The sequence below is a fragment of the Kolteria novifilia genome (genome assembly GCA_007748055.1).
GTDB lineage: Bacteria > Planctomycetota > Planctomycetia > Kolteriales > Kolteriaceae > Kolteria > Kolteria novifilia.
This window is the reverse complement of sequence record CP036279.1, coordinates 3863990-3921660: the sequence shown is the minus strand read 5'-3', so window position 1 is coordinate 3921660 and position 57671 is coordinate 3863990. Positions and strand designations below refer to the sequence as shown.

At 62.4% G+C, this 57671-nt stretch carries 41 protein-coding genes and 1 tRNA gene (2 of these 42 running past the window's edge); 11 read left to right on the top strand and 31 right to left on the bottom strand.

What is annotated here, in order from left to right; genetic code table 11:
• The 10 genes from Pan216_RS14280 to Pan216_RS14235 form a co-directional block, all read right to left on the bottom strand.
• A protein-coding gene (locus Pan216_RS14280; RefSeq protein WP_145258660.1) for a hypothetical protein crosses the window boundary here: on the bottom strand, nucleotides 1–60 show its start. Its footprint begins 462 nt before the window's first position; 60 of the gene's 522 nt are visible here — the first part of the coding sequence; it begins with the start codon at nucleotides 58–60; the stop codon falls past the left edge of the window.
• Between the two features lie 4 nt (nucleotides 61–64).
• Nucleotides 65–388: a hypothetical protein gene (locus tag Pan216_RS14275; protein WP_145258658.1), complete on the bottom strand. Its 324-nt coding sequence runs from the start codon at nucleotides 386–388 to the stop codon at nucleotides 65–67.
• A gap of 74 nt (nucleotides 389–462) precedes the next feature.
• Nucleotides 463–1506 carry a tyrosine-type recombinase/integrase gene (locus Pan216_RS14270; RefSeq protein WP_145258656.1) on the bottom strand — a complete coding sequence of 348 codons (1044 nt, stop codon included), beginning with the start codon at nucleotides 1504–1506 and terminating at the stop codon, nucleotides 463–465.
• A 380-nt stretch (nucleotides 1507–1886) separates the two neighbouring features.
• Nucleotides 1887–2333 carry a carbon storage regulator gene (locus tag Pan216_RS14265; protein ID WP_145258654.1) on the bottom strand — a complete coding sequence of 149 codons (447 nt, stop codon included), beginning with the start codon at nucleotides 2331–2333 and terminating at the stop codon, nucleotides 1887–1889.
• A gap of 387 nt (nucleotides 2334–2720) precedes the next feature.
• Complete coding sequence (locus Pan216_RS14260; RefSeq protein ID WP_145258652.1) at nucleotides 2721–3623, bottom strand: tyrosine-type recombinase/integrase; 903 nt, start codon at nucleotides 3621–3623, stop codon at nucleotides 2721–2723.
• Between the two features lie 321 nt (nucleotides 3624–3944).
• A complete protein-coding gene (locus tag Pan216_RS14255) occupies nucleotides 3945–4244 on the bottom strand; it encodes a hypothetical protein (RefSeq protein ID WP_145258650.1) in 300 nt (99 codons plus the stop codon).
• Between the two features lie 57 nt (nucleotides 4245–4301).
• Entirely contained in the window at nucleotides 4302–4538 is a 237-nt protein-coding gene (locus Pan216_RS14250) for a helix-turn-helix domain-containing protein (protein WP_419192517.1), read from the bottom strand.
• Nucleotides 4539–4550: 12 nt separating this feature from the next.
• Nucleotides 4551–4796 (bottom strand): helix-turn-helix domain-containing protein, encoded by a 246-nt coding sequence (locus Pan216_RS14245; protein WP_419192516.1) that lies wholly within the window; start codon nucleotides 4794–4796, stop codon nucleotides 4551–4553.
• Between the two features lie 31 nt (nucleotides 4797–4827).
• Nucleotides 4828–5514, bottom strand: a complete 687-nt coding sequence (locus tag Pan216_RS14240) for a helix-turn-helix domain-containing protein (RefSeq protein WP_145258644.1) — start codon at nucleotides 5512–5514, stop codon at nucleotides 4828–4830.
• Between the two features lie 83 nt (nucleotides 5515–5597).
• Nucleotides 5598–5671, bottom strand: a tRNA-Asp gene (locus Pan216_RS14235).
• Between the two features lie 104 nt (nucleotides 5672–5775).
• Here Pan216_RS14235 and Pan216_RS14230 point away from each other — a divergent pair.
• The gene (locus Pan216_RS14230; RefSeq protein ID WP_145258642.1) at nucleotides 5776–6510 is read left to right on the top strand and encodes a phosphopantothenoylcysteine decarboxylase domain-containing protein; all 735 of its coding nucleotides are present in this window, start codon (nucleotides 5776–5778) and stop codon (nucleotides 6508–6510) included.
• Nucleotides 6503–7066 (top strand): flavoprotein, encoded by a 564-nt coding sequence (locus Pan216_RS14225; protein ID WP_419192515.1) that lies wholly within the window; start codon nucleotides 6503–6505, stop codon nucleotides 7064–7066. Before Pan216_RS14230 ends, Pan216_RS14225 begins: the two co-directional genes overlap by 8 nt.
• A 51-nt stretch (nucleotides 7067–7117) precedes the next feature.
• Here the strand turns inward: Pan216_RS14225 and Pan216_RS14220 are convergent, their stop codons facing one another.
• The 4 genes from Pan216_RS14220 to ubiE all read right to left on the bottom strand — a co-directional run bounded on the left by Pan216_RS14220 (nucleotide 7118) and on the right by ubiE (nucleotide 9506).
• Nucleotides 7118–7528, bottom strand: coding sequence for a PilZ domain-containing protein (locus Pan216_RS14220; protein WP_145258638.1), 411 nt, complete (start codon nucleotides 7526–7528; stop codon nucleotides 7118–7120).
• Between the two features lie 70 nt (nucleotides 7529–7598).
• Entirely contained in the window at nucleotides 7599–8021 is a 423-nt protein-coding gene (locus tag Pan216_RS14215; protein ID WP_145258637.1) for a PilZ domain-containing protein, read from the bottom strand.
• Nucleotides 8022–8149: 128 nt separating this feature from the next.
• Nucleotides 8150–8755, bottom strand: coding sequence for a UbiX family flavin prenyltransferase (locus tag Pan216_RS14210; protein WP_145258635.1), 606 nt, complete (start codon nucleotides 8753–8755; stop codon nucleotides 8150–8152).
• Nucleotides 8748–9506 (bottom strand): bifunctional demethylmenaquinone methyltransferase/2-methoxy-6-polyprenyl-1,4-benzoquinol methylase UbiE, encoded by a 759-nt coding sequence (gene ubiE, locus Pan216_RS14205; RefSeq protein WP_145258633.1) that lies wholly within the window; start codon nucleotides 9504–9506, stop codon nucleotides 8748–8750. The genes Pan216_RS14210 and ubiE overlap by 8 nt, the downstream gene beginning before the upstream one ends.
• A gap of 161 nt (nucleotides 9507–9667) precedes the next feature.
• Between ubiE and Pan216_RS14200 the strand changes: the two genes are divergently transcribed.
• The gene (locus Pan216_RS14200; RefSeq protein ID WP_145258631.1) at nucleotides 9668–11797 is read left to right on the top strand and encodes a BatA domain-containing protein; all 2130 of its coding nucleotides are present in this window, start codon (nucleotides 9668–9670) and stop codon (nucleotides 11795–11797) included.
• Nucleotides 11798–11983: 186 nt separating this feature from the next.
• On the opposite strand, the gene Pan216_RS14195 is transcribed toward Pan216_RS14200, so the two are convergent.
• The 3 genes from Pan216_RS14195 to Pan216_RS14185 all read right to left on the bottom strand — a co-directional run bounded on the left by Pan216_RS14195 (nucleotide 11984) and on the right by Pan216_RS14185 (nucleotide 16488).
• Nucleotides 11984–14170, bottom strand: a complete 2187-nt coding sequence (locus tag Pan216_RS14195) for a type VI secretion system Vgr family protein (protein ID WP_145258629.1) — start codon at nucleotides 14168–14170, stop codon at nucleotides 11984–11986.
• Nucleotides 14171–14565: 395 nt separating this feature from the next.
• A complete protein-coding gene (locus tag Pan216_RS14190; RefSeq protein WP_145258627.1) occupies nucleotides 14566–15492 on the bottom strand; it encodes a Fe-S cluster assembly protein HesB in 927 nt (308 codons plus the stop codon).
• A 9-nt stretch (nucleotides 15493–15501) separates the two neighbouring features.
• Nucleotides 15502–16488, bottom strand: a complete 987-nt coding sequence (locus Pan216_RS14185) for a glycosyltransferase (protein ID WP_145258625.1) — start codon at nucleotides 16486–16488, stop codon at nucleotides 15502–15504.
• A 265-nt stretch (nucleotides 16489–16753) separates the two neighbouring features.
• On the opposite strand from Pan216_RS14185, the gene Pan216_RS14180 reads away from it, so the two are divergent.
• The gene (locus tag Pan216_RS14180) at nucleotides 16754–17950 is read left to right on the top strand and encodes an MFS transporter (RefSeq protein WP_145258623.1); all 1197 of its coding nucleotides are present in this window, start codon (nucleotides 16754–16756) and stop codon (nucleotides 17948–17950) included.
• Between the two features lie 42 nt (nucleotides 17951–17992).
• On the opposite strand, the gene Pan216_RS14175 is transcribed toward Pan216_RS14180, so the two are convergent.
• The 3 genes from Pan216_RS14175 to Pan216_RS14165 all read right to left on the bottom strand — a co-directional run bounded on the left by Pan216_RS14175 (nucleotide 17993) and on the right by Pan216_RS14165 (nucleotide 22821).
• A complete protein-coding gene (locus Pan216_RS14175) occupies nucleotides 17993–19219 on the bottom strand; it encodes an MFS transporter (protein ID WP_419192514.1) in 1227 nt (408 codons plus the stop codon).
• Between the two features lie 541 nt (nucleotides 19220–19760).
• Complete coding sequence (locus Pan216_RS14170; RefSeq protein WP_145258620.1) at nucleotides 19761–21143, bottom strand: NAD(+)/NADH kinase; 1383 nt, start codon at nucleotides 21141–21143, stop codon at nucleotides 19761–19763.
• Between the two features lie 361 nt (nucleotides 21144–21504).
• Complete coding sequence (locus Pan216_RS14165; protein WP_419192513.1) at nucleotides 21505–22821, bottom strand: polysaccharide biosynthesis/export family protein; 1317 nt, start codon at nucleotides 22819–22821, stop codon at nucleotides 21505–21507.
• 333 nt (nucleotides 22822–23154) lie between these two features.
• On the opposite strand from Pan216_RS14165, the gene Pan216_RS14160 reads away from it, so the two are divergent.
• Together Pan216_RS14160 and Pan216_RS14155 are read left to right on the top strand one after the other, a co-directional pair.
• On the top strand, nucleotides 23155–24468 hold the full coding sequence (locus tag Pan216_RS14160) for an SGNH/GDSL hydrolase family protein (RefSeq protein ID WP_145258616.1): 1314 nt from the start codon (nucleotides 23155–23157) through the stop codon (nucleotides 24466–24468).
• A gap of 21 nt (nucleotides 24469–24489) precedes the next feature.
• A complete protein-coding gene (locus tag Pan216_RS14155; RefSeq protein WP_145258614.1) occupies nucleotides 24490–25815 on the top strand; it encodes an SGNH/GDSL hydrolase family protein in 1326 nt (441 codons plus the stop codon).
• A 750-nt stretch (nucleotides 25816–26565) separates the two neighbouring features.
• On the opposite strand, the gene Pan216_RS14150 is transcribed toward Pan216_RS14155, so the two are convergent.
• Nucleotides 26566–27069, bottom strand: a complete 504-nt coding sequence (locus tag Pan216_RS14150) for a DoxX family protein (protein ID WP_419192512.1) — start codon at nucleotides 27067–27069, stop codon at nucleotides 26566–26568.
• A gap of 318 nt (nucleotides 27070–27387) precedes the next feature.
• Here Pan216_RS14150 and Pan216_RS14145 point away from each other — a divergent pair, with 318 nt between their 5' ends.
• Complete coding sequence (locus tag Pan216_RS14145) at nucleotides 27388–28215, top strand: alpha/beta fold hydrolase (RefSeq protein WP_145258610.1); 828 nt, start codon at nucleotides 27388–27390, stop codon at nucleotides 28213–28215.
• 670 nt (nucleotides 28216–28885) lie between these two features.
• Here Pan216_RS14145 and Pan216_RS14140 read toward each other — a convergent pair.
• From Pan216_RS14140 to Pan216_RS14130, 3 genes are all read right to left on the bottom strand, one after another.
• The gene (locus Pan216_RS14140; RefSeq protein ID WP_419192511.1) at nucleotides 28886–30340 is read right to left on the bottom strand and encodes a DUF1501 domain-containing protein; all 1455 of its coding nucleotides are present in this window, start codon (nucleotides 30338–30340) and stop codon (nucleotides 28886–28888) included.
• Between the two features lie 14 nt (nucleotides 30341–30354).
• On the bottom strand, nucleotides 30355–33594 hold the full coding sequence (locus Pan216_RS14135) for a DUF1549 domain-containing protein (RefSeq protein WP_145258608.1): 3240 nt from the start codon (nucleotides 33592–33594) through the stop codon (nucleotides 30355–30357).
• A 176-nt stretch (nucleotides 33595–33770) separates the two neighbouring features.
• Nucleotides 33771–37205, bottom strand: coding sequence for a WD40 repeat domain-containing serine/threonine protein kinase (locus Pan216_RS14130; RefSeq protein ID WP_145258606.1), 3435 nt, complete (start codon nucleotides 37203–37205; stop codon nucleotides 33771–33773).
• A gap of 177 nt (nucleotides 37206–37382) precedes the next feature.
• On the opposite strand from Pan216_RS14130, the gene Pan216_RS14125 reads away from it, so the two are divergent.
• Nucleotides 37383–37973, top strand: a complete 591-nt coding sequence (locus Pan216_RS14125) for an RNA polymerase sigma factor (RefSeq protein WP_419192510.1) — start codon at nucleotides 37383–37385, stop codon at nucleotides 37971–37973.
• Between the two features lie 65 nt (nucleotides 37974–38038).
• Here Pan216_RS14125 and Pan216_RS14120 read toward each other — a convergent pair whose 3' ends face one another.
• From Pan216_RS14120 to Pan216_RS14100, 5 genes are all read right to left on the bottom strand, one after another.
• Nucleotides 38039–38839: a 3'-5' exonuclease gene (locus tag Pan216_RS14120; RefSeq protein WP_419192509.1), complete on the bottom strand. Its 801-nt coding sequence runs from the start codon at nucleotides 38837–38839 to the stop codon at nucleotides 38039–38041.
• Between the two features lie 180 nt (nucleotides 38840–39019).
• Nucleotides 39020–42583 carry a c-type cytochrome domain-containing protein gene (locus tag Pan216_RS14115; protein WP_145258604.1) on the bottom strand — a complete coding sequence of 1188 codons (3564 nt, stop codon included), beginning with the start codon at nucleotides 42581–42583 and terminating at the stop codon, nucleotides 39020–39022.
• A gap of 138 nt (nucleotides 42584–42721) precedes the next feature.
• Nucleotides 42722–45193, bottom strand: a complete 2472-nt coding sequence (locus Pan216_RS14110) for a DUF1549 domain-containing protein (protein ID WP_145258603.1) — start codon at nucleotides 45191–45193, stop codon at nucleotides 42722–42724.
• Between the two features lie 80 nt (nucleotides 45194–45273).
• Nucleotides 45274–46758, bottom strand: coding sequence for a DUF1501 domain-containing protein (locus Pan216_RS14105; protein WP_145258602.1), 1485 nt, complete (start codon nucleotides 46756–46758; stop codon nucleotides 45274–45276).
• 3 nt (nucleotides 46759–46761) lie between these two features.
• Nucleotides 46762–49938, bottom strand: a complete 3177-nt coding sequence (locus Pan216_RS14100; protein WP_145258601.1) for a PSD1 and planctomycete cytochrome C domain-containing protein — start codon at nucleotides 49936–49938, stop codon at nucleotides 46762–46764.
• 946 nt (nucleotides 49939–50884) lie between these two features.
• Here Pan216_RS14100 and Pan216_RS14095 point away from each other — a divergent pair.
• On the top strand, nucleotides 50885–52342 hold the full coding sequence (locus Pan216_RS14095; protein WP_145258600.1) for a hypothetical protein: 1458 nt from the start codon (nucleotides 50885–50887) through the stop codon (nucleotides 52340–52342).
• 279 nt (nucleotides 52343–52621) lie between these two features.
• On the opposite strand, the gene Pan216_RS14090 is transcribed toward Pan216_RS14095, so the two are convergent.
• The gene (locus Pan216_RS14090) at nucleotides 52622–53788 is read right to left on the bottom strand and encodes an EAL domain-containing protein (RefSeq protein WP_419192508.1); all 1167 of its coding nucleotides are present in this window, start codon (nucleotides 53786–53788) and stop codon (nucleotides 52622–52624) included.
• Nucleotides 53789–54065: 277 nt separating this feature from the next.
• Nucleotides 54066–54656, bottom strand: coding sequence for an imidazoleglycerol-phosphate dehydratase HisB (gene hisB / locus Pan216_RS14085; RefSeq protein ID WP_145258598.1), 591 nt, complete (start codon nucleotides 54654–54656; stop codon nucleotides 54066–54068).
• Nucleotides 54657–54933: 277 nt separating this feature from the next.
• Between hisB and Pan216_RS14080 the strand changes: the two genes are divergently transcribed.
• Together Pan216_RS14080 and Pan216_RS14075 are read left to right on the top strand one after the other, a co-directional pair.
• Entirely contained in the window at nucleotides 54934–56373 is a 1440-nt protein-coding gene (locus tag Pan216_RS14080; protein ID WP_419193678.1) for a tetratricopeptide repeat protein, read from the top strand.
• Nucleotides 56374–56560: 187 nt separating this feature from the next.
• On the top strand, nucleotides 56561–57671 hold the 5' portion of the coding sequence (locus Pan216_RS14075) for a M48 family metalloprotease (protein WP_145258596.1). It continues 812 nt past the right edge of the window; the window shows 1111 of its 1923 coding nt (coding positions 1–1111); its start codon is at nucleotides 56561–56563; the stop codon falls past the right edge of the window.

Sequence of the window (57671 nt, the reverse complement as noted above, 5' to 3'; positions counted from 1 at the left end):
ACCGTCGAGCTCGCCTGCCATGGCTTCGGCTAGCTGTTCCTCGTCCGGGGTGAGTGCCATCGGGCTAGATCCTTTCGAGCTGGGGGTAGTGGTTGGTGTCGAAGTCGCGGACGAAGTCGTTGACGGCATCCGGAAGGACGATCTGCCAATACTCGACGCTGCTTGAGGAGGTTCGGACGACGGCCCAATCGCCGACGACGGTGACTTCGCGAAAGCCGAACCGAAACAGGAACCTCGCGATGGGACACGTATTCGCCGAGCAGTGATCCCCCGTGCATCCCGCGCGGAGAAGCGAGGCGGTGACATCGTCGGCCGTCGTGCCGAGACCACTAAGGGCCGCTTCGGCGAGACGGACAAGATCGGGACGTCGATCGGTGGAAGTGGTCACGTGTGGGTTCCTTTCTCGTCGATTCGCGACTCGCCTTGAGTCGCACCCCCCAACCCCCCGGTCCCCGGGGGGCTCTAGTTGGCCCGGTAGTTCACGTGCTCGACGAGCTTCGCGAGATTGCACGCGTCGGCGTGCCGGTAGTGCCGCTGCGTCCTCGGCGAATCGTGCCGCAAAATCGATTGGATCTGACCCCGCGACAGACCCCATAGAGACTCCGCGTGCGTCGCGCACGTGTGCCGCAAACGGAGAAGCGTCACGCCGGCGACGCCGGCCCGCTCGCCAAGCTGCTTGAGCCGGTCGCTCGCCCGATAGCCGTGCTTGGCGTTCTGCTGCGACCATGGCTTGTCCGCGGACTTGAGCCCAAACAAGAACGACCGGCCGTCGTTCACGCGGAGATGCTCGAGCAACACCTCGACCGCGATCGCGGGCAAGGGGACCGGAGCGACCGAGCCGGCGGTCTTGGTCCGGTGGTGGTCGTCGGCAACCCACAAGATCCGATGGTCGGGATCCAGATCGCCGACACGCAGGTGGAGAGCCTCTTCCGCGCGGAGACCGGTGTAGGCCACGACGTAGAGCAGGCACCGCAGCCGCGAGGCTTCCCAACGCTTCCGCTCGGTCGGCGCGGTTTGGAATTCGCGGTCGGCTTGGTCGAGCAGACGGATGACGTCGGCGTGGACCAAGTGCGAGACGGAAGGTTCCGATTCGCGCAGGAAGAACGAGCGGAGCTCGAAGGGGTTCGGCTCAAGCCAACCTTGGGCGGTGAAGAGGCCGCATTGCGTGCGTGCGAAGGCGAGAAGTGTGTTGACCGTCGAGTGGTCGCGGCGTTCCGCGAGCTGCTTGGCGAGCTTCGCGATCGCGGGGACGGTGAGCTTCCCCGGCGAGCTGGCGACCGACTCGAGGAGGCCGCGGACTTGGCGATGCTTTCGGAGCGTCGCGATCGCGGCCAGGGGCGGCGCGTAGATCGATTCGATCAGATCGAAGGCCTCGTCCCAGGAGCCTCGAGGCGAGTAACCAAGACGCCAGGAGCGACCATGGTCGGAGCCGGACGGGGCGTGATTTTTACCCTTCGTCTTTTGGCAACGAAGGGTAATTCGATCAAAACGGCGACGGCGGCGCATACCTTCGACCCTCCATGTTCCCGCACAAGGGTTTCGATGAGCTCGTTGGCTCGAGCCGGAGTCGACGGCCGTCGGGCGTCCCCGAATGACTGCCTACCGGATGTCAGGCTTGCTTGCTCCAAAGCACCGGCGAGAGAGCGGCCATTGCTGCAACGCCCACTTCCGCAACCAGGGATTTGCGGTCGGCCGAGGGTCTTTTGGGTGACTGTTCGGCCGAAACGTGGTGCAGCATTATTTTTTCTTGTCCCTGTCGCTCTCTCACCGAGGCTTTGAAAACAATCGCAAGGAGGGCGGGGTCGAAGCGGTGAGAGGAGAAGCCTTTCCTCCAAAACCATCGCCAACGCAGCGATGCCGGCCCGCCCCCCATGCGAGGGTTTTCGCTAGGCCCCCTGTCGTTGCTGTTGGTTATTCGGCTGGACGATCAGGCGAAGGCTGAGGACCGTGAGGCTCTTAAGACAACGGACCTCCTTCTCCTCGTCTCCGTCAGCGACGGCTTCTTTCCATCCCTCCATGCAGGCGATGAAATGAGCGACGTCGTCGGCGCCGTAGATCTGTGGCGACGGCTTGCGGTCGGCGAACTCACGGGCGAGCTGCTCGAGCGAATCGAACCCGACCTCGCGGATGAGCGATAGAAGCCCCTGGGTTGCCATCGGGAGTACTCCTCGAAAGCCGTTGACGATCTCCTCGCGCATGATCGCGACCTCGGGCGGCGCGGTGAAGCCGAGCCGGACCTTGTCGCCGCGAATCTCCGCGACGGTGACGTCGATCCGGTGATCGTGCGAGAAACAGAGGACCGACTCGTGGTGTCGGCGCGATAGAACGAGCATCCTTGCCTCCTTGGTGACAATCCGTGAAAGATGCGGCCGGCCTAGTCGCCTGGGATGCCCACTAGGCCGGCCATCAAGGGCGCCATTTCCCTAACGCCCTTGAATCAATGTGATCGAAAGACCGTTGGCTTGGCCGATCCTCTTGATCGGCCAAGACCAACCCTCGACGCAGGGACGACGATCGCGGCCCGCCATGGCCGGCTTGCGTCCCCCCCCTCCAGGATCGCCGAGCCATGACCGCAGGAGCATGGCGCTCCTGCTCTCGGCCCGCGGTCGCGCCAAAGACCCCGTCGGCGATCGTGGTTCGTTGAAAAAGCTGCGTGTAGAAAACAGAGCCCCCGGCCGGCGACTGGCGGCGCCATCTGGCCGGGGGCTGCGGAACGTGCATCAAGAGGTCGGGGTCGGGGGCGACTGACCAGGCCTCGGGAGTCGATCGACGACCGGAGAGCGACCGAGTTGCCGACGATCGATGTAGTGTTTGAGCGTGATCGATCGCCGCGAATGACCGAGATCGAGCGTCGCACTTCCGGGAGCGACCATCTCGCCGAGCGTTGCCCGCGTGCGTCTTAATCGCTGGAAGTGACCGGCGCTCGCGTCGAGATCCGCCGCTTCGACGATGTCGCGAAAGGCCCGATTGAGCCACGTCCAGGTTGTGCGGCGATAGCGGTCGTGGGGCCAAGGGAAGAGAAACTCGCGGTCGTCGGTTCCCATGGCGGCGATTGCCTCGGCGGTCTGCGAGCTGAAACCGTGCGTCTCCTCGCGGCGGTTCTTTTGGAGCTCCGCTGGGATCGTGACCGATCGCGATTCGAGATCGACGTCGACGGGCGAGAGGTTGAGCGTCGCCTGCTTGCGAATCCCCGTGTCGAAGACGAAGAGCACCAGTGCCGGCCAGAAGCTCCGAGCGGTGACCGACCCGATGTCGCCTTCCACTTGTCGACAGGCGTCGAGCAGTCGAGAGACTTCTTCGGCGGTCCAGGCTCGCGGGCTGCGATCGTACTCGGCCAAGGGTTCGAAACGAGGCTTCGACGCGATCAGCTTGCGCTTTCTGGCGAACCGCCACAGCGCCCGCAAGTGACGCAAGGTCTTGTTCGCGGTTGCCGTCGAGCGACCGCGATCGAGCATCCATTGGGCCAGGCGAGCGACCGCATGATCGCTCAAGTCGTCCAGCGTCGCCGGTCGACCGAGAAAAGCAGAGAAGTTGCTGATCGCGACTTCGTATTGTTCGACCGTTCGCCAGGAACGGCCGGTCAGCCGCAAGGGCTGATAGTGCTGAGTGAAGAACGTGTGCATCGGCGGGACTCCGAGCTTGGCGACCCCCGCCGCGGCTTCTGGTGATCGCGTCCGATGCGATCGTTTCGGGTGGTCGCTGGTTCATGGCGGCTTCCGTGGCCTTTCCATTTACGGCAAGTGTGCCGATTCCAGCGACAGCGCAACCGAAGCGCTGAACCGAAAGGTTCATTCCCGCGCCGATGGAATCATCACGAAACGAAGAACTCACCCGCAGACATGGGTCATCAACAGGGGATGCTCACGTCCAGGGGTGAGGAAGAATCTATCCATATAAGGATAGGCCGTCAACGCGAATCTCTTTCACTTTTGCTCGGTGGGTGACTAGCCACTGAAGAACTGGGCGATGGCGGCGAGGGCAAGCAAGCCGCCGAACGATATCGCGAAGAGGATCAGGCACGACAGTCCGCAACCCATCGAGCTGGCGAAAGTCTTGTTGAATTCGTGCTCGAGGTACTTCAGTGATTGCGGTGTGTCGGGCTCTTCGAAGAAGCCGTCGGCTTCCTCGGCAGGGTTGGGGGCATTGAAGGAGTGGTGACACTTGGGGCAGCGGATTCGCTTTCCCGGAAGGCTACGACCGGAGTGGCCGCAGTCAGGACAGGTGACGTCGATACGTTCGGTCATTGGTACCTCGCGACGGTACCCGCAGCGTGGATATGGCTAGGGGAACGGCGTGGACGGTCAACTGGCTTGGGCGAGAGGAGCGACGCATAGATCCTCGATCGAGAGGCTAACGGCCTCAGCGATGCGTAGCGCGGCGAAAAGGGAGGGGCTTTGGTTGCCTCGAATGTACTCGGAGATCTGCGGCTGTTTGACGTTGGCTCGCCGTGCCAGCTCGGACTGACTGAGGCTGAGTTCTTCCATTCGCGCGCGGAGGTTGGCGGCGAAGTTCCGGCGGCCTTTGATTTCGTCGATCACAATGGGCCTCACTTAGCGGCGGGCGAGTGCTGGAGTCGCGCCGAGCATTTCCTCGATCGTGACATCGAATTCCCTCGCGAGACGCTGGACGACGAAGACGCTTGGGCTGCACTTCCTGCCGAGGTATCGGGAGATCTGATTCTGGGTGATCCCTGTGCGCCGGGAAAGCTCGGATTGGGTAAGTGCATGCTCTTTCATGCACGCTTCTAGTTGGGTGGCGAAGAGTTCGCGGCCGGCCAGTTCGTCGTCGTCGATCACGTCGTTCATGCCTCCCATTGTACGAACTGCTTCAACCTGAAAAGCGGATGCTGACTTCGTCCATGCGATGGGGTTCGTAGTGGTTGATCATCTCCTCCAAGTCGCGGATGTTCTGTCCGAACCGCCGTTCCGACAGGAGGTCGTCGACACTGACGCCGAGCGCATCGGCAATTCGATAGCCATCAGCGACAGAAGGGAGCCCCTGGGCGTGGAGAAAACGGGTTAGGCGTTCGCGGGAAATGCCAGTTGCGGCTTCGAGGCGTTCGACATCGAGTTGGACATCGCAGTCCAGGATCCCGCAGCGCATGTTGACTGCAAGGATGTGAGCGAGAACGATGTCGTCGAGGAGGTCATGGGCGACGAAGTTGCGAAGGGTCGGACTTCTGCTGTACTTGGTGCCCTCAAGGAGAGAACGGCGTGCCGACTCGATTGGGTCAAGCAAGTCGGCCGCGCTCAGTCGCATCGAGTCGGCGATCTTGCCCAACTGGTGAACCGTTGGACTTTCCTCCCAGCCATGAGACGCAGCAAGACGCTCGAGCTTCTCGATCGACATCAGTGCGTGATGAGCAACAAATTGGGTCGAGACCTTCCAAAGCCTGCAAAAGGAATTGAGGTTGGCCGTGAGCATTAGGAGGGGAGAGTGTCGCTGAGGAGGGATGCCCCGTCGGAAGCCGTTCAGCCCATTGCCGTTCTTTCGCCGGAATAGGGAGGTATCCATCACCTACTCCCGTTTGCTGTGTCAAAGGAAGTTGGCCGGCGTCCGGCGCCGCCTCTTTCGCCGTTCCAGAAAGGAACGACAAGCGAGGATGACGGGACTCGAACCCGCAACCTCTGGATCGACAGTCCAGTGCTCTAACCGATTGAGCTACATCCCCAATTGGGAAGAAACTATGTATGCAAGAAAGGGAGGGTCTGTTCAACCTCTCGAGACGGAATTTCTTGAGGTTGCGTCGTAAGTCGATGGAGGTAGACAACCTGGATGATGCGAGTCTTGGTCACGGCAGGCGGGACGCGGGCACGAGTGGACGATGTTCGCTGGATTGGGAACAGTTCCACCGGGCGGTTTGGCGCGCGCATCGTGCGGGAACTTCTCGGGCGTGGGGCCAAGGTGGTCCACTTGGCGAGTCCTCAAGCCGAGATGCCTCTCGCGCGGACGATTGACTTTGCGGGAGCTTGGGAGGATGAACTCGGCCAGTGCCGCGAGGCATCGTCTCGGTGGGCCGAGTGGGCAACTCGCTATCGGGAGGAGCGATTCGATACGCCCGATGACTACGGCGAGCGACTGCGCGAGTTGCTGAGGAGGGAGGCGTTCGACATGGTGGTGCTGGCGGCGGCGGTCTCCGACTACGCTCCGATGCCCACCACGGGGAAGATCTCGTCGCGGGAGGACGAACTGACGTTGCGGTTGCGGCGCGTGCCCAAGTTCATCGCCCAAGCCCGCGACTGGGCTCCGAAGGCCTACCTCGTTGGCTTCAAGCTCCTTTCGGGCGTTGCCGAGGAGCACTTGGTCGACGTCGCTCGCGATGCCGGTCGAGCCAACCGAGTCGATGTGACGGTCGCCAACGATTGGCGACTGCTCCAGTCGGGTTGTCATACGATCCACTTGGTCCGCGATGGCGAAGCGACGGAGACCTTTTCGGAGCGGACGGTCGACATCGCGGATCGTTTGGTCGATCGGCTATGGTGCTGGGCGGAGGAGAAAAGACGTGGGTAAAACGGCATCCCCCCCCAACATCCTTTGGGGAGTGACCGGCAGCGTCGCCGCGATTCGGGCCGATCGGCTCGCGTCGTCGCTGGGCGAACTTGGGCGGTTGCGCGTCGTGGTGACGGATCGAGCCAAGCACTTCCGGCCGGCGTTTCCCCGAGAGGTCGACGTCCACGACGACGAAGGGGAATGGCGGGAGTGGGAGCAACTCGGCGATCCCGTCCTCCACATCGAGTTGAGGAAATGGGCCGACCTTTTCGTCATTGCCCCGCTGTCGGCCAACACCTTGGCGAAAATCACGGCGGGCATCGCGGACAACCTGCTCTTATCGGTCGCGCGGGCGTGGAACTACCGGGTTCCCTTCGTCGTCGCCCCCGCGATGAACACGATGATGTGGGATCATCCGGTCACGTGTCGCAGCCTCGAGTTGTTCCGTTCCTGGGGAGGTCACGTTGTCGAGCCGATCGAGAAGGAACTCGCTTGCGGGGATGTGGGCGTGGGAGCGTTGGCGGAAGCGGACACGATCGCGGCAAAAGTTCGGGAACTTCTTCCGCGGAAGGGGTGAGTCCTGAAGTGAACGGCAATCCGGACGGACTGAGGCTGGGCGACGCGTCGCTCACCAGAGTTCCATGGACTCCGCCTCGTAGCGGTCGATGATCTCGAAGCCGTACTCGTAGACGCTGCCTTGGATCTGGCGTTGTCTGGAGACTCGGCCCAAGAGTAGCTGTTTCGTGCCGATCAAGTTGACGAAGAAGAGGTCCCCCTGGAGGCGATCGTTACCGACGAGGCCGAGTCCGTGGGTCGAGATGTCCTTGGTGACCGCCAACCGCTTGAGCTTCGTCTCCGGCTGGAGGGTTTCCGCGTTCAGAGGGGTGATCTGGGCTTTGCAATCGACGCGGTGTCGCGGAAACCGCCGTTGTTCGTCGTTTGGCTTGGACTTGGCGTGGTCGGCGACGACGCGCCGCACCCACTTTTGAAGGGCTTGCGTCCGCTCCTTGATCGAGTCGTCGGCTTCGCGGATCGCCATGGCTTTTCTCCGAGCGAGAGTTCGGGAGAAACGAGTGCCGCCGATCCTAGCGGGGGGTCGTGGGACCGGACTACGCCGTTACCGATTTGGCGTACGAAGCCCAGAGTGTTTCGTCCAGGGTGGCATAGCGATCGAGGATTTGCATGCCGTATCGCAATCCTTGCTCCTCATAGCGGCAATTGGCGACACGCAGGAGGTAGACGCCGCGATCGTCCGTCAATCGACCCACCACGAGGTCCGACGTGAGGGGTTCCGAGACGGAGACCGAGATTCCCGAATCGGAGATGTCTCGGACGCAGCCCGTAGTGCCTTTGGCCACAAGCGGTTTCAGTGTTTCCAGGTCGATGGAGATCAGGTCGATCGACTCGTGGCATTCATGGCGTTCGTGTCGTCGACCAGCGGACTGCGGATCGGCGAGGCATCCCGCTTTCCTCAGGACTCGTCGAGCCCATGGAGCAAGATCGACCTCCGTGTCGAGAACTTTCACGTTCACGTCGTTGACTCGTTGGGAGTTGGGTGGATTTTCACTCTCACTGGAGTCTAGCCTTTGGCAGGGCCGGACGCAAGTCGAACTGGGGACTGAAAGTCGAATGCTCGACGCGATTGGTCGAGACCGGCTGGCTAGCTCTTCGGTTTGCCCCACCTCGGCGTGAGCTCGGCGTCGATTCCCAAATGATCGCAAATTCTCGCGACGATGAAGTCGATCAAGTCGTCGATCCGTTGGGGCTTGTGGTAAAAGCCGGGCATCGCCGGTAGGACGGTAGCTCCCGCCCGGGTGACGCGTGTCATGTTTTCCAGTGAGATCAAACTGAGAGGGGTTTCACGCGGCGTGAGTACCAGGGGCCGACGTTCCTTGAGATGAACGTCCGCCGCGCGATGAATCAGGTTGGTCTGGAGGCCTTGGGAAATGGTGGCGAGCGTTCCCATGCTGCAAGGGACGATGGCCATGCCGCTGGTTTGGAAGGAACCGCTCGCGACGGGCGCCATGAAGTCGTGATGTCGCCAGTAGTGAAGTCGATCGGCCGGGACGTCGTCGATAAGGGCCGACGACGTGAACTGCTCGAGTTCGATCGTTCGGCCCGACTCGGTCTTGGCCACGAGAGCCGCCGAGGGACTCATCACGAGGTGGACTTCCCGGTCGGCAAGGAGTAGCACCTCGAGAAGACGACGGCCGTACTCGAATCCACTCGCTCCGGTGATGGCGACGACGAGCGGGTGGTCAGCCATCGGATGCTCTGGGCTTTTGGCCCACGTAGAGGGTGGCAATGCCAAACGTCAGCGGATGGGCTTTGGCGTTCTTCAGTCCCATCGATTCGAGTAAGGAGACCATCTCGGGGCCGTCGGGAAACTCGAGAACGCTGTTGGGAAGATAGTGGTACGCGTCGTGGCTGTTCTCCGAGACCGCCTCGCCAATACGGGGGAGAAGATGCTTGAAGTAGGCCAGGTAGAGCCATCGCAGCGGAGCGACGCGCGGCTTGCTGAACTCGAGGATCGCGACCCGTCCCCCAGGGCGGCAGACGCGGATCAATTCGCGAAGTCCCCGATGGGTGTCGCTGACATTTCGCAGGCCGAAGGCGACCGAGACGATTTGAAAGTGATCGCTGGGGAAGGGGAGATCTTGGGCGTCGGCCTCGATCAAGGGGATGTGACGCCCCCGTTTCTCGATCTTCTGCTTGGCGACGGTGAGCATCTCGTGGCAGAAGTCGCTACCGAGAACCAGCGCTTCGCCGCGCGAGGCTTGATCGTAGGCGAGGGCGAGATCGCCGGTGCCGGTACAAACGTCGAGGATCGGATCCGAGCCTTTCGGGGGAACGGTTCGAACACAGAAGCGTCGCCAGCGTTTGTCGATGTTGAGACTCAGGAGGTGGTTGAGCAGATCGTACCGGCTCGCGACGCCGGCGAACATCGCGCGGACCCGCTCCCCGCTCTTGTCCACGGCGGACGTGGCTTCGGGTTTTTCCTCAACGTCGACTGGCATGGAAGGTCAGGTTCCCCCTGCAAAGTGGTTTCTCTCGCGAGCATGACTTCCTTGGACTAAGTATAGTGGAAACAGTGATCGGGGCCGGGAAGTCGTCGATCAGATGCCGCACGCGATGGTCCCCCGTGGGGACGTCGTTCCGGGAGAGGTGACAGTCGGCAATGAGTTTGAGTTTTCTGCATGGCGGGTTGGCACTACTGGGGATCGCCGCCGCATCGATTCCGATTGTCCTGCACCTGCTGCTCAAGCAACGTCCGCGACCAATTCGTTTTCCCGCCCTGGAACTGATTCGCAAACGACAAACGACGACGGTCCGCAAGCTTCGGTTGCGGCAACTGATCCTGCTGGCTCTCCGGATCGCACTGTTCGCCTTGCTCGGCTTGGCCTTGGCGCGTCCAACCCTCCGCAGCAGCTTGATGCCGATCGATCAAGAGGCGCCCGTCTCGGCGATGGTGATCTTCGATACCAGTTTGAGCATGCAATATCAGAAGGAGGGGAAGAGCCGTCTCGATGTCGCCAAGGCGGTCGCGAAGGACCTCGTTGGTGAGATGCCCGAGGGAAGCGAGGTCTCGGTGATCGAGTCGTCGTTTCCCGTCTCGAGCGTCCCGCTGGGAGCTCGCGCCGCCGCGAGCCGAGTCGGATCGGTCGAGCTACACGCGACGCCACGACCGCTCAATGACGCTCTTCAAGTGGCGTTGAAAGGGCTCGCGAAGTCGGAACGCGATCGCCGCGAGGTCTACGTCCTGACCGACCTGGCGGCGACCGCTTGGAACATGTCCGGAACGGACCGAATCGAACAACTCGCCGAGTTGGTGGGCGGCGGGAGCGGGATCTACGTCATCGACGTCGGGGTCGAAAACCCCGAGGACATCGCCATCGACGACGTGCGGCTCCCGGAACAGGTTCTCGCGGAGAAGACGCCGTTGAGGCTGACGGCCACGATCAAGAATCGTGGCCCCGCGGTCGACCGACCGATCGAGGTCTATGTCGACGGGGAACCCCGACATACGAAAATGATTCATCTGGAGGCGGACGGAGCGGAGGAGATCGCGTTCTCCGTCCCGGGTCTCGAGGTGGGACGGCACCACGGCAGCGTGGTGGTGCGAGCGGGTGATTCCCTTCCGTTCAATGACGAGTACTACTTCACCGTCGAGGTCCGGGAAGCGATTCGGGTCCTCGTCGTGGCCGATACGCCGACCGACGCGGTTCATTGGGTCAACGCGCTGGTTCCCGCGCTACTTCGCAACCAAGAGCCTCGCTACGAGATCGAACAGGCCGCAAGCAAGGATCTCGGCGATACCAACCTCGCGGGATTCGATGTCGTGAGCCTGATCAATGTCGGCTCGCTCGCCCAGGAGTCGTGGCTTCAATTGTCGACGTTCGTGCAAGAGGGCGGGGGGCTCTTTGTCGCGCTCGGCGAACGGACGGACAAGAACTCGTTCAACTCGGCTTCCGCTCGGCTCACGTTGCCGGCGGAGCTTCTCGAGGAGGTTCGCGTCCCGGACGGGATCTACCTGAGTCTCGATCGCTTCACTCATCCGCTGCTGCGAACCTTCGGCCGTTTCGCGTCGACCGATTTCGAAGTTCTCGCGGTGCTGGCGTATTGGAAGGTCAAACTTGCCGAACGCGGGACCCAGACACTCGCCTCGTACACCAACGGCGATCCGGCGATCCTCGAGCGAAGTTTCGGTGAGGGCCAGAAGGGGCGTTCGATCATGCTGACGACAGCCGCCCACTACCGACCCGATCTTCAGACCTGGACCGAGATTCCATTGGGGTGGTCGTACGTGGTGTTGGCCGAGCAGATGATCAAGTATCTCGCCGGGGCGTCGGAAGCGAACCTCAACTACCTCGCGGGCGATCATGTGACGGTGAAGATCGGCGACAAACAACCCTTCGCGCTCTACACCGTGACCGATCCGAAGGAAAATGTCGAGCGCATGTCGCTCGAGTCCGGGGAATCGGCGCTGACGATTCCCGCGGTCAAGGAACTGGGCTCCTACCGAGTCGAGGCGCGGGAGAACGGGCGGGCGTTCGTCTCCGGTTTCAGCGTCAACGAGCCCAGTAGCGAGAGCGAACTTCGCCGACTCGAACCCGAGGAACTGGTGAAGCTCTTGGGCGAGGATCGGGCGGTGGTGGTGCGCGACAAGGAGGAACTCGAGCAGGCGGTCGACACCGGTCGCGTCGGGCGCGAACTATTCCCTTGGATCATGCTCCTGATCATCGCGTTGGTCTTCGGCGAAGGTTACTTGGCCAACCGGTTCTACCGAAAGCCCAAACTCGACGCGTAGAACCCTTCCCGATAGGTCAAGCCATTGCCTGACACGTATGCGGACCGTTCGCGACAGGCCCATGTTGCCTTGTTGGTCGAGGTCTTCCTGGCATGCCCGCGCAAGCGTGATCCTCTCTGAACATGGCACCCAGCACGTCTCTCGAGATGTCCCAACGAGCCTGTGGAAAGTCGACTCCCGGAGCGGTTACCAGGCCGACTTCTCGCCGCTGGTGTCGTTGTCGGCGTCGGCGGCTTTGGCCGGATCGGCCTCGTCCATGCTCCGCACCTCGGGTTGCTTGAACTTGGTCATGTTCGGGGTCGCGATGCCGCCGCTATTGACCTTCACCATCGGACCTTCGATCGTCACGCCGGTGTTGTCGATCTTGATGAAGCTCGGGCCGACGGAGAGTTGGATCTGCTGCACGGCCGCGACGAAGACCGAGCCGCTGACCGAGCTGATGCAGACGTTCCGCATCGCGCCGACTCGTTGCTCGGCGGCGCTGTACGCTTCCAGGTCACCGGTGACGGTGTGGAACGAGTCGCCGGTCACGCGGTTCTTCGAATCGCCCGAGGTGATCATCAGCCGATCACCGCCGACGTCGTTGAAGAAGTCGCCGTCGATGTGTTGGATCTGATCACCGCCGACCTTGAGCTTCCGTTCCGACTCGATCTTCTCGTAGTGGTTCTTCTCGACGATGACGTGGCGATCGTTCTTGTAGCGTTCGTGTTGATCGCCGCCGTTGGACCCGCCGACGACGAGGTGATGATTGTTGCCGTAGGTCTCCTTCCCGTCGTTCTTGACGCGGAGATCGAAGTTCTTCTCGGCGTGCATGAAGACTTGCTCGGAGCCCTTCTTGTCCTCGAAGCGGAGCTCGTTGAATCCGTTGCCACCCGGCGTCGAGTTCGTCTTGATCGTCGACCGAGTCTTGTTTTCCGGCACGGGACGGTAGGGAGGAAGCTGGTAGTCGTTGTAGACCGACCCGGTGATGATCGGATGGTTGGGGTCTCCCTCGAGGAAGTCGACGACGACCTCCTGACCGATCCGCGGGAGGAAGAACATGCCCCACATCCGGCCGGCCGACTGCTGACTCACGCGGATCCAGAATGAGGAGTCTTCCTCCTTCTGACGCTCGCGATCCCAGTGCATGCGAACCCGAACGCGACCATGTTCGTCGGTGTGAATCTCCTCGCCGGCGGGGCCGACGACGGTGGCGGTTTGGCTGCCGAGCACGATTGGTTTCGCGGCTTTGCGTTTTGGGCGAAAGGTGACGTCGGCGGGCATCGCCTTGAATTCCATCGAGTAGGAATAGCCACCCATTCCCAGGGGAGCGCCATCGCCGGCGACTTGGTTCGACTCGGTGCCGCGATGGACGACTTCCACGGGAAGCCATTGTTTGTTGAGCGCGTCGCTCGGGCATTCGGAGAGCGTAAAGAGCTTGCCCGCGGCCATGCTGCGGTAGTCACCCCGACCGGTGCCGACATAGACGCCGGCGTCGTACTCCTCGGAGCGGAGCTTTGCGGTCTTTTTCATCCGCTCGGTCGCTCCCTCCTCGTCCTGGAACTTGACCGCGTAGTCGTAGTACTCGAGCGAGTCGTCGGATTTGCCGGTCTTGTCGCCGGAGATCTTCTTCTGCGAGTCCTTGAAGTCGTATTCCCGCATCTCGACTTTGCCGTAGTCGAGCTGGTGCGATACCTGAAAGGACTGGATCGACTCGTACTCGTCCTCGAGCATGCCGGCGGCGTGGCGGTAGATCACCTCGCTGTAGGGATTGGCTTCTTTCAGTTTCTGGTTGGAGTCGAAAAGCTGGAGGACTTCTTCCTCCTCGGTGTGGTCGAAAGAGAAGCCGACGCCGTCCTCCTCGCAAAGTCGCTTGATGAAGTCGAGGTCCGTTTCGCGGTACTGCGTCAGGAAACTGAAGGGCTGATAGTCGCCCTCGTTGAGTTTGAAGCTGACGCTCGTTCCCGAGAGTCCGCCTTCCTGGAGCACCTTCTCGACGACGTCCTTGAACGTCTTGCGCTGTGACTGCTCGGTGACGTGGACGCGACTCTTGTGCTTGCGGCCGAGCTTCCAAAGTCGGGGAACGACGCGGGCGCTGTAGTACGCGGCTTTGTCGTCGGTGCCGGTGAGTTCGAATCGCTGCACGATTCCGTGGTAGTAGCGTGCCTGGCGGTCGTCCTCGGTGCCCGCGAGGATCTTCAAGCTCGCTTTCTTTCCCATCGCGCTGGCCAGGTCGATGGAGGTGTCGACGTTGATCAAGTCGACGTCGAGGTAGCCGATCTCGTTGAGGGCTTCGTGAAGTTCGAAGCGAGTCAGTTGAAACTCGCTGAGCCCCGCGATTTCGAATTCGTAGTGGACTTCGTTGGCCGGGACGACGTATTTGGCCAGTGACATGATTTTGCCCCGTTCTGTGCTACCTTGACGCTTCTGTTCCGCCGGATCGCGACAAATGGCGTTGATCTCATCGCGGGCACCGACGGTTGGGACGATCCAGCCTGGATCAACCGAAACCTGGGCGAGTCGGCCATGTTACACGGCGACTGCTGGTGCGACCCTGTCGAGGAATGGGTATTGCAGGTCGCCAACGGACTTTTTGCCCCGAGATGCGGCCAATCATCCGTTCCAGAAGCGGGGCCTAGTGGCCTGACGAGTAGACTCCTTGCCAAGAGATCTTCTGGGTGACATGCCCACGCTTGTCGTGGGCATGCGGGAAGAGCCCCCCTCGTTCAGCACACTCCCGCACGAGTGGGCAACGAGTTGTCATCAAGCGAACTTACCAATCTAGAGCCTTAGGACTTGGTGAAACCGGTCGCCGTCTCCTCCTGGGCGCTTCCCTCATGCCAGTCACGCGTCAGATCGAGCCATAGAGCGAGGCCCTTCCACCGGCCGAATTGCTCGTACTTGGCCCGAATCGCCTTGGCGACATCCTCTTGGGGCCCATGAAGCGTGGTGTACTTTTTTAGACACCAACTGTCGAGTCCGAGGTAGTCAAACCGCCCAAAGAGCTTGCAGAGGTTCTCCGCCGCGTAGCATCCGAATCCTCGCAGTTGGACGATCTCGGCGATCAATTCCTCGGTCGTTCCCTCCCAAACCGGCCATCGCTCCGGATCAACCGTCCCATCAACGACTTGCGCCGCGAACCGTTGCAAACTCTCGGAGCGATAACCCGCGCGAATGCGGCTCTTGTAGAACGAGACCGGCTGATCGGCCATCGCGCCGGGCGTGGGGAAGAGCCGACGTCCGCCGGGGCCGATGTCGCCCAGTTCACCGACCAATTTGTTGACCATGGAGCGGGTGAGCGACCAACTGCAATTGGTCGTGGCGAGCATCTTGACCGCGTCCTCGAACGCCGACGGCGACCGGAGCAGGCGGCCGGCGCCGATCCGGCGGGCCCAGGCGTATCGCTTGCCCGCGGCGGAGAAAAAGTCGTCGACTTCTCCGTCGAGCCCGAGCATGGTCGTGACCAGTTCGATCGCCGCCCCTTCCAATCGCTTGGGAACGCGACCCTTACAGTCGACCTCTAGGGTAAGTTCACTCCGCGTTGGGGCGTGGAGAGTCAAGAGAACGGCTCGCCCAAGAAGACGGGCCGAGGTCGTGAGCGTCTCTTGTTCGGGATCCCAATGGAAAGGTGGCAGGTCGTACCAGCCGTGACTGAAGACGATCGTCCTCAGCGAAAAACGATCGGATGGTTCGAGAACCGTCGAGAGACGCCCCATGCGTTCGCGTCACTCCTTCGGCAACGGATGCAGCGCGGTCGAAGGAACACTCACGACGACATCCGGGTTGCGGTGCCACTCGGCGCAAAGCTCACGGGCTTCGCTCGCGATCGCTTGCCAGTGGGCTCGATCCTCGTCTCCCACCCAGCGTTGCCGCCACCAACTCTCGAATTGGATGATCGTCGCGATGAGAAAAGACTCCCACTGCGGGCGATGTTTGAGGAAGTAACGCAGGAGCGAAGGCCGGGCGATGCGCACCATGGAGATGGTCAGCGAGCGAGCATGATAGGGATGGAGATGTCGCAGGGCAGGCCGCGGGTCGAAGAGGACCTTCCAGCCCGCTTCCCAGCAGCGGCGGCACAAGTCGACGTCCTCGTAGTACATGAAATAGGAATCGTCGAAACGGCCGATCTCCTCGAAACAACGTCGGTTCAGCAAGACGCAGGCGCCGGTGACCCAAGGAACCTCCGAAGGCCGATCGGTCGGGAGACTCAGATACTTGCGGGTCGCGCGCGATTGGAACTGTCCGAGGAGGAATCGAGCCAGCGAGGGAAATTGTCCCGCCGATCCTTGATGTGACCCATCTTCATTGAGCAGCCGGAAACCGACCACGCCCGTTCGCGACGCTTCCTCGCGAATCGAGAGATCGTTGATCACCGCGTGGGTTGCCTCGAGAAACCCCTCTTCGTAAGCGACGTCCGCGTTGAGCGCCAGGACGTAGTCACCGGTGGTCCAAGAGAAGGCTTGGTTGAAGCCGCTACCGTAGCCTCTGTTCTTGCAGGTTCTCACTCGGACGCCGGGGCCGACATCGTCGCTGGTCGGAGCCGGATCGGGGCCGTTGTGGATCAGGAGCCACTCGGTCGCTTCGAAAAGCTCCGGTTCGGCGGCGCGCGTGGCTCGAATCATGGTGACCGCTTCGGCGGCATGTTCGTAGTTTAGAATGACCGCCGAGAGGAGTGGTCGCGACCGATCGCGGTCGCTTGGGATGTCATCCATGACGCTCCGCCAGTTGTTCGCGGTCAGGCTTGGGGAGATGCTTCCGCGTCATCCCTCTCCGGACCATTCGTCCGGAAGGGACGGTGAATCTCCGTTCCCGACCGACAGTTACGTACGAGATGATGGTTCTGTTCTACCCTGAGGACCCACCGATTCAATCTCGATGGCGCGAACCGAGTGAGTCGATCGCGTCTCTCCCCCTGGTGTGTGAACGTCGACAATCCCCGTTTTAGTCGCTTTCCTGCGAGAATGGGCAAGGAATGCCATGCCGATCGTCTGCTTGACTCTTCTGGTCGTGTGTCACGTGCTCGTGGACATGTTCGCTGTTTTTCCACAGCCGCTTTGGCCGACGCTCGCCGGTCGGCTTTCGCTCAATGACGAGTCGATCCAGATCGTTTACGCCGCCTGGATGCTGTCGACGTCGTTGGCCCAAGTCGCGTTCGGCATTTGGAGCGACCGTTTTCGTGGTAGTTGGCTGATCTGGGGCGGCCCGATCGTGGGTGTCATCTGCCTGAGTCTCTTGGGAACGACCTCGTCGCCCTTGGTCTTCACGTTGCTGGTGGTGGTCGGTGGTCTCGGCATCGCCGCGTTCCATCCCGAGTCGGCCGCTCTCGCGGGAGCGTGCATGCCGGAAAATCGTCGGCGGGCGATGTCGATCTACACCACCGCGGGCTTTGTCGGCACGACACTCGGCCCACTCTACAGTGGCTGGATGACGACCGAGATCGGCATGGCAGCGCTGTCGTGGAGCATCCTCTGGGCGCTGCCGGTGGTGGGTGTTGTCGCCTTTGGCCTCTGGCGGTCGATGCCGACGCCGAGCGCCCAGGTCACCCGAGCCATCGCGACGCCCCAGTGCGTTGATCGGCCAAGAACCCGGCGCTTGCTGACCCTCTTGCTGACCAGTAGTGTTTTTCGCGTGCTGGCGATCAGCGGCACAATGATCGGATTGGCGTACATGATCAATCGTCGAGGCGGTTCCGCCACGGAGATCGGACTGGCGCAAGCGGTCTACATTGGCGCTTCGGGCGTCGGAATGCTGGGGGCCGGTTTTCTGATCGGTCCCAGGACCGAACGTTCGGCGGTCTTGCTCTTACCCTTGTTGAGCGTGCCGGCCCTGATGCTGTGCCCCTACGCCTCGCCGACGTTGATGCTCTGCTTGCTGGCGCTCGCGGGAAGCACCACGGGAGCGGCGACCCCGATCATGATCAGCCTTGGGCAACGCTTGCTTCCCTTCGGTCAGCGAGTCGCCAGCGCCATCACGATGGGCGGCGCTTGGGGGATCGCGGGAACGATCACCGCGATTGGGATGGCGGTCTTCAACGAACTCGGGGCCCCGGAGTTGGCGTTCACATATTTTCCGTTGGGAACGCTGCTGGCGAGTCTGATCTGCCTGTGGATTCCGATGTCGATCGAGGAGCCGACGCCTTGTCGCGGGAACGTTCAGGTGCCGGCGGTTGGGTGATGGGAGCGCCGATCGAGAAGCGCGGAGCGGACGTTCCGCGCTTCAGGACACCTCGGCTGGAGGCTCCACGGATTGCCTAAGCAGTAGTCTCCACGAGAGGAGGGTCGCCGCCAAGCAGGCGATCCCCGAGAAGAAAATCGTCGTCGGCGTGCCAATGGTCGACGCGATCCAGCCGGCGAGATAGGCTCCCGTCGGGTTCGATAGTCCAAAGGCCAATACCCAGACGCTCATCACGCGTCCGCGAATCGCGTCGTCGACGGAAAGTTGGATCGTCGAGTTGGCACTCGCCAGGAACGCGACCCAACCCGTTCCCGTGATGATCATCGCGACACACGCCACGGGAAGCCAGGTGCTGAAGGAGAGAAGGGTCAACCCGCCGCCAAGCAGTGCGATGCCGATCAGGATCATCGCCCGTCGCGACTCGACCCGGTGCAGGGACGCCACGGCAATCGAGCCCAAGAGCGCTCCCAGCCCGTTGCACATCAACAGCGTGCTGTATCCCCACTCGCCAAGGCCCAATGTCTTGCGCGTCAATGCCGGCATCAACGTGAGGTAAGCGCCTCCCGAGATGAGCACGAGCGAGAGAACAAAGAAGAGGCAGAGAAGTCGCCTATCCGCCCAGATGGTCCGGAAGCCGACGAAGAATTCTCCGTGCCGTGCGTGCGAGGGGTCGCCGCGCCGTTCGTCGGGCAACTTCATCATCAGCAGCGCGATCGGCATTGCCAGGAACGTCAGCCCGTAGAGCAGAAAGCAAGTCGGGATGTCGGCGACGAAATAGACGATGCCGAAAATCATCGGTCCGACGAGACGCCCACCGTTAAAGACCGCGGAATTCAGCGCGATCGCGCTGAGCAAGTGGGACTTACCCACCATCTCCACGATGAACGACTGCCGAGTCGGGATCTCGAAGGCGCGAACCGTCCCCAAGAGAGAGACAAACCCGAGCACCGTCCAAGGCCTCACCGACGCCGGCTCGACCCAGACCGTCGCGGTGAAGGTGATCATCACGAACAGGCCAATGGTCTGCGAAGTGAGCAAGACGCGGCGTTTGGGGTAGTGATCGGCGAGGGCTCCGCCAACCATCGAGAAGAGGACGATCGGAAGCGACGACGCGACCCCGATCATCCCCAGCCAGAGCTCCGAATTGGTCAGTTGATGCACGTACCACTGCACGGCGGCATGTTGCATCCAGAACCCGAGCGTGGTGAAGGCGTGGCCGATGAGGAAGTAGCGAAACGCCTGGTGCCCCAGCGAGGGAGCCCACTGCAAGAGCCGGCTTTGGTCCGAAGTCGCCGCCGTCCCCGTGGGAGGGAGATAGGGAGAAGGCTGTTCGACCTGTGACGACTCAACCCGCGCGATGACATGACTCCTTGGCGGACCGTTGAACCACTCGCTGCCGGCGGCGAACGGTCGTCTTTTCCCATCGCCGCATCGAAGAAAACGCGACGAACTGACCGATCCGCCTCTGTTTCTCTTCCTCGATCTTGGCCGAGACTCCTCATGCTCGCCTTACCCGATGGCATTGGCAGCATAGTTGCCCACACGTGGTTTCGGCGCCGAGTGGTCAGGAACCAATGGTTGGGATGACGGGCGATCGCTTGAGACGCTTGTTCTTTCATTCTTAGCGATGCCCAACGGCCCCGCCAGGGGAGAAGCGTTGACGGAAGTGGAGACCGCGGGAAGGGATGCCGACGGTGGAGCCTTTGGGCCTCCCTTTGTCCAAGGGGAGCCTCTTTCTGCTCCCCCTTGGACCAGAAGTGACTTGAGTGAGAGTCCTCTCGGACAAGGACCGTGCCGGGCAACAATCCCGCTAGGCTCCTCCCTCGGGCATGGGGAACTGGATGCGGGCAAGCTTCTCCGCGGGATCGTGATGGGGATCGAAGGCCAACTCCACCGCCGCGACGCTGCTCACCCGGATGCTCATCGAATGGACCTCGTCGTGCGAGACGCCGTCCACGTAACCCATCAACGGCCGCTTGTGGGGATCGAGCGTCCTGAACTCGAGCTTGGTGTCGAGGGGGAGAAGCACCGGCTTCCAGTCGGTCGGGAAAAGGACATTGTTGCCGACCAAGAGGAGGGCGGGCGTGCTCAAGGGCAGGGGAGTCGCTCCCATCGCCCGCGCGTAGGAGGTCGAGCCGCCCGGAGTCGCGACCAGCGCCCCGTCGGAGACGAGCTTGCAGAGCCGCTGGCGACCGTTGACCCGCACCTCGATCCATGCCGTCTGACCCGTGGCGCGTTCGACCCACGCTTCGTTGAAGCCGAGGGAGGTCTTCGTCTCGCCGCCGGGACTGACGGTATCGACATGCAGCAGCGAGAGTTGCTCGAGCACTAGAGCCTGGCCGAGTAGCTCCGTCGGCATGTCCGAATTGAGCAGGAAGCCGAGGTGGCCGGTGTTGATCCCATAGAAGGGAACGCGCAGTCGCCAGTGCTCGCGGATGGCTCGAAGCATCGTTCCGTCGCCGCCGATGACCACGATCAAGTTGGGATGGTCGCGGTCCTCGTGAGGAAATTGCTTCGCGATTTCCTGGGACTTGGGGTTGTACGGGTCCGCGTAGATCATCGGCCGCAGCTCGTCGAGCGTAAACCGCGTCGTCCGTGTCTGCGGTGCGCCGCTGTAGAGGGCATGTCGGCGGATGTACATCAACACTTCCGGGATGATCCAATCGTCGACCGGCTGATGATGAAAGATCCGTTCGCGGATCGCGTCGTTGCCCCCGTCGCGGTCGGTCGCGTAGATCTTGCACTTGGGCGGCAAGTCGTCCGGGTCGACCTCCTCGTCGACGTTCTTGACGACCGCGAACTGGAGTTGCTTCCACATCGCGTCGCCGCGTTGCCACTCCTTATGGACGGCCGACTCGCCCTTCTTTCCGCCCTGACACATCTGTGCCGTGACGACGTGCCAGACGTCGCCGATCAGTCCCAGTTCCTTGGAAAGGTCCGACGATGGCAACGTGTCGTCCGAGTCGAGATCGAAGAGTTCGACGCGGACGCGTTCCATGCCGCGGAAGGTCATGTCCGCCATCGTCGCCCGATAGACCGGAGCGACATCGTAGCGGATTCTGCGGTCGTGCGTCGGTGCCCACGGAACGACGATCACTTCATCAAAGTTGTTGCTCAACATCTCCGCGATCGCGCGGTGCCGCGTTCCAGGTGGGTTGAAGCTGCCGCCGTAGATGGCAATCGAATTCGCCACGCACTCACTCCCTGTCGTGTTCCGAGATGCTCGATGTCGCGAGGTTGAGCTTGCTCCGCGTCGTAGTCCGTTGATTTAAGCCGGCGGCGAATAGATCAACGGGCTGTTCGCAGCCGCCAGACGTTGTCGTTGTAGCAATGTCGCCCAACGCGACGAAGCGTCCGCGTCGATCGAGGGAAGTCGGGCGAGTGGCCCGCGAGCGAGGGTTGGGGGCGCGTCGTTCGATTCGGTGGGCCTGTGGCCCACGATGAGGGCGGTTTGGCGTGCGTGTCAGGCAATGGCCTGACCTACGGGAAGAGTAGGACAGGCCTGTGGCCCACGATGAGGGCGGTTTGGTATGACTGTCAGGCAGTAGCCTGACCTACTTGCTGAAGCGGCCAGTCTTGAGGTCGATCCGGTCACCGGGCAAGTCGATCTTTTCCGGCTCGGGGAGGACCGAGAAGGACTTGATCACCTTGCCCGCCTTGGGGGCCTTTGGCGCGTCTTTGGTCACATCCTTCGCGTCATCGTTCTTTGAAGACTCCTTTTCGGTCGATGCCTTCGGCTTGTCCGACGTGGTCTTGCTCTTCTTCTCCTTCTTCGCCGGCGCCGTGTAGGAGGTCGCGACGAACTCCGGCGGCGGCGGAAGGATCTTCCCGCTCGCGACGGGGGAAGGGGGCTTCGCGGCCGTCACTCGCTTGGCCTTGGTCGGCAGGGCGGCGACTTTCTTCGGAGTGCTCGCCTTCGGAGCACTCAGTTTGGGAGCGGTCGGTTTCGAGGCCGTGATCTCGATCGCCTTCTTCGCGGGCCCTTCGAGCTTCGGACCTTGCTCGGCCGAGAAGTCGGGCATCACGCATCCCTCTTCCAGGCAGCCATCCTCGGCACAGCAAGGCTCCGTCGGGAGGATGCACCCGAATTGCGGTTCGCAGCAGAGCTTGCCCTTGTTGCCGCGGATCCAGTTCAAGAAGGGGCAGTCCTCGCAGAGGCGACGCGTCGCCACGTAGATGCGATCTCCGGGCTGGATCTGGTAGTTGGTCGTCGTGTCACCGAGCTGGAAGATGTTGTCGTAGCAGATCGGCAGCACCACGCGACACCCGCAAGGATCGGTCGGCCGGCTGAGGATGATGTTCTTGCGCGACGCCTTGTTGTTCAGGCCGCCAGCGGCGAAGATCGCGTCGAGGACCGTCTCGCGCCCATCGAGCGGGTAGGCGCCGGGGGCCCGAACCTCACCCTCGACGTAGTAGACTTTGCTGTTCCACTGCAGCAAGCGGACTTCGACCCGGATCGGGTTCTTCGACTCGGCCTTGATCTTCGCGTTGATCGCGTCCTCGATGTCGTCAATCGTCATGCCCATGACGGTGATTCGGCCGTAGCGGGCCAGATCGACGGTCCCATCGGGAGGAATCGGCTGATTGCTGGGGAACTCGAGGATCGAGTCGACCTTCGCCGGCTCGATTTCCAGGACGTCGCCAGGCTCGACGAGGTAGTCGAGCAGTGGCGTCTTCGCGAGCTCGCGCGGCACCGCGATCGGCGTGACGTGCTCGCCGCGCATCTGCTTGGCCGGCTTGATCAGATGGTACTTGACGGGAAAGGTCGTCAGCCCGGTGTCGGGCGTGATCGAACAACCGGTGAAGAGCACCGAGCACGCCATCGCGAAACAGAGGTTTCGCCAAGCTATCGCTTGTCCCAGGATACGCATGATTCCGAATCTCCCCCGCGCCGGACTCCGCGCGGACATCTGGCCCCAGCCGAATACCAATTCCTCCCTCTGCATCGGCAAGACTCGCCAGGCACGTTCATTAAAACCGGAAGAATTTTCCTAACCGTCACTGTCGGAACAATCGTCACGATCGATTCCGCCGGTTTGCGTCCAACCGGTCCGAAATCGCGACGGAACTCACGCCAGCATCGGCTCTTGCGGAGACAAGGGTGGAGTGGGGAGAATGAATAGCCTAGGCTTCCTTCAGCGAGGTGTCGCGGACACCACGTGTGGGTACCGAACCGAATCGAGATTCGTACGGGACATCAACCGATGCTTCGCACTCGTTGGGCAATGACTTGTCTGGGATTCGCGGCCACGCTGACCCTATGCGCCACGTCGCTGGCTCAGGCGCCGAGCGAACCCGCGTCCGGTTCACCCTCGGACGAGACCAACGTCGAAGCGACGGTACCCTTCGCGGCCCAGATCGCCGAGCCGAAGGAGATCGACCCGTCGCTGCCCAATGTCCTGATCATCGGGGACTCGGTCTCGATCGGCTACACGCTGCCCGTTCGTCGCGAACTCGAGGGTAAGGCGAACATCTTCCGCGTCCCCGAGAACGCTCGCGGGACGATCTACGGACTCAAGCACATCGACGAATGGCTCGAGGGCCGGAAATGGGACGTGATTGTCTTCAACTGGGGAAGTTGGGACACGGTTCAGGAGTCGGCCGATCGCTACTGCGTGAATCTACGCAAGCTGGTGAAGAGGCTGCGTGAAACCGATGCGACGCTTCTCTTCGCTGGCACGGTCCCGGCCCCGGAGATCGCTCGCGGCTTCAACGGCGGCAAAGCCGAGTACTTCGAACGGCAGAAGCTCTACAACGCGTCGGCTCACCGCGTGTTGGTCGACGAGAAGATCCCTTGCATCGACCTGCTACACACGAGCCTGCCGCACATCAGCCAGGTCTACCGACCCAATGACTACCACTTATCGCCCGCGGCGCTTCAGACCTTGGCCCGGAAGGTCGCCTACGCGATCGAGCATCCCGATACCGTTTCGATCGATCACGCTCCCTCCGAGTTCTCCTACTACATGATCGTCTTCGCGCTACAGTCCGGCCCGGCCAATGTCATCGAAAAATCACACACCTTCGCCACGTTCGTCAAGGCGAACCAGAATCGCCAAATCATTGATACGGTTACGATTAGCTGGCTTGCCGCCTCGGGGATCATCGAAACCTTGAACCCCGTTCCGCAGTCCGGGGCTAACTGGTCACTTCGTGACACCTTAGAATGGGGATCGGAGAAGGGGGCCCGAATGTCCAAGTGGGGCCCCTATGTGATTGATGCCGCGTTCTTTGAACGGGCCAAGCGGCGAACGGAGCAACTCGATCGAGGAAACATCAAGTATCTCATCCTCGATCGGCGTTGGCGCCGACATACCGGGACGAGGGGGTTCGACTGCATCCACGCGCTGAGCGACATCGGCGGCTACCTCGCCACAGGCAGCGCTCGTGGTGAGGACGCCAGCCGCAAAGTCGCCAAGCACTTCAAGCCGTGGATTCGCGGACGTCTGCTCAACGAGCACTGGCTCTTTCTCGCCCTTGGGATCGACCGCTTTCCGTTCATCGACCGCGATCTCTAGCAGACGTGAGATGGCAACGTGATGGATCGTCGTTGGCTTGTAGCCCTTATCCTTCTGGTCGCTCCGGCGCTCGCGCGAGCCCAAGAAGAACCGAGCTCTCCCCCGGCCTCCGACGTAATCAATGCGACGACATCGCTCCCATCCTCCAAGTTCCTCGATCGTCCCAACGACGAAACCGATCGCCGCGCCCGGGAAATTGCCGCACCCGAGTCGACCGACCCGGAGCGCCCCGACGTTCTGCTCATCGGTAGCTCCACCTCGATCGCCTACACGCCGGTGGTTCGGCATCTGCTGGGCGAGGAGTTCGATGTCTTCCGCGTTCCGGAGAAGGCCCGGACGACGAGTTACGCGCTCAAGCGACTCGATGACTGGCTCGGCGAACATCCGTGGGACGTGATCGTCCTGCAGATGGGGGGATGGGATTCGCTGAACACGCCCATCGACACGTTCGAGCGAAACATTCGAGCGATCATCGCCCGTCTCGAGCGAACCGGCGCGACGATCGTCTACGCCAACATGACGCCGGTGCCGGATCTGCTTCACGCATACTTTGGCCGCAAGACGAACTACAACGATGTCATCTTGCGCTACAACACCGTCGCCGAGCATGTCATGCGTGACGAGGAGGTGCCGGTCCTCGATCTCTTCCGACTGATGCTTCCGCATGTCGACCGCGTGCAGCACAAGCACGACTACCGGTTTACGCCGGAAGGGATCCAGATGATCGGTCGCCACGTTGCCGACGCGATCCGAAAGCCCGACGAAGTCGGACCGGCGGCCGAGGTCGAGTTCGTCTACTATCTGCTCGTCTTCGGGAGCTACTCGGGCGACTCGAATTTGATTTCCAAGTCGCACACCTTCGCGACCTTCATCAAGGCGACGACCGATCGCGAGTTGGTCGAAGCCCACACCATCAGTTGGGTTCCCGTGGACCGCGTGGTCGATCCGCTTCGTGCCAAGCCGGTGCCGGGAGAGAACCTCGATCTGGCGAAGACGTTGGAGTGGTGCCAAAAGGTTCAGGCACGGGTCTCCCTGTGGGGACCGTTCGTGATCGATCCGGTGCTCTACCGCAAGGCGGTGAAGCGAGTGGAGCATCTCGCCGATAGCAGCGTTCGCTACGTGGTCCTCGACCAGAGCCTGCGCCGTCACCACTCGGCGTACAACTGCATCCATGCCGTGAGCGATCTTGGTGGGCACCTGCGGACATACAGCAAACGCGGCGCGGAGGCGAGTTCGATGGTGGTCGATCACTTCCGTCCCTGGATCCGTCGCCAGGCCCGCGACACCCGCTGGCTTGAGCAGGAACTCGATTTGATCCGCTTCCCCCTCACCCGTCGTCACCGCTAGCGCTTGACGGGTGGTGATGCAACGGTCCGCCATCCAGGATCGCTGGTTTGCTCCACTGGCGCATCTAGGTCCAAGTGTCAGGCTGCCAGTTGTTCCCCTCTCCCGCCGGGGAGAGGGGAACAAGAGGCTCCCTCTCCCGCCGGGGAGAGGGGAACAAGAGTGTTCGTGTCAGGCAATAGCCTGACCTACTGGTTGGTCTGTCTCTAAGTGACGGGCACTCCTCACCTCTCCCATGGGGAGAGGTCGGCGAGCGAAGCGAGACGGGTGAGGGGACGAAACGCCCTGAATAAAGAGGCGGATCGTCGAAGAATAGCCCCCTCACCCCTAACCCCTCTCCCACGGGGAGAGGGGAACAAGAGGCTCACTCTCCCGCCGGGGAGAGGGGAACAAGAGTGTTCGTGTCAGGCAATAGCCTGACCTACTGGTTGGTCTGTCTCTAAGTGACAGGCACTCCTCACCTCTCCCATGGGGAGAGGTCGGCGAGCGAAGCGAGACGGGTGAGGGGACGAAACGCCCTGAATAAAGAGGCGGATCGTCGAAGAATAGCCCCCTCACCCCTAACCCCTCTCCCACGGGGAGAGGGGAACAAGAGGCTCACTCTCCCACAGGGAGAGGGGAACAAGAGGCTCACTCTCCCACAGGGAGAGGGGAACAAGAGGCTCACTCTCCCACAGGGAGAGGGGAACAAGAGTGTTCGTGTCAGGCAATGGCCTGACCTACAAGAAGAGCCGAGATCGCTATCTGAACGACTCAATCGGTGAGCGGCTTCTTCGGCGGACCCTCGCCGGGCTCCGAGGCCAGTGGGGCGGGAACCTTGCGCATCGCCCCGTCGACCGAACAGCCGCCTGGTCCGACGATCATCACCAGTAGCGAACAGAGCAAGACGATCACGGGAACCGGCAGCGGCGGAACGAAGGGAACCTCGCTCAAGCCCAGGTTCTGAGCCGCTTCGTTGTCCATACCGTTGATGATGACGGTGGAGTAAATAGCCGGTGCCATCGTCGCGACACCGAGCAATCCGCCGACCCGTCCCATCAGACCGATGAAGAGAAGCAGCCCCGCGGCGCACTCCGTGGTCGGCGCGGCGAGAAGGGTGACGTTGACCATCGGCAGTCGACTCGCGACCAGGATGTTCTCGAAGTGATCCGGATCGACGAAGTGCTTGGCGCCAAGGATGAGCAGCGGCAGGGCCGCCACCAATCGGGGAACCAGCATCCACTTCGATTGCCACCGAGGAAGAAAGCCCGCATTCATGTCCAACTCCATATCCCTCGACAGATCCAACAGTCCGTTGATCTATTCGCTGCCGGCCGCGAACGGCTCTCTTGACCAATCTCGGCGTTGAAAAACCTCGACGAATCTACGGATTCGCCTGCACTTTTCCTCCTTGATCTTGGCCAACATGGCTCGTTCTCGTCTTGGCCCGTTTAGATCTACGGACTGCTAAGATCAACGGTCTGCTAAACTCGCTCTATCATCGTACCGTGATATACCGAACGGCGACCGACAGTCACGACTCTCGGAGAAGCGAGACCTTTACGCCGTCGAAGACGTCTGGCCTGGAGTCCATTCATGCAAGAATTGACGCTAACCATGAAGTACGCGACCGTCGCGTGTCGACTGAGCGACTCCTCCGGCCCGAGCGTGCTCTTGATTCACGGCAACTCCTCCTGCAAGGAGGTTTTCAAGCACCAGTTCGCCAGTCCCTTGGCCGAGAAGTACCGTCTGATCGGGTTCGATTTGCCTGGGCATGGGGAGTCTTCCAACGCCTTCGATCCCACGAACGCCTACACCGTTCCCGGATTCGCCGATCTCGCGTGCAAACTCATCGAGGAGCTTAACGCCAATCCCGTCGTCGTCTTCGGATGGTCGCTCGGGGGGCACATCGGCCTTGAGATGACGACGCGGCCCAACGAGGTCCGCGGGCTGATGATTTCGGGAACCGCTCCGATGGGCCACAGCGTCAAGGACTTCGCCGACGGCATGTATTGGGACAGCCCCCACATGCAGCTCACCAGTAAGAAGGAGTTCACGCCGGAGGAGGTCGAGCGATACGCCCGTCACACGTGTGGTGTCAACGCTCCCTTCGAGCCCTTTCTCCGCGACGCGGTGGCGCGGGCCGATGGGAGGTTTCGCGAGACCTTCGTGAGTGACTACTTGGCCGGCAGGGGATCTGATCACCGGACCGTCGCCGAGACGTTGACCATTCCCTTCGCCATCGTCAACGGGGCGGACGAGCCGTTCGTTCGCAACGACTACATCGCGTCGCTTCCGTACCGCGGGCTCTGGGAGAGGAAGGTGCACCTCATGCCCGGCGTCGGCCACGCCCCATTCTGGGAGGCTCCCGAGGCCTTCAACGGCATCCTCGAGCGCTTTGTCGACGATGTCGTTTCCGGTTGAGTCCCGCGTGCGATTTCCATTTCAACGAGTAGGGTGGACGTGTCGCCCACCACGAACGAGGGAACGTGTTGGTTTGACATCCGTCGTGAACGCGAGACGCGATGGACGATGCGCGGCCATCGCGGGGGATGTGAGAGACTAGACAACCCCTGCGGGGTTGGTGTTTCCCTTCGGTCGGTACCCAGGGTGCGCGAAGCGCGACCCTGGGCTTCGCTAGAGAACGGCGTTGCCGTTCGGAAGGCGGGAGGTGTTGCCGTTCGGTCGGAGAGGTGTTGCCGTTCGGTCGGAGAGAGCGAGTTACGTCACCGGCAACCCGAAGTCAGACGTTTGACCATGCACTCGTGGCGACGTGGAGGTCCACCCGACAAACCTCTTGCAACGGCATCGCCGTTGTCTGTTGAAGCCCAGGGTCGCGCCAGCGCACCCTGGGTACCGGATGTATGACAATGCCAACCCCGCCGGGGTTGTCTAGGCTTGCTCTTGTTCGGAAAATCGAGGGTGATCCGTAATGACGAACCCCCTCACCCCTAACCCCTCTCCCACGGGGAGAGGGGAATAAGAGGCTCACTCTCCCACGGGGAGAGGGGAATAGGAGGCTCACTCTCCCACGGGGAGAGGGGAATAAGAGGCTCACTCTCCCACGGGGAGAGGGGAATAAAAGCGGGGAGGTTTAACCCGTGATCAACTTCATGCAGGGACCGCCCTCGTTCTGGGTGGGACGCTCGGGGCGGCCCTTGTGGAGGTAGGTCAACTCCATGTTGTCGACGCCGAGCATGTAGAGAATCGACGCGTGCAGATCGTGAACGTGAAGCCGTTCCTCGATCGCGTGCAAGCCGACCTCGTCGGTCGCGCCGATCGTCTGGCCACCTTTGACGCCGCCACCGGCCATCCACATCGTGAAGCCGTACGGGTTGTGGTCACGACCGTTGCCCTTCTCGGACATCGGAGTACGGCCGAACTCGCCGCCCCAGACGACTAGGGTCTCGTCGAGCAGGCCGCGACGCTTGAGATCCTTGAGCAACCCCGCGACCGGCTTGTCCATCGACTTGCACAGACGGGCGTGGTTCTTCTCGATCGCCGAATGCGAATCCCAGGCACTGCCGGAACCCGAATAGAGCTGGACGAAGCGAACACCACGCTCGACGAGCCGGCGGGCGAGAAGACAATTGCGACCGAAGGACTCGGTCTCCTTCTGGTCCATGCCGTAGAGTTCGCGGGTCTCTTCGGTCTCGGAGGCGAGATCGACCGCCTCGGGAGCCTCGGCTTGCATGCGGAAGGCGAGTTCGTAACTGGCGATCCGGGCGTCGAGTTCCGATTGATCCTTCCGAGGCTCGGCATGACGGCGGTTGAGCCACTGGAGATAGTCGAGCTTGCTGCGTTGCCGGGCGCCGCTAACTCCCTTGGGTGTCGAGAGGTTCGGGATCGGATCGCCGCTCGCCGACAGGGGAACGCCCTGATAGACCGCCGGCATGAAGCCGGTGCCCCAGTTGCGCGGACCATTGACCACGCGTCCCTTCTTGTCTTCGAGGACGATGAAGGCGGGTAGGTTTTGGTTCTCGGTGCCCAAGCCGTACGTGACCCAACTGCCGAGCGACGGCCGACCGGCGAGCGGCGAACCGGTGTTCATCTGGCACATGCCAGTCGAGTGATTCAGACCATTGGACCAACAGGAGCGGACGACTGCGATGTCGTCCATACACTCGGCGATCTCGGGGATCCAGTCGGAGGCCCAAAGACCACTCTTGCCGTGCCGCTTCCATTTGCGTTTGCTCGCCAGCAGCGGCGCGTCGGCTTCGCCCATTGGCAGGATCACCGGCTTAAAACTCGACGGCAGCGGCTTGCCCGCCATCTCGTTGAGCTTCGGCTTGGGATCGAACAGGTCGATGTGGCTCGGGCCACCTTCCATGAAGAGGAAGATGACGCTCTTGGCACGCGCCTTGACGTGTGGCTTCTTGGGGGCGAGGGGATTGTCCGCTCCCGCCGTCGCGCCCAGGGCGTTGTTCTGGCCCAAGAGGTGCGCGAGCGCCACGGCTCCGAAGCCACCACCCGCCGAGCAGAGAAAATCGCGGCGCGAAGTCGCGGGAACCACGTGGGGAATCGTCATGGGACGGTTGGAGTCGCTCATGCGACACGGTCTCCTTAGTCGACGTAGAGGAATTCGTTCGAGTTGAGCAGGGAGTGACAGAAGTCAGTCAGCGCCATCATGCGTTCGCTGCTGTTGGCGCCAAACCGCGTTGGCTCCATGTTGTTATGTTGCTTCGACGAGTCAGCGTAGACGCCGGGATCGGACTCGAAACGCCAGCGGCCAACGGTCGAGGCGCGATCGGATGAGTTCTGCACCAGGAGTTGCTCGGGAGTCAGCGCGACGTCGGAAAGCCGCACTTCGTCGATCAGCCCATCCCATCCTTGACCGGACTGATGATGCCGGCCGCCGATGAAGAAGGGCAGTCCCTTCGGACGATAGTCCTTCCGCACCAAGTGCGGCGTGTTTGCGGCGTGAAGTACCGCGTCGGGCTTGGAAAGGTCCATCATGTAGAACGTGACCCCCAGCTTGCCGGTCTCCTTGAGCTTGAGCGAAGCGGCGACGTAGACCGGCTTGTTCAGCGGTACCCGAAGTCCCGAAGCGATCACTTCGTACTCGGGCTTGCCCTTGCCGCGATCCCCGATGAGTTGGAGGATGAGGTTTCGCGGCTTGTAGGCCGACTTTTCGCTCGTCACGCCGAACGACCAGCCGGGATGTTGATGATTTCCATCCCACTGCGACGCGATCACCCGAACGTTCGCGGAGGGGTAGAGAGAGCGGAGTTGAACGATCGCCTCGATGGTGAAGTCTTCCGAGGGCAGGCTCTCGCTGAAGGGGACTTGCAGGCGATCCTGAACATCGCCTTCCCGCACGTAGAGAGCCGAACGTCCCTCCTTGTCGGTCTTCGAGTGGACGATCGTCTTGAGCTGCGTCTCCTTACGCTCCGGCTTGAGGCCCGCTTGCCGTTCGAGGAACGCGAGGGTTCGTTCGAGCTCTTCGTGTTCGGGCTTGCGGCTGTAGGCCCACTCGTACGCCGTCTCGATCATCTCTCGATCGGAGACGCCGAGCTTCTCCAAACGCTTGGCCATCGCCGACGCTCGCTGAAGGGGCCACGACCCGTTGATCATGAGCAGGGCCTGGGTCGCGGTCGTGGTGACGTTGCGGCGTGAGCAACTGGCAAAGCCGTTCGGAGCATCGAAGGAGCCAAGCAGTGGGTCGGGCCGGTTGCGATACCGCTTGGTGTAGACCGAACGGACCGGGCTATTGGCGGAGAGGGAAGCACCTCCGCGGCGTTTCTCGTCGAGCTCACCACTGGCGACGAGCATCGCGTCGCGGGCTTGTTCCGCGTCGAGCCGTCGGATGTTGGCCCGCCAGAGGAGATTGTTGCTCGGGTCCTTCTCCTTGGCGACTTGCGTGGCCGGGACCAGGGCCGCTTGGCGGTAGCTCGCCGAGTTCATGATCAGGCGATGGACGTTCTTGATGCTCCATCCCTCCTCGACGAAGCGCCGAGCGAGCCAGTCGAGCAGTTCCGGGTGGGTCGGCTTTTCCCCTAGACGACCGAAGTCGCTCGGCGTCGAGACCAGCCCGCGACCGAAGTGGTGTTGCCAGATGCGATTGACCATCACCCGCGAAGTCAGCGGATGATCCTCCTGCGTGATCCAACGGGCGAGCGTTGTTCGCCGACCGGTCGAGTTGGGGACCGGGGAGGTCTCGATCACGGCGGGGTTCGGATCGAAAATTGTGAGGAACCCAGGGGCGATGACGCGTTTCTTGCGGTCGCCGGGGATGATGGTCTTGGGGGCCTCGCTGCCGATATCGGTGACGGTTAGTCCGGTCGGAAGCGTCGGCTTCTTCATGCTCTTGAGCTTCTTGGTCAACTGTTCGTAGCGTTCCTTCTTGTCCTTGGCGACGTTGACCTTCTTCTTCCGAGCATCCTCGACCTGGCGGTTGGCCAAGGCGGCAAGCTGCCGTTCGAGGGGAGTGATCTCCTCGGGCCGGGCGAGCATCAGTTTCTGAATGTCCTCGGGGAACATCTCGCGAGCTCTCCGGACGGCACCCTCGACGCCCTTCTTGCGAAGCTCGTCGATTTCCGCGCGGATCTCAGCGGTTTCCTTCTCCCACTTGGCCAGCGCCTTGGCGTGCTCGGCTCGCTGCTCGGGAGTGGCGAAGGGGATGTCCTCACGCGGCAAGATCGGCGCGAAGAAGGCCTGAAGACGGAAGTAGTCGTCCTGAAGGATGGGGTCGTACTTGTGATCGTGACAGCGGGCACACGCCATCCCCAAGCCGAGGAAGACATCGCTGGTGACGTCGGTCACGTCATTGAGGATGTAGTCCCACTGCGTGCGGACATCGCGTTGGTTGTACTCGTAAGACCAGTGCCGCAAGTAACCGGTCGCCGCCAGGGCGTCGGGGTCGTTTGGGGCGATCTCGTCGCCGGCGAGTTGCTCCTTGACGAACTGGTCGTACGGTTTGTCCTCGTTGAAGGCGTTGATGACGTAATCTCTGTAACGCCAAGCGGTTGGGCGATAGCCGTCGGCGCGGTAGCCATCCGATTCCGCATAGCGGACCAAGTCGAGCCAGTGACGCGCCCAGCGTTCGCCGTACTCCGGGCGTGCCAGGAGCCGCTCGATCAACCGCTCATACGCGTCCGGGGCCTTGTCCGAGAGAAACGCGTCGATTTCCTCCTGGGTCGGGGGCAAACCGAGCAAGTCGAAGCTGGCTCGTCGCAAGAGCGTCAAACGATCGGCACGGTTAGCGGGGCGAAGACCCTCCTGTTTGAGGCGCCGGAGGACGAACTTGTCGATCGGGTTCCGCGACCACTCGTCGTCCTCAATTCGGGGCGGCGTTGGGTCCGAAAGCGGCTGAAAGGACCAAAATGCGCGATCTTCTTCCGTGATTTTGGGCTCTTTTTTGGCGATTTCGCCCGATTCATTCTCCGATCCGGGCCAAATCGCGCCGTTTTTCACCCAGGTCGACAGCACAGCGATCTCTTCGGCGCTCATCATGCCCGAGGGGGGCATCTCGTAGCTCTCGTACTTGATCGCTTCGATCAGGACGCTCTCACCGGGCTTACCTGGAACGATCGCCGGGTCGCCACTCTCGCCGCCGTGCAGCATCGCGGTCCGCGAGTCGAGTCGCAATCCTCCCTTGTCCTTGTCCGGCCCGTGGCAACTGAAGCACTTCGCGGCCAGGAGAGGGCGAACCTTTTCCTCAAAGTGACGCGCCGCCTCGGAATCGGCCTCCGTCGACGCCGCTTGAATGACGGGCGATGTGCCCAATAGGGCGAAGATCGTGGGAAGGGCGAGCAGTTGCCAGGTGATCGCACGTCGAGTCGACCGGGTGGGGAGGAACACCATGTGGTGAATTCCTGCTTTCTAGGAGAAGTTCCGTGTTCTCTTAACCGTCGAGGAAGGCCCCGGAAACGGTGGGAAGTCGGCCAGCGTCGTGAGAATCGGCCGCCAACTACTCTCTCATGCCGCGGGATCAGCCATTCGCAACACGATTTTCCCAGATGCCGGGAAAAAACGGTGGGCTAGTTGCCGGTTTTCCCCCCGGGCGGTTCGGTCGTGACCTTGGGGAGCAGGGAAACCAGTCCCCCGCGAGCCCCGCAAAGCAGCCTCACGCCGTCCGGCGAGAAGACCACTGGCGTCAAAAAGTCCGCGAAGGTCGCCCGAACATGCCCCGTTTGAGGGTCGCAGAGCTTCAATTCGCCCGGCGAATTGGTCGAAAAGTGCCCCGTCGCCGCCGCCAGCGTCTCCCCATCCGGGGAGAACGACACATCGTAGACCCAGTTGGTAAACCCCGTGATGGAAGCACGTTGCGTCCGGCTGTCGACATCCCAGAGCCGGACGGTCCGATCGCGTCCTCCCGTCGCGAGCGTCTTGCCCGAAGGGTCGAATGTGGCACACAAGACCCACTGGCGGTGACCCTTGAGCACCGCCTCGGAGGCGCCTGTCGCGGTTTCCCAAAGGCGGACCGTAAAGTCCTCACTCGCGGTGGCGACAAGTTTGCCGTCGGGGGAGAAGGTGACCGCTTCGATTCCGGCGGTGTGGCCGGTCAGTCGATGAAGCAGCTCGCGTTGGCGGTAGTTCCAGATCGTCGCGGTGCCGTCGAGGCTTGCCGCCACGAGCAGGGGCTCGGTGGGATGGAACGCGACGCTGACCACCGCGTCGTTATGACCGTTGAGCGTGCCGAGCAGGGCCCGACTGTTCAGGTCCCAAAGTTGGACCTCGGGACGTTCGTTGGCCACCGCGATCGTCTTTTTGTTCGGGCAAACCGCGACGGAGCGAACCGGCCCGGATCCGGTCTCGAGATCGCCCAGGTATTGGTCCTCGGGAGCGAGCCACAGCTTGATCTTTCCCGCGACGTCTCCGCCGACCAGCAACCGGCCATCGCCGGAGAACTGCGCCGAAACGACTTTGGGCAAGCTGTCGGGGAGGACCGGGGGCTGACGGAACTCGGGGAGCGTCCAAACCCGCACTCGTTGATCGTTCCCCGCCGAAGCGATGAGGTGACCGTCGGGCGATACCGAAAGCCCGTGCGGACGATGGGCCATGATGTTGGCCTTCTCTTCGCCGCGATCGAGATCCCAGACCTTCAAGTAAGTATCGAGGCCACCACTGAGGAGTGTCTTTCCATCGGGCAGATACGCCAGCGAAGCAATCTCGTACAAGTGCCCGACCAGCGTCGAGGAGAGCGTGCGATCGGCGACGTTCCAGAGGTGAATACGGCTATCGTCGCCCCCGGACGCCAATTGGCGACCATCGGGAGAGAACGCGAGCGCCCGAATCGTGGCGACGTGACCGGGAAGCTCCGCGAGCAGACGGCCATCGAGCGCGTCCCACAGGAAGACCTTTCGGTCCTCACCGGCGGCGGCGACCAGCGAACCATCCGGAGCGAGCGCGACGGCGTCGATCGGTCCAATCGAACCGTGCAGGGTTTTCGACGTGGGCGGATCGGCGGAGAGGTCCCAAAGGCGGACTTCCGCGTTGTCGGCTCCGGTGGCGACGAGGGAAGAGCCCGGAGCGACCGCGAGGGCGCGAATCGTCTCCGAATGCCCCTTGAGCCGGCCCTCTTCCTTGTGCGTTTCCGGGTTCCAAATTAGGACGTCGCTCCCGACCGCTCCAAGAGCGGACTTTCCGTCCGGCGACCACGCGACGGCGCGGAGCGGCTTGGTGGACGCCTTCCAGCGGTGCTCGAGATGCCCATCGTCGAGATCCCAAAGTCGGACGGTTCCATCGTTGCCGGCGCTGAGCAAGCGGTCGCCGTCGGGAGCGTAGGCGACTGCGTTGACCGGACCCCGATGCCCGACCAAACGCATCTGCTCCCAATCGCAAAGACGCTCGAGATAGCGCCAGGTGAAGTCCCGCAAATCGTCGGGACACGCGGAACGGTCATTGAGCAGTTTGACCGCGCGCATCGGATCGCGGCGATGGACCTCGTGGGCCTGGGATAGCTGCAGGGCGAAGACGCCGCGGCGCGAATGATCCAATTGGCGACGAAGCGCCTCGGTCTTCTGACGAGCCTCGCGCGTTGAAGCCTCCGCGGTGTCGAGGGCGACGCGGAGTTGTTCGTTGGTTTGCTCGGTCTCCTCCTGAAGCCGGTCAGCTCGGTCGAGAGCGTTGACGAGCTGTTCGTTGAATTGCTGAGCCTGGTTCTTGAGCCCTTCGGCCCGCTTGAGCAAGGTGCTGAGTCGGGCACTGTAGAAGAGACTGCCGACGAGACCGACGACGATCGCCAACGTACTGACGGCGACCAAACCCGCCGCGGCGGGCCGGCGTTTCGCCCAACGCACGGAGCGTTCAAGCGTGCTGATCGGGCGCGCCTTGATCGGTTCACCCACCTGAAAGCGGCGGAGCTCCTCCGCCAGAAAGAGCGCGTCCTGGTAGCGGGCGTTCGGTTCCTTCTCCAGACAGCGCAGGCAAATGGTCTCGACATCGCGAGGTATCCCCGCCTGGAGACGCGATGGCGGAATGGGATCCTCGGAGACGACTTGCATCAGCGTCTTCGCGGTCGCATCCGTCCCGAAGGGGGGACGCCCGGTCAACAGCGTGTAGAGAATCGCTCCCAATGCGTAGACGTCGCTCCAGGGACCAATGCGGCGGACGTCGCCACGAGCCTGTTCGGGCGCCATGTAGCTCGGGGTGCCGATGACGCTTCCGGTCTTGCTGGTGTGCGATTGGCTACCGGTTTGCTTCGCGAGGCCGAAGTCGGTGATCTTCGGTGTGCCCTCGGTCGTCAGCAGGACGTTGGCGGGTTTGAGGTCGCGATGGACCACGCCGCGCTCGTGGGCGTAGTGCACCGCCCGGGCGAGCGTTTCGACGAGCTCGGCGCATTTTCGTGGTGAATAGGTGTCCGGGGCGATGTCCGCGAGGCTGCCACCGTCGATGAATTCGAGGGAGAGGCACGCGTGGCCGTCGAGCTCGACCACCTCATGCACGTGGACGATGTTGGGATGCTCGAGCTGCGCCGCGGCTTGGGCTTCGGTTCGAAATCGTGAGCGTTCCCGGTCGCTGGCGTATTCGCCCGAGAGGATCATCTTCAGGGCGACGATCCGTTGGAGACGAAGATCGCGGGCTCGATAGACGACGCCCATGCCTCCCCGGCCGACCTCGTCGATCAGTTCGTAGTGGCCAAGCTTCTGCCCCGCGCTGGGCGTGGTCGACGCTGACATGCTCTCGGCCAGGAGCCGATGGACCTCGAATTGTCGCTTGAGTTCCGTTTGGTATTGAGGGAAGCGTTCGAGAAACTCCTGCTCCAGCCCGTCGGCTTCCTCGTCGCAACGGGCGGCGAATTCGGTGTAGATAAGCTCGACGGCGCTCTCGGACTTCTGCTCGAGGGCGGGAAAACGCTCGAAGTACTCCTCGCTCCGGGCCGCGTCGCCCGCCGACAGACGCTCGTCCAACTCGGCGCACGCGCTGCGCAGTTGGTCGGTCAACTCTTGTTCGGTCGCTGGTTCTGACGCCACGGGAGACACCCACTCTTTGCTCAAGTACCATTCGAGGCTAGCACGGGGGCGTTCAAAGAATCAAGCCACGCGAGCCACACGAGATCAAGCGAGAGCCGCGAACTCGTGTTACCATGCTCACACGACGGTGCCAGCGAGCCGCCGGTCGAGGCGCTTGGCGCGAGGGGGAGATCAGGGTTGGATTTGGATCCGTTCGAGCAACTTCTTGAGAGAGTTCGCCAAGGCGATGAGTCCGCCCTGGGAGAACTGGTCGAACGTTACGAGCCGGAGGTCCGCCGATCGGCGCGGGCGTTGCTCGGACCGGCGATGCGCCCCCATCTCGATTCGCTCGATGTCGCTCAGTCGGTTCATTTCACGTTGCTCGCCGGGTTGCGCGATCAGAAGTTCGAGATCAAGACACCCGAAAAACTCGTCGCGCTCGCGGTCACTCTCGTCCGTCGCAAAGTGGCCCGTCACTGGCGGCGACTCAAGAAACAACGCCGACTCGACACCGCGACCGAGGAGCACGGCGACCAGCTCGCTCAGATCGCGTCGAAGCTCGACGAGCAACGCGAACCCCACGAAATCGTGGCGACACGCGAGGAAGTTCAACGAATCCTCTGCGAACTCTCGCCCGTTGAACGCGATCTGCTCGAACTTCGTCAGAAGGGATACTCCACCGTCGAGGCGGCCGAGGAGATGGGGGCGGACGCCGCGGTCCTCCGCGTTCGCTTGAGCCGGCTACGCAAGCGCCTTCGCGATCTCGGCTTCGCCTCCGATTGGATCTGACGAGTCTCGCTCGTACCGAGTTACTCCTTCTTCTCGTCGGGTGGGCCTTGGGGCACCATCGGTGTTCAGGGCCAAGGTTTCCAGTCGCCCCAGTTCTCCAAGTACTGTCCAAGATGCGGATGTCGTTCGAGCTGGGACTCGATCCAACGATGAGCGGACGTCATCAGCCGCTGTTCCTCGTCGAGGTCGATCGCGCCGGTCATCACGCGCGTGCGGAGGAAGACGAAGTAGGTGTCGAGCACGTCGAACATGCAGTAGTCGTTGATGTCCCGCAGTCGGCCTTCACGGAAGAGATGGAGGACGTCGCTGCCGGTGACATCCATTTTTCCCGGTTTTCCCAGCAGTTTCGACAGGAGGTTGAGCCCGCCGGTGACATGGGTGGCGCCGTGGTTGCTGAGCCAATCGCATAGATCCAGATGGGCGGTGCCATAGCGATAGCGCCGGCCGTAGCGGTCGCTGAAGTGGCCGGGAGCCGAGACGCCGTAGCGAAAGGCCGCCATCTCCAGGACCGGAAGATCGAAGCCGCGCCCGTTGAACGAGACGAGGGTCGACTGGTGAGCCGACAGGCCGCGCCAGAAGTCTTGGACCAGGACTTGGGGGGAGAAGCGCGGGTCGTCAAGGAGCGTGATCGCCTGTAGTTCGTACGAGGCGGTCACGCGCGCGACGCAGATCGCGACCGGATAGCAGAAGGTGATTGGGACGAAGTCGGAACGGCCTCCCGATCGCTCGAGGGCCTCGCGTTGGGCTTGGTCGACCGCCTCGTCGGGGGAGAGATCTTCCCGAGGGTAGCGGACCCGGCGCAGCAGTTCGCCGTCGGGGACGGTCTCGACGTCGAAGACCAAATAAGCGGGTTCGTCACGGCTCACGGATTGCCTCGCGGGTCGGGTTCGGGACCAAAGCCGCCGATTCTACCGCGTGGCAAGCCAAAGGGGGAGGTGTCTCCGGCGTGAATCGCAATGCTTCACCTTGTCCAAGGGAGGCTTCCCCTTGGGCAAGGGGGGACGGAAGAAGGCACGGCGAACGAACTCTCGAGCATAGCCCACGGGCTACTTCCCGGCAGCCTTGGCGTCGGCGAGCTTCGTGTCGGTGACGACTTCGATTGTCACGGAGTTCGAGGCCTGTCGACCGTCGTGGTGGGAGACGAGGAAGAAGGGTCGTTTCATCGCCTGCACCCAACGGTCGCAACGGAGGTAGAGCGTTCGTTCGGTGTCGTTGGGCGTCAGCAAGATCCCATTGAGGCCGATGTTATCGACACGCATCCCGTGCGGGAGATTGCGATCGTCGAACCGGATCGGCCCGGTGTAGCCGTCGCGGTCGACGCGAAGCTTGATCGGCGTGGTCGAATCGGGGCGAACCGTGACCTCCGCCGGGTAGAGATGAACCAGGATCTTGGGCTTTGGTCCGATCGTCACGTTGGTGATCCCGGCGACGGGGTGACTCACGGTCTTGCCGGCGATCATCGCTGACGCGGTGATCTTGACCTTCTTCCATTCCTCGGGCGTCGTTTTGGGGGCATCGACCGCGGCGCGGAGCACCGCCCAGGCTTCGGCATGGCCCGCTTCGATCACCGTGGGGCTCGAGACGGAATAGCCCTTCGGAAGTCCCTCGATCGTCACCGCGATCGGACCATCGAAGCCGTCGACGCGATTGGCGGAGAACTTCATCTCCTTGCCACTGCCGGCGTTGATCTTGCCCGAGCGAAACCCGTTGGAAACGCTGAAGTCGGGAGCGGGCGGGCGGACGGTCAAGCGATACGCGAACTCAGGCCCGGAACGACCGTAGGTGTCCTCGACGCGGACGAGGTAGTCACCGTCGGCCGGCGCGGTGAAGAAGAGCCGGGAATCGGCCCCGATCTCTCGATCCCCGGCATCATCGTTGGCGTAGTGCAGCTTAAAGACCGGCAGACCGTTCGGGGCGAGCTTCGTCCCGGGAGGGTGGGGCTCCACCAAATAGGCGGGGTCATCCTTCGCGTGCGCCGTCGCGTTGGTGTCGAAGTACGCGCGGCGTTTCCCACGGTTCGTGTAGAAGAGAAAGTCGGAGTCGGGGCCACGCGGCAAGCGGAAGATCTTACCGACGTCACCATTGAGATAGACGAGTTGGTTGAGCTCGAACTCCAGCATGTGGGAGGTGCGCAGGCCGGCTTGGTCGGAGTTGATGTGGCGGAAGTCGACGACGCAATCCAGGATCGCACGGAGCCAGAGACGCTCGATCGGCTTACCGCTCGCGTCGAGTACCTCGATCTTGGTGTCGACCGGAGAGCGACGCCGGGAGGCCTCGGTCTCGATGATGAACGTTTGTCCCTTCTTCGCACGGAAGCGGTAGAGGTCGGCGTCCAATGACCGCGCGTCGTCCTTCGTCAGGATCCGGCCATGAGCCACCCCGGGGGCCATCATCGCGGTCGCGGTGGAGGCGGTGTCGTTCGGTTCGGCCTCCAGGGCTTGGGGCAGATCGACGACCGAGACCGAGGGTCGCTCGAAGTAGCGATAGCGGTTTGGATCGAGAAAGACCGAAGCCGACGAACCGTCCGGCGGCGAGACCTTGACCGATTCGTTTGGCTCGAGGTTGTAGCCGGAGAGCGTCAGTTCGGTCTCTTTCTTCGGCGCGACCGCGAGCGGATAGACGCCGGTGACGAAGGGAAAGTCTCCGATCGCCATCCGGTAGAAGTGGTTGCCCGAACCGGCGAACTTCAGGTCGTGAATCGTCGCGTGGTAGCGACCCTCCGCGGGCGCGGTGAAGGTGAGGACCGGATCGGGGTTCATGTGGTAGTTATTGGATTGAGTGAGGATTCGCCCGGCGGGGTCGCGGATGGTGACGACCGGATCGAGCTTCGAGCCAAGGCGGTTGGCCGCGGTCTCGACGACGATCGTCTGTCCCTTTCTCACATCGAAACCGACGACATCGACATCTCCTTGAGTCTGGAGGGTGCCCCAGAAACCCGTCGGGGTGGCGACGTTGTTGGCTTGGGCCCCGGTCTGATTGGGCTCCTGCTCAAACGACTGCGGGAGGGTATCGACCCAGAGCGGGAGTCGACCGCTGGTGCCCCCCTTGGTCTTGAGCGAGAGTTCGTACTTGTTGGGTCCGACCGACTCGGGAATCGTCACCTCGATCGCCACTTCGTTGGCCTTCGGCGCCGGCTCCTTGGCGATCGTTCCGGTGATCTTCCTGTTGGTGAAGCTCACCTCCTCGGCGGTCGCCAAGTGTTTCCCGCGAACGACGATTCGCGCGGACGTGCCACGTTTGACGCCGCGCTGAGAGAGGCTGCTGATCTCCGGCTTCTCGGGCGGCTTGACCCGAGCGACAAGGGGTTGGCCCTTGGCGTCGCCGCCGATCTGGTAGATGCCGAGACTGCCGTCATGTCGGCCGACGAGGAGCTGCTTGTTGTCGCTGGCGATCGCCAAGCCGTGGACCCAGTCGGGTTGCTTTTCGAAGAGCTGCCGCTGCTTGAGCGTGTTGGCGTCCCAGACCTTGATGGTCCGGTCCTCGGCGGTGGTGAGGAGGGCCTTTCCGTCGGGCGTGTAGGCGAGGTCGACGATTGGCGTTTCGTGGGCGAACTGGGTCTGGAGAAGGCGATTGCTCCCTTCCTTGCCCGTGTCGCTGAGCTTCCACACGCGGATCTGGCGGTCAATGCCCGCGGCGGCCAGCCGGTGACTGTCTGGATGGAAGGCCAGGGCGTTGAGGCCCTTGTGAGCGTGGCTGAAGGTGTCGAGTCGCTCGTAGTAGACCGGATCCCAGAGTTTGACGGTGCGGTCTCCCGAGGCGCTGGCGAGGAACTTGCCGTCGGGGCTGAACGCGAGTCCGAAGATGGCGTCCTGGTGGCCGGTGAGCGCTCCATTCTCTTCACCCGATTCGACGTCCCAGAGGATGATGTCCTTGTCGTATCCGGCGGTCGCGAGGGTGACTTCATCGGGGGTGAGGGTCGCGACATAGAGGTTGTCGCGGTGGCCTTTGAAGGTCTTTCGTCGCTTGCCGTCGGCGACGTTCCAAAGGGTCGCTTCGCCGAAGAGCCCCGGTTCGCCGGCGGCGACGACGAGCGTTTTGCCGTCGCGGGAGAACTCCAGTCCGTTGACGGGGCCGGTGATGCCTTCCAGTTGGCGGACGATGAACCCGGTCTTCGGATCGACGAGGGTGATGACGCCTTGGGTGCCGTAGGCGACGAGTTTCCCATCGGGGGCGAACGCGACCGAGTTGATTGAGCGGACCGGCGGTCGTCGAGGTTTGATCTTGGGGGTGACGAGTTTGAACTCGGCCTTGGTTTTGGGAGCGAGGGCGCCCGCCTCGACCCAGCGGCGCAGGACCGCGATCTCGGCCGGGCTCGGTTGCGGTTCGTCTTCGGGCGGCATGAAGGGCTTTTTCTTCTTCTCGACCAGCAGCACCAACAGGCTCTCGTCCGGTTTGCCCGCGACGAAGGCCGGTCCGCGCTTACCGCCGGAGAGCATCGCCGCGTGGGTCTCGAGATCGAGCCCCCCCTCGTCGTTGTCGGCGCTGTGGCAGCCGACGCAGTACTTGTTGAGAATCGGCGTCACGTCGTCGTTGAAGTCGACCTTGGGCGACTCCGCGACCACGGAAGTCGTCCACAAGAGCACCGCGGCGATCGAGCAGGTTCGCGTCATCGTGTTCGAGGTTTCCCTGGGTGAATGGTCTCTTGGTTCGTGTGGGTCACGGCACGGGCTGCTTGTGTCGGCCCACGCTCCTGGGCACCCCGTCGGTCAGGCGTTTGCCTGACCGACAGTCAGCGCACCAATGGTCGTTTAGTGGTTGAACAGAAACTCCTTGCTGCTGCAGACGCCCCAGACGAGGTCTTCCAAGAAGGCGCGGTCCTGGCCCTTGCCCGACTCCTGGTAGGCGGCGAGCAACTGCTCTCTCTCCTTCGCGGTCGGTTGTCGAGAGAGGGCCGCCAGGAAGATGTCGTCGATCATCTCCGACATCGGCTTCTTCGAGGCGAGCAGCTTGTCGATCCGATTTCCCTTGGCTTGCAGCTTCTTGTTGATGGTGTCGCCGTTGGTGATGTGCAGGATCTGCACCATCCCCATGGCGTCGCTGCGTTCGTCCTCGCTGGTGACTTCGCGGTTGGGCCGGCCAAAGCTCTCCAGGAAGTAGGATGGGACGTTCGAATCGGGGAGCTGAATCGCCCGCCAACTCGCCGGGTAGCCCTTGAACTGGGTCGGTACATCGGTCACTTGCGAGATGGCGTCGATGATCACTTCGGCGAGGAGTCGACGCGGATAGTAACGCGAGTAGAAGCGATCGTCCCCCTCGTTGCCGGTGACCGGAACGCTGGTTCGTTGGTAGGTCTGCGACTGGACGATGGTCCTCATGAGTTTCTTGAGGTCGAAGTCTTGCTCGATGAAGTGATCGGCCAGCGCCGCGAAGAGTTTCTCGTTGCTCGCCGGATTGGTCAGTCGCACGTCGTCGACCTTTTCGACCATGCCGGTACCCATCAGGTAGGACCAGACGCGGTTGGTGATCGACTTCGCGAAGTGAGGATTCTCGGGCGAGGTGAGCCAGTTGGCCAGCGCGATCCGGCGATCGGCGGGATCGTCGAGGTCGAGCGCCTTGGCGTCGAGCGGCCTTGGAGCCTGCGGCTTGCCGGTGAGGGGCTGGATGATGTCGCCGCGGGTGTCGCTGAAGACGATGACGTTGCCGGTCCCCGGTCCGTTCTTGCGTCGGACGCGGGCCATCATGTTGACCATGCCGAAGTACTGATCGTTGGTCCATTTCTCCAGCGGGTGATTGTGGCAGCGAGCGCAGTTGATGCTCATCCCGAGAAAGGCGACCGATACCGTTTCGGTCAACTCAAGCGGGTCTTGGTGAAGCACGAAGAAGTTGGCCGCGCCATTCTCGAGCGTGCTTCCCTGGGCGGTGACGAGCTGCCGCACGAACTCGTCCCAAGGGGTGTTGCGCGCGACTTGGCGGCGGACCCAGTTGTAGTAGGCCCACATCGCCTCGGGTTTGAGCTTCTCGGAGTTGACCAGCAGCAGGTCCGAGAGCCGCATCGACCAATAGTCGACGAATTCCGGTCGCTCCAGGAGCTCGTCGATCAACCGATCACGCTTGTCGGGAGAGTCGTCGTTGATGAAGGCGATCGTCTCCTCGCGAGTGGGCAGGGTGCCGATCAAGTCGATGGAGAGCCGGCGAATGAACTCGTCGTCGCTCGATCGCGGCGAGGGGGGAATCTGGAGTTGGCGAAGCTTGTCGAGGACCAGTTCGTCGATGAAGTTCCGCTTGATGGCGTTTTCGAAGACATAGTCGTCGATCGCGTTGTTGTAGGGCGAGGTGATCGCGGCTTTGGCGAGCTTGTTGAGGTACCACGCGGAGATGGCTCCCTCGCCGTTGCCGGTAACGGTGAGCAGTCCTTCGTCGTCGATGGTCGCGACATCGCCGTTGGCGGTCGTGTACTTCGACCAGCCGGTGACGTCCTCGACGTGCCCGTCGGAGAAGTGGGCGAGGACCACCAATTGCTGCTTGTCCTTCGGTTGGAGGATCGCCGCTGGGGGGACGAACTCGATCCGTTCGATTTCGGCATCGTCCTCGGTCGGGGGAATGCAGCCGCCAGCGATCCAATCGGAGACGACGTCGTACTCGAGCGAGCCGGGTTCGATCCGTGGGCCACCGCCGTGCGGCATCGTCGCGGTCGCCTTGGTGAGCAGGAGGCTTCGTCCGGGATCGGTCCGGGAGACCCGGCGACCTCGGGCCTGGCGGGTAATGACGTCGAAGTCTCCCTCGGAGTCGTAGCCGCGCAGGGAGAGCTTGAAGCCTTTCTTGCCCGCCTGGGCGCCGTGGCAGGCGCCGCTGTTACAGCCCGTCTTGGTGAGGACCGATTGGACGTGGTTGCGGAAACTCCAGTCGTAGGGGGCGCCGCTCTTTTCGACGACGACCGTGGCGGTCGCTTGGTGGCTGCCGGCGGAAGCGGTCAGTGTCGCGGTGCCGTCACCGACGGGAAAGGCACGCCCCTCCTTGATCGTGACGATCTTCGGATTCGAGGAGGTGATGGTCACCCCCTCGCCAATCTGGCCGACGTAGCGGCCGCCTCCAACCCGTTCGACGATGAGCTGCTGGCTCGCGCGTGGTCCATGTAGGCGGACCTGTGCGGGAAGCAGGGCGATCCCATCGGGACGAGAGGTCGTCGCGGCGGGTTTGGGGGCATCGGCCCTCGTTGCCGAGGAAAGGAAGAGCGCGGCGCCTGCAAGGGCGACCAGGATGCCGACCGATTTCGAGTTCATGGTTCCCTTTCCCCTGGTTCTCGTTGGCCGCGTTGGTTCCGGACGCGGATGGTTCGCGGAGTCCCCCGTCGTCGCCAGACCTACGCGAGCATCTTGTCGACGACCTTGCCGTGCTGATCGGTGAGCCGAATGTCGAGACCCTTGAAGCGATAGGTCAGCTCCTTGTGCCTCAATCCGAACAGATGCAGCAGCGTGGCATGGAGATCGTTGATGTGAACGGGGTCTTCCTCGATGTTCCAGCCGATCTCGTCGGTCTTGCCGATGACTTGCCCGCCCTTGACGCCCCCACCGGCCATCCAGACGCTGAAGGCGAAGGGATGGTGGTCCCGGCCGCTGACACTCTTAAAGCCGGGACGATTCTCGCCGAGCGGCGTTCGTCCGAACTCGCCCGCGAAGACGACGAGCGTCGAATCGAGCAGTCCGCGTTGCTTGAGATCCTTGAGTAGGGCCGCGATCGGTTGGTCGGCCATCTTGCAATTGAACGACAGGCCCTGATCGAGGTTGCTGTGGTGATCCCAGCTTGCGTGGTAGAGGCTCACAAACCGGACGCCACGCTCGACCATCCGACGGGCGAGCAGGCAGTTGGTGGCGAACGATTTGAAGTCCTCGGGCCCGCCGCCGCGAAAACGCTTGCTGTCGACCTCGCGATCAACGCCGTACTCCTCGAGCGTCTTTTTCGACTCTTTGGAGAGATCAATCAACTCCGGGGCCGCCGACTGCATACGAAAAGCCAGCTCGTAGGAGGCAATGCGGCTGTTGATCTCCGGATCGGCCATCTGGTCCTTGTGAAGCTCGTTCATGCGATTGAGGGCGTCGAGGCTGCGGCGCTGCATCGCGCTGGTCAACCCGCGCGGGTTGCTCAGGTTGAGGACCGGCTCGCCCTGATTGCGGAAGAGGACGCCTTGGTACGTCGACGGAAGGAAGCCGCTCGACCAGTTGCTCGCTCCGCCGCTGGTGCCGCGGCCGGCGGTGAGGACAACGTAGCCGGGCAGGCTATCCGAGGGGGAGCCGAGACCATAGTTGAGCCAGGAGCCGACGCTGGGACGTCCGAACATCTGGACGCCGGTGTTCATCATGAGCTGGCCGGGATGATGGTTGAACGCGTCGGTATGCAGCGAGCGAACGAGGCAGATATCGTCGGCGACCGTCCCCAAATTGGGAAGCAGGTCGGAGAGCTCCATGCCGCATTCGCCTTGTTTGGTGAACTTGCGCGAGCTGCCCATGAGCCGAGCCGACTCCTTCTGGATGAAGGCGAAGCGGACGTTCTCGGTCATCGACGGCGGCAAGGGTTGGCCGTTGAGCTCGTTGAGCTTCGGCTTGGGGTCGAAGAGATCGATCTGACTAGGGGCGCCGGCGAGAAAGATGAAGATGCAGTTGGTCGCCTTGGCCGGGAAATGGGGCGCCTTGGGCGCGAGCGGATTGACCAACGCGTCCTGCTTCGTTTCCGCGGCGAGCAAGCCGTCTTGTTGCAAGAGCGACGCCAAGGCCAACGCGCCGACGCCGTTGGCGCTGGTGGCGAGGAACTGGCGACGCTGAAGCTTGACGTACTCGTTTAGAGGATCCATCGCTCACTCCCTGGTGAGAAACTCATCGAGATTCAGTAGGACTCGCGCGAGAGCGACCCGGGCGGCGGCGTCGGGAGCCTCGTGCTCGGAGGCATCGGGATCGCCGGCGAACTGGGCCGACTCCTTGGGATCGGCGGCCGCCATCTCCTTGACCGACTTGAAGAAGTCCTTCATCGTCGTCGCTTCCTCGGCGGTCGGCTCCCGACCGAGAGTCAAGCGGAAGGCGAAGGCGACCTCTTCGTCGATCGTTTTCTTGTCGGCTTTCGCAATGCGTTCGCCGAGCGCCCGAGCGCACTCGAGCAGCGACTCGTCGTTGAGAAGCGTCAGTGCCTGAAGCGGGGTGTTGGAACGCTCGCGCCTGGTGCAAGTTTCCGAAGCTTCGGGAGCATCGAAGGTGTTGAGCATCGGGAAGGGGACCGTTCGCTTGACGAAGATGTACATCCCGCGGCGGTACTTGTCCTTTCCTTTACTCGTCGGCCAACGGCCGGAGCCGGCATAGGCCAGCTTGATCACGCTGGGGGGCAGGGGCGGGTAGACGCTCGGTCCACCGACTTTGTCGTGCAGCAGCCCGCTGGCGCTGAGGAAGAGATCGCGGACGACCTCGGCCTCCACGCGGAAGCGGTTCTGTCGCGAGAGGAGGACGTTTTGGGGATCGACGTCGCGTAGCTCGGGACGGTACTTCGACGATTGACGATAGGTCGCCGAGGTGACGATGAGCTTGATGAGCCTCTTGCGGCTCCAGTCCAACTCCGGATAGCGCTGCGCCAACCAGTCGAGTAGTTCCGGATGCGAGGGATCGTCACCCTGCGTGCCAAAGTCCTCGACGGTACGGACAAGTCCCCTTCCGAAGAGGTGCTTCCAGACCCGATTGACCGCGACACGCGCCGTCAGCGGGTTGTCGGGATTGGCAATCCATTGGGCCAAGTCGAGGCGGTCGGGTTGCGAGGCGCGGGGCGAAAGGGGCGGCAGCGAGGCCGGCGTGTGAGGGATCACCTCGTCGCCCTTGCGCAGGAAGTCTCCCCGAACGTGAACGTTGGTCGTCCGAGGTTTGGCTCGCTCCACCAGGGACTGAGCCTTGGTCGGCGGCGCCTTGGGCTTGGCGTTGGTCACCGCCGCGAGGGCCTTGGTTCGCTTCACCATTTCCGGGTCGACGGTGCGGTAGTAGGCGGCGAGGACTTTCGCCTGCTCGGCGCTCCGCTCCTTCGCGGGAGTTTCGAACGCCGCGATCACCTGATCGGAGGCGAGCGAGGGGATCTCATTCGGATCGGTTTCGGTCACGAAGACGCGGAACCGGCCGATCGAGTGATCGGGGTAGAACTGCTTGAGGCGGAGCGTGACCAGTCCCCCGTCGACCTCCATTGGTTTCTTCACCACGGCGGTCAACGTATGGGGGCGATGGAAGTTCTTTTTCGGGTCGGCGATTGCCCAACCGGTGTTATTCTTGCCGTCGATCGCGTGCTTGGCGAAGTATTTCGCCTGTTCGTGACTAGCGCTCGCGGCGCTGAACTCGACTTTCGACGCTTTGAGCGGGTCGCTGCTCGGGGCGGTGGAGAGTTTGAGCTCGGAAAGGACGAGGTTTCCGTGGTCAGCTCGTCCCGGTCCTTTCGCGGGGAGCTTGTCGTCGGGAAGGACCTCGACGCGAAGGGCGGTGATCCTCTTGCCGGGCATGCGGGCGACGAGCGTGTACTCGTCGACCTTTGGTCTCGGCCCCGAGGCGAGCATGGAGCCGTCGTCGAGCTTCGTCAACGTGGCGCCGCCCGAGGAGAGGGCTCCGGTCGGGTCGAGAAGATCCCATCCCTTGAGGCCACCCTCGCTTTGCGTCTTGCTCTCCCACGCGGCCTGACGGGCGGGAAGCTCTCTCTCGAACTCCTTCACACGAGCGACCGCTTGTTGGTGCTTCGGTTGCCAGGCGGCGAGCGCTTGCTGGTACGCTTGGGTCTCGCTGGAGAGGGGAGCGGCGATGTCCTTCTCGTCCATGCTGTTGAAGAACGCGTAGAAGCCGTAGTATTCGCGCTGGGTGATTGGGTCGTACTTGTGGGAGTGGCACTGGGCGCACCCGACGGTGAGTCCCATCCAGACCGTTCCGGTGGTGTTGGCGCGGTCGACGGTGTTTTTGACGCGGTCTTCCTCGCGGTCGATGCCACCCTCGCGGTTGGTCAACGTATTGCGATGGAATCCGGTGGCGACCTTTTGGTCGAGCGTCGGATCGGGCAACAAGTCCCCGGCGATTTGCTCGACGGTGAATTGATCGTAGGGAAGATCGCTGTTGATCGCGTTGATCACCCATTCGCGATAGCGCCACGCCCAGGGGCGGGCGTTGTCCTTTTCGTAGCCGTCGCTGTCGGCATAGCGGGCCAGGTCGAGCCAGTGGCGACCCCAGCGCTCCCCGAAGTGGGGGGAGGCGAGGAGCCGCTCGACGAGGCGTTCGTAAGCGTCGGGCCGCTGGTCGTCGACGAAGGCGTCGACCTCCTCGGGCTTGGGCAGCAGACCGAGCAGATCGAGGCTGAGCCGCCTGATCAGGGTCGGTCGATCGGCCTCTGGCGAAGGTGCGATTCCTTCCTTGGATAGTCGCGATAAGATGAAGTTGTCAATGGGGTTGCGGATTCTCTCGCCGTGAGCGCCGACCTTGGTGGGTATCTTCGGATCGTCCGGGGCGTTGAAGGCCCAGTGGGTCGTGAGGGTCTTGCCTTCGCTGCCCGAATAGGCGTCCGGCCAAACCGCTCCCTGGTCGATCCACGCCCGTAAGAGGCTGACTTGTTCCTTGCCCAGCGCCTCGTCGTCGGGAGGCATCACGAGGTCTTCGTCGAGACCGGCCACGCGATGGATCAGGTCCGAGGCGGCACTCTTGCCGACCTTGATGACGAGCCCGTTGTCGCCGCCGCGCCTGGCTTCGGCCCGGATGTCGAGACGGAGACCGCCCTGACGATCCTCAGGTCCGTGGCAGTGATCGCAGCGATTGGAGAAGATGGGCAAAATGTCTTTGGCGAAGTCGACCTTCCGCTGAGCGACGGCGGGAAGCCCTTCTTCCATCGACGCGAGTTCTTCGCGTTCCTTCTCCGTGAGCTTGGGAAGGGGCAGTTGCTCGGGATCGGTCGAACTTGCTTTCTTCGCTGGGGTTGCATCCGCGGCGATGGTGGCGACCGCAATGCAGACAACACCCAGGGCGAGACCGCGTTTCATGAACGCTCTCCTCGGATCGTTGGTGCGTTTGCCGATGCGCCCTGGGAAGGCACATCAAACCGACGGCTCCTAGCCGAATGCCGATTCTCCGGCGGGAAAGTGGTCTTTCACGCGGGACGGCGGGACTGTTGGGTCCAAAGCGGATCGGCAATCGTGTCGTGGGTTGGTAACGCAGTCACTCGTCGGCAGGAGATCTCAGTCAATGTGGCCGTGCAGTGACCACGCAAGGTGGGTTGGCTCGCTGATCACGAAGCCACTCTGAGAAACTCTCCTCTCTCCAGTCATGGAGAGGGGCCTCTACGAGAACGGTCCCTTTCGATCGAAGGGTAGCTCACCAAATCTCTTGCTATCGTAGCTGGCGTCGGTTTGGAGTGTCAAGTGGTTTTCCCCTGCGCGTGTGGAGGGTCTTGGTTCTTTGGGATGACTCCCAACGATCTCAAGGGGGGGGAATGGGTTTGGAATCCAAGTGCCCCTTCGAAGTGTGGACGAGATCGGCCGTGGGTCAGGCCATTGCGAGACTCTTCGAATGGCCGACCGGCGTGCATGTCAGGCAAATGGCCTGACCTACGGGAAGACGTGGGCGACCGGCGTACGTGTCAGTCTCGTCATCTCGAGGTGAAATCTCCCTCGCCTGGCTCACTCTGTTCGCCGACCTCTCCCCAAGCAGAGGTGAAGAGAACCTGACCTACGGGTCGGTATGTCTGGCGGCGACCGATCCGACGATTCGGCCTCGTGCGCGTCAAAACGGAGTCGATGACGGCTTGCGCTGGCGCCGCGAACTCACACAATCGACGCAATCGTCGTAATGGCTCCAGTTTTTACTCCTACCCAATCGGTCCGACCCGATCCCGATCTACAAATCGCCCCCAATTCCCTCTAAAGTCGGGTTGGCCATTGCCGGAACCTCGTTTATGAGGTTGCCGCTGCCAACTGGGAGAATGCAACGATGTGGCATCATTCAAACAACCGAACTCCTCCGCTGACGCTGATCCTACTCGTCGGGTTGACAATCACCGGATGTAGTACCGCTCGCCGTGACACCGCGCGGGTGATTCATCCGATCGGTCCGGGGAGCACCCCGATCAATCCGCATGTGGCGATTCTGCCCCAGACCGCTCAACATCCCTCCGAAGTCGTCGCGGTCAATCCCCAGACGGGTTTCGAGTCGATTCACCGTGAGAGCAGGGGGAACGTTGTCCCGGCGCTCAACATTCCCGATCCCTCATCGACGGGCGTTCAACCCGTCGCTGCCGTCGAGAAGAGCTCGACGCCCGCCCCTCTGGAGCTGAAATCGGCTCCCTCGCTCCGGGACGTTTCTGCCCGAACTCCGGACAAGACGATGGGCGTTCCCCAGTCCCGTCCGACCTCGGCGCAGCCGACTCCCGGTATCGTCTCCGCCAAGAGCGAACGAGATATCGTCTTCCAGGAGCAGACGCGGTTCGAGGAACAGCAACTCACTCAGGTCGCTTCGGCCGTGCCGGTCACCTACGACTCGGGCTCGTCTTGCCCCTGTAACAATCAGCAGCCGGCGATGGTGGGGGCACCGTCTTATCCCGCTCAGCCTCAACCTCAACCGGTCTACCAGCAGTTCGCCAATCCGGCTCCGGCCGCCGTTCCTCAGCGGGTGCTACCGCCCGCGAACACGGTCAGAGCGACCACGCCGCCCGCTCAGGCGATGACACCCGGCGGCTACGCGGGGACGGGTTCCTCGTTCGTGCCGGCCCAGGGGGTTGCGGACCAGCAGGGGATGCAACCGGTTCCACGGCATCCAGTCAATCCGTCCAGTCCGGTGAGCGATCTCTCGAGTCTCCGTCTTCAGCCGCACGTTCAGCAAGGTGGCCCGGCGGTGAACGCGGGCGGTTTGGGAAGTGGCTTCTTCTCGAACGAACAGCTTGCGAGCTTCCAGCTTCATCCGAAGACGGTGGCGCTTCCGATCTATGGTCCGGACGGAGCGATCGCGCCTCCAACGTCGAGGCCGAAGACCTCCCAACCGAGGCCGCTCGTGGCTCCGCCCGCCGAGGCGGTTCCGGCGCCGCCAAGTATTTCGTCAAGGGGACAGGGGCTCCCGAAGCATGCGACCCCCGTCGCCGCTCCGACCAAGCCTGCGGAGATGCCGGCGATCGCGCATGAGCCGACGTTGGCTCCGCCGCGGGCGCCGAAGGTGGCCGCGCCCCTTGCTCCCCCTGTCAACAACGTCGCGGCGAGCGAACCGCCCAAAGGGTTGGCTCCCCCCAAGCCGCCGAAGGATCTCGCGGTGACGCCTCCCGCTCCGGCCAAAACCAAGCCGACGGCCGAAGAGAAACCGGAAGAAGCGTTGATTCCCAAAGAGGTGAGCAAACTGGTCGAAACGTGGGCCAAGGGCATTCCCGACCACAAGGCCCCCGATCGGCGAGCCGCTAATTAGCACGTTGATGGGCAAGCTCGTTCCATGGAGCCTCATCCCCAATCGCGCGGGAGTGTGCTGAGATAGAGGCGCTTCCCGCATGCTCACGCGAGCGTGAGTCCTCTCGGCATGCCCACGCGAGCGTGAAGTCTCTCGGCATGCCCACGCGAGCGTGAAGTCTCTCGGCATGCCCACGCGAGCGTGAGCATGGCACCCAAGAGTCGTCTAGGGTGGGTATTGGCTCGCTATGAGAGTGGGCCGGGATGCGTGTCAGGCAATGGCCTGACCAACGGGGAAGGGTTATTGGCGGTTGGCCATGCCGAGGCGGACGAAGACGCAATCGTTGGGTAACCGCTCGATATCCTGATCGAACAAGTCGAACGGCGATTTCGGACGACCGAGGAAGTAGCCTTGGCCGTAGCGAATCCCCATTTCGATGCAGGCGTCCCGTTCTTCCTGCGTCTCGATTCCCTCTCCAAGCGTCTGCACGTTGAGTTCGTTGCAGGCGTTGACGATCGCTTGGACGAGGTCGTGCTTGACCTTGTTATCCCCAATATTGGCGACGAGCTGGCGGTCGAGTTTCACGTAGTCGGGCGGAACCGTGATCAAGTCGGGAATCCGCGACTGGCCGGCGCCGAAGTCGTCGTAGGCGACGAGGAAGCCGAGATCGCGCACCTTCGCGACGAGCACCTCCATCTGGTCGGTGTTGCAGACCCACGACTCGGGCATTTCAATGACGACCTGATAGGCGTGCCCCAACCCCGATTGGCTCATGTCTTGGAGCGACGGCAGGAAGCGGTCGTCGTGCAGTTCCGCTGGGTGCAAGTTGACCCAGAGCTGGTACTTCTTGTCGGAGGGCCAGCAGTGACCGCAAGCGAGACACTTACACGCCGACTGTCGGAATCGCATGCTCAGTTTCGACTCGACTCTGCTCACCGCCGCGAGTCGGAAGAGCGAGCCGGGAGGGATCATGCCCTCGGCGGCAACCCCACGTCCAAGCGATTCCCAGCCAAGGGTCTCGCCATTGCTCAAGTCGACGATGCGTTGAAAGTGCGGGAAGGTGCGTTGTTCGCCGATGATCTTGACGAGATTGACCATCCCCTTGATGTCTTTGGGATCGGCCACGATGGTCGAATTCTTGCGCTGCCCGTTCTCTTCCTCCGGCTCGGTTTCGCGGGAGATGAGGAAGCTGCGTGTGGCGAAGTGAAGAATATCCCCCGAGGCGAGCGAGGCGGAACCCTCGACGCGTCGGCCGTTGAGGAAAGTCCCGTTGGTACTGGCCTTGTCGACGACCACCCAGTTCTGATCGTGGAACTGTAGCTCGGCGTGTTGGCCCGAAACGTCGGGCTGGAAAATCTGGGCATCATTCTCTGGTCGGCGTCCAACCAAGAATGGCGACTTGTCGACGACAATCAGTTCTTCACTTCCGTCGTCGGTGTCGTGAGCCTTGAGAATCAGCGTCGGCACCACGGTTAGCCACGACCCCCGTCAGGCGACCTCGTCCACCAACGTGGACGGCGTCGGCCCCAATCTAACTGCTGACTATCATTGCATCCGCTGTTATAGGCAGCGTCAAGGCAAGTCGAACGAAGATTGGCCGGATCTCGGAGAGCCGTCCGCCGATTCTGGGTCATTTGCCGTGAGTTCCTGCCCCTTCCGGGAGGGAAGGCCTTTTGATGTCTGGACCAACATTCGGTCGTCCGCGAGACCGTCGCCTCCACGATATCGGAGTACCTTGACGAGCTTACAGCACTCCCTTGCTCGAGGGAATCTGGTCTCGGGCTCGTTCGTCGAACGCCACTGCCTGACGTAGGGACCGCGCGGAGGATTTGAAGACCGCTTCGAGAATGTGGTGTCCATTCCTACCGTAGTGCAAGAGCGCGTGGAAATTGAATTTTCCGTGCTCCGCGACGGCGCGCCAGAAGTCCTCGGCGAGCTGAACGTCGAACGTTCCAACCTTCTCGACAGGCATAGGGACGTTCCAGGCGAACGCAAAGCGTCCTCCCAGATCGACGGCCGTCGTCATCAAAACTTCATCCATCGGCAGGGTCATGTGCCCGTAGCGGTGGATTCCTCGCTTCTCGCCGAGCGCCGCGCTGAGAGCTTGTCCCAGGGCAATCCCGACATCCTCGACGGTATGATGGTCGTCGATATGCAGATCGCCCTTCGCCGTGACCCGGAGGTCAAACAGGGCGTGCTTCGCGAGCAGCGTCAGCATGTGGTCGAGAAATCCGACTCCCGTCGAGATGGAACTGGAACCCGTCCCGTCGAGTTCGAGCTCCAGGTCGATGTCGGTTTCGCCTGTCTTTCGGTGGATGCTTGCCGGACGTCCCATCCGATGTTCTCTCTCGTGCTTCATGCGGTCCATGGTGCCAGGGCACGTGGGGCAAATTGTATGAGCGCCGAGCCTTTCGGGCCGTTCATCCGGGCTCGATTTCGTCCCGGATCACGAATCCGTCGCCGTTGCGCTCCTCGAATTCGCAATCGCTTGGTTGACAAGGACCAACCACGGGGCGTAGCGTTGGGCATTCGGTTTCGTTTTCATGTTCTGGGCTGGTTTGGCCGCGGAGGGGTGCGTGTTTCGGGGTGAAGGAATTGGTGTCTTGGTCGCGATGTCGCTTGTCGCGCCGACGGCGAACACGGCCGAGAGTCCCACGCTCTCGTTCAAGGATCACTTCGAGCGCGACACGCGTTCGAATTACGTGACGGCGGGGGAGGTCACTTGGGCTCCCGGAAGCCTCGTCCTTCCGCCCAACGCCGCGGTGGGAACGCGCTTCGCCGGGGCCCTTCGTGTCGCGGTCCGGACACGCGTGGAAATCCCCGAATCGTCCACCGTCGATCAGGCGGTGACGCATCGTTTCTACTCGGCTCGAGGCGGCGATCTCGCGGTCACCTTCATCTCTCGCGCCAGGGACTCCGGCGGCGCGAGCGGCTTTCTGGTACAGCGGCTCTCTCGCGATTCGGCGGGGCAGGATGTCGTTGAGGAACTCGGGCGGTTCGCCACCAAGGGCGAGAGCATCGGCGGGGAGTGGAGACTCGAGTTCCGACGCGGTCTGCTCGAAGTCGCCCGAGGCGAACGGGAAGCGTTTGTCTACGACCAGGCATTGGCCGAGCCGATCGTCGGGGTTGCCGTGATGAACCGGGGAACCGGAGTTCTCGAGTGCCGCCAGTTCGACTTCGAGGCCTTCCCGGAACCGATCCTGGATGACGAAGCCAAGGAACGCCTCCGGCAAGCCGACGATCTGCTCGTGACGGCGCGCCAAGAGGCCAATCGAGGAGACTCGACGTCGGCGATCGCGGACGCTCAGCGAGCGATCTGGCTTCGTTCGCGAACGCTGAGTGAGGATCATCTCACGGTCGCGGATGGCCTCGTGGAACTGGGACGCATCTTTTATGTCCGTGGCGATCTGGGCCGGGCGCTCGACGCGGGTCGGCAAGCGTTGAAGGTCCGGCAAGCGACCCTGGGCGAGCATCATCCCGAGGCGACCGCGGGTCTGATCGACGTCGCGCTCTACCACAAGACGCTCCGACAGTTCGACACCGCCGGCCGACTCTACGAGCGGGCGCTCGAGCAGTGCCGGGAGGTCCTGGGCGAACGGCACCAGCGCACGGCGGTCTGCCTCGACAATCTCGCGGGGCTCCACGTCAGTCTTGGCCGTCTCGCCGAGGCGAGGGGGCTTCGCGAACAGGCCTTGGCGATCTTTCAGACCACGCTCGGGCCCTACCATCCCGAGAGCATTTCCTGCCTACACAATCTCGCGTCGCTCCGCCATGCCCAAGGCAAACGTGACGATGCCCTGGCACTTTATCGCGAAGCCCTCGCCGGGGGACGTCGCCTTCATGGGGAGCACAACGCCGAGGTGGCGACGATGCTCGAGAACCTATCCCAGCTCCAACTCGAGCGGGGCGATTGGCGAGCGAGTCGCCGGTTCGCCCAGGAATGCATGAGCGTTCGGACGAGCCTTTTTGGCAAGGAGCATCCGGCCACGCGGCGAATCGAGAGCTTGCTCGCCAAGATCGATCGCGAAGAGGGGCGTTCCGAGCCCAATTGACCCGATATGTCTTGGGCGTCGGCGAACAACCAGTGCGACGTTGGCCCGCTGACCTTCGATGCCGCCGGCGCGACGATGGTGACATCGCGTGCCGCTGGCTGCTTGCCAGTCAGTCTGGACCGCCGCATCCGGGGCAACTGGTCGATGGTGATGACAATCGGATGTCGCTGAATTCGCGAGCGAATCGATGGCTTCCAATTTCTTCGATGCTCAAGAGGCCGCTCAGCGAACGACCGGGCGGCTCGTCTGGGTTTTCGTCCCCATCGTTGGGCTCTCGGTGATCATCGCGACCTTGTCCGTGGCCGCGATGGGCTATGGGCTCGCTTGGTTGGGGTTTCGCTGGACCTACCTCGCGGAGGCTCCCTACGCGCCTCTTGCCGTCGCTGTCTTGGCGGGAACGATCACCTTGGCGTTTCTGCTCGTCGAGATGGTCGCCACTTACCGACATCTTTCGCGTTCGCCCGAGTCGCTGATGATGCACCTGGGCGGCAAGGAACTACGGGCGACGTCCCGTCACGGTCCTGAACGCGTCCTGCTCAACGTCGTCGAGGAAATGGCGATCGCGGCCGGCGTCCCCGTTCCTCGGGTCTACGTCCTCGAGCGGGAAGTGGGAATCAATGCCCTTGTCGCGGGCATGTCCCCCCGCGAATCGGTGCTCGCGGTGACTCGTGGTTCGCTTCGGAGCCTCGATCGGGACGAGTTGCAGGGACTCGTCGCCCACGAATTCTGCCATTTGCTCAATGGCGACATGCGGCTCAATTGCCACTTGATGGCGTTGCTTCAAGGAGCGGTTCAGGTCGACACCTGGGGACGGGAGATGCTCTATCCTCTCGACGATCGCGGAGGAAACGTCGTCGGGGGAGTCATCTTTCGCACCGTCGGTGCCATCGGCGTCGGCATTTCGCGACTCATCAAGCGGGCCATCGGCCGACAGCGGGAGTATCTCGCCGATGCGACCGCGGTCCAGTTCACGCGCAATCCCGCCGCGGTTGTCGGGGTGCTCAAGAAGGTTGGAGGACATCCCGCGGGATCGCGTCTCGCGACGCCTCGGGCCGAATTGGCGAGTCACATGTTCTTCGCCGAGGGGCTCCGACTTGCCCCCTGGGCGAGGGTTCATCCACCGCTCGAGCAACGGGTGCTCCAACTCGATGGTGATTTCGACGGCCATTTCGCTCCAATCGAGCTTCCCGCCTTCGATCGGTGGGAGACGATTCTCGACGAGCACCCTCGGATCGAGTCGATGGCGACCCTCATGTGCGAACGCGAGGAACGAGGACGTTCGGCGAAAGCGGTCGGGA

Excerpts from the sequence above, each read along its gene's own strand:
- Pan216_RS14220 (WP_145258638.1), bottom strand. The coding sequence starts at position 7,528 with ATGGCGATCCGCGAAGCCGACGACTCGATCAAGGAGCGGACGCAAGCC.
- Pan216_RS14240 (WP_145258644.1), bottom strand. The coding sequence starts at position 5,514 with ATGGATACCTCCCTATTCCGGCGAAAGAACGGCAATGGGCTGAACGGC.
- Pan216_RS14145 (WP_145258610.1), top strand. The coding sequence starts at position 27,388 with ATGCAAGAATTGACGCTAACCATGAAGTACGCGACCGTCGCGTGTCGA.
- Pan216_RS14150 (WP_419192512.1), bottom strand. The coding sequence starts at position 27,069 with ATGAATGCGGGCTTTCTTCCTCGGTGGCAATCGAAGTGGATGCTGGTT.
- Pan216_RS14190 (WP_145258627.1), bottom strand. The coding sequence starts at position 15,492 with ATGGGGCGTCTCTCGACGGTTCTCGAACCATCCGATCGTTTTTCGCTG.
- hisB (WP_145258598.1), bottom strand. The coding sequence starts at position 54,656 with ATGGGACGTCCGGCAAGCATCCACCGAAAGACAGGCGAAACCGACATC.
- Pan216_RS14230 (WP_145258642.1), top strand. The coding sequence starts at position 5,776 with ATGATGCGAGTCTTGGTCACGGCAGGCGGGACGCGGGCACGAGTGGAC.
- Pan216_RS14165 (WP_419192513.1), bottom strand. The coding sequence starts at position 22,821 with ATGCGTATCCTGGGACAAGCGATAGCTTGGCGAAACCTCTGTTTCGCG.
- Pan216_RS14135 (WP_145258608.1), bottom strand. The coding sequence starts at position 33,594 with ATGGTGTTCCTCCCCACCCGGTCGACTCGACGTGCGATCACCTGGCAA.
- ubiE (WP_145258633.1), bottom strand. The coding sequence starts at position 9,506 with ATGCCAGTCGACGTTGAGGAAAAACCCGAAGCCACGTCCGCCGTGGAC.
- Pan216_RS14100 (WP_145258601.1), bottom strand. The coding sequence starts at position 49,938 with ATGAAACGCGGTCTCGCCCTGGGTGTTGTCTGCATTGCGGTCGCCACC.
- Pan216_RS14140 (WP_419192511.1), bottom strand. The coding sequence starts at position 30,340 with ATGAGCGACTCCAACCGTCCCATGACGATTCCCCACGTGGTTCCCGCG.
- Pan216_RS14260 (WP_145258652.1), bottom strand. The coding sequence starts at position 3,623 with ATGCACACGTTCTTCACTCAGCACTATCAGCCCTTGCGGCTGACCGGC.
- Pan216_RS14210 (WP_145258635.1), bottom strand. The coding sequence starts at position 8,755 with ATGGCTGACCACCCGCTCGTCGTCGCCATCACCGGAGCGAGTGGATTC.
- Pan216_RS14095 (WP_145258600.1), top strand. The coding sequence starts at position 50,885 with ATGTGGCATCATTCAAACAACCGAACTCCTCCGCTGACGCTGATCCTA.
- Pan216_RS14185 (WP_145258625.1), bottom strand. The coding sequence starts at position 16,488 with ATGGATGACATCCCAAGCGACCGCGATCGGTCGCGACCACTCCTCTCG.
- Pan216_RS14155 (WP_145258614.1), top strand. The coding sequence starts at position 24,490 with ATGGATCGTCGTTGGCTTGTAGCCCTTATCCTTCTGGTCGCTCCGGCG.
- Pan216_RS14080 (WP_419193678.1), top strand. The coding sequence starts at position 54,934 with ATGTCGCTTGTCGCGCCGACGGCGAACACGGCCGAGAGTCCCACGCTC.
- Pan216_RS14160 (WP_145258616.1), top strand. The coding sequence starts at position 23,155 with ATGCTTCGCACTCGTTGGGCAATGACTTGTCTGGGATTCGCGGCCACG.
- Pan216_RS14115 (WP_145258604.1), bottom strand. The coding sequence starts at position 42,583 with ATGACGCGAACCTGCTCGATCGCCGCGGTGCTCTTGTGGACGACTTCC.
- Pan216_RS14105 (WP_145258602.1), bottom strand. The coding sequence starts at position 46,758 with ATGGATCCTCTAAACGAGTACGTCAAGCTTCAGCGTCGCCAGTTCCTC.
- Pan216_RS14200 (WP_145258631.1), top strand. The coding sequence starts at position 9,668 with ATGAGTTTGAGTTTTCTGCATGGCGGGTTGGCACTACTGGGGATCGCC.
- Pan216_RS14255 (WP_145258650.1), bottom strand. The coding sequence starts at position 4,244 with ATGACCGAACGTATCGACGTCACCTGTCCTGACTGCGGCCACTCCGGT.
- Pan216_RS14270 (WP_145258656.1), bottom strand. The coding sequence starts at position 1,506 with ATGCGCCGCCGTCGCCGTTTTGATCGAATTACCCTTCGTTGCCAAAAG.
- Pan216_RS14110 (WP_145258603.1), bottom strand. The coding sequence starts at position 45,193 with ATGAACTCGAAATCGGTCGGCATCCTGGTCGCCCTTGCAGGCGCCGCG.
- Pan216_RS14265 (WP_145258654.1), bottom strand. The coding sequence starts at position 2,333 with ATGCTCGTTCTATCGCGCCGACACCACGAGTCGGTCCTCTGTTTCTCG.
- Pan216_RS14195 (WP_145258629.1), bottom strand. The coding sequence starts at position 14,170 with ATGTCACTGGCCAAATACGTCGTCCCGGCCAACGAAGTCCACTACGAA.
- Pan216_RS14180 (WP_145258623.1), top strand. The coding sequence starts at position 16,754 with ATGCCGATCGTCTGCTTGACTCTTCTGGTCGTGTGTCACGTGCTCGTG.